The organism is Lysinibacillus sp. NPDC056232 (assembly GCF_042267565.1).
Lineage (GTDB): Bacteria > Bacillota > Bacilli > Bacillales_A > Planococcaceae > Lysinibacillus.
Map to the genome: position 1 here is coordinate 353696 of NZ_JBHJTF010000001.1, position 44011 is coordinate 397706.

The following is a 44011-nucleotide window of genomic DNA, read 5'->3' on the forward strand; positions in this document are numbered from 1 at the left end:
CTCATTGCTTGAATAACTGGATCGAAGCCTGGTTCGTGCGCAAGAGGACCTGTTTGACCGAATCCTGTTACTGCACAATATATGATTCTAGGATTCACTTTTCTTAATTCCTCATAGCTTAGTCCCATTCGCTCCATGTCACCCGTCTTAAAATTTTCGAGTACGACATCAGCATCTTTAACAAGTTCTTTAAATTTTTCCCTGCCATCTATTGTCTTTAAATCTAATATAATCGATTTTTTATTGCGATTGGCACATAAATAATACGTACTTTGATCATTCACAAATGGCCCCCAATCACGCATACTATCAGAGCCATTTGGATGTTCTACGCGGATTACTTCTGCTCCTAAATCCCCTAACATCATGGAGCCGGCAGGGGCAGCATAAACACGAGATAAATCTAACACTCGAATATTTTCAAGAGGTTGCATTGTTCTTCCTCCTAAACATCTCATTTATAAACAGGCTTACGTTTTTCTACAACTGCGTTTACACCCTCTTTAAAATCATCTAGCTCTGTTACAATCGCCATTTGTGATGAAATATAATCAAGGGCAGTACGTAAATCCATCCGTTGACTTTGATAAACAGCACGCTTAATGAATTGCAAAGTCGTAGTTGGACGACTTGCTAATTCCTTTGCATAATTCAATGTGTATTCGTCAAGCTCATGGTCTTCTACAACAAATGTCACAACACCTTTGTCTTTTGCTTCATCAGCAGTTAATACACGTGCTGTCCAGAACATGTCCAATGCTTGATCGATGCCGATTAATTTTGGTAAATAATAAGCGCCACCGTCACCCGGCACGATCGCAACGTTAATATAGCTTTCTGAGATCTTTGTAGATTTTGCGGCAATCCGAATATCGCACATTAAGGCCATATCCAGTCCTGCGCCCATTGCAAACCCATGAACCTGTGCAATAACGGGCTTATCAATTTCTTCAAGAAGAAGGGGGATACGCTGAATCTTTTTCCAAAGAGAATTTTTGCGCGCTAACCCTGTAGAAGAGATATCGTCCTCACTTTGGAAAAATCCTTCACCAGCTTGCATCGCCTTAATATCCCCACCAGCGCAAAATGATTTTCCATTACCTTTTACGATGACAACACGAATATCCTCTGAATCACGAACAGTTTCAAGGGCTTCAATCCATTTAGAGATCATCTCTTCACTAAAAGCATTGTACGCTTCAGGTCTATTTAATGTAATTGTGGCAACGTGGTCTTGCACTTCAAAAAGTAAATCAGTCATTGATAACACTCCTTATCATGTCATTAGTAGTTTTCAATTAATTCAAATTTTGTATAATTGCCGTCCTTATCCTTCTACTTTAAGAAGCGGCGAGCTTGAGCTGAACGAAGTTAAATATCCCCATAGGCTATCTCCGCTATTTTCCAATAGTTGTGTTGCGACAAAATGAGTCCAATAAGAGGTGCTGGCTCCTTCATCGCGCCATGACCAAAGTCTGCGTGTAAATTGATGCAAACTATGTTCGTGTGTTGTACCAATTGCAGCGTGTACTTGATGCGCAATTGTTGTCACTGTTTGAATAATTTCTTCAAAACGAATGCAAGCGTAAGCAACCTCACTCTTTTGACTGTTCATCTGAAGGGCTTCTGTAACATTATTAAATGCTGCAAGCGCGATCGCCGTTTCACCTGCTAAGTTTACAATATGCTGTTGAACGAGCTGGAAGCGATGAATCGGTCGACCGAATTGCTCACGCTCTTTCGTATAGTGAACAGTTAAGTCATTTATTTTATCGATGGCACCAGTCATGAGTGCTAATTGAAACGCAGAATTGAGTGTTGTTATAGTGTGTACCTTATCAGGAGGTAACACAGCAGATACTTGTGAAGCCGTAGCATGATGGAATATCACGGTATCACGCGGCTCGCTTGCTAAATTTGACCCTAGCTTAATTTCAGCTTGGCTTAAATCTATTTCTACAAGATGTGTGCCCTCCGCGCTATGGGCAAGTGTCACTAGGTGTTTTGTATGACGTGCCCAAGGGACTTGAATCGCCTCTCCCGTTAATTTGCCATTCTCTAACGTAAAGGCTTGGTTAGGGCATAACATATACGTCGCCAAATCCTCAAGTACCTGTAACTGCGTAAACTGCAATAAATAGTTTGCAATTGTTGTTTCGGTAAATGGAATCGGTGCCGCGTATTTTCCAGTTAAACGAACAATATTCAATAAATCCTCTATGTCGCCACCTGCACCGCCATTTTCTTCAGCAATGGCTACAACAGTCATTCCATTTTCTTTAAACAGATCCCATAGTTCAGGTGCCCAATGACCTTGTTCCACTGTATCCACTAAATCTTTATCAACTTTTTCTTTTAACATACGCTCTACAACATCAACGATCATGTCTCTCATTTCACTCATTGTGCTATAACCCCTTTCGCTACAACGCCATACAGTACTTCAGAAGTTCCTCCTCGAATTGTAAAACCTGGTGCATGTAAAATGGATTCGGCCATAAAGCGATCGATTTTACGATGCGCGTCAAGCGTTGGATAAGTCTGTACAATTAAGCGTGTGATTTCAGGAATACTTTGCTCAAATTTCGTACCGAGTGCCTTCACAAGTGCTGCAGGAATAGATACATCATCACCATTACCGGATTCTAGAAGTTGGGCTACGCCAATTGATAAATTACGTAAACCCCAAAGACGAGCTACTATTTTAGACGCTTGCTGCAACCCATCTAAATTGTTTTGGCGCTTTAACTCTTGAATAAGCTCATCGATTAATGGGAACGTACTCAATATTCGCTCTGGACCACTACGCTCAAAGGCAAGCTCTGCTAAGCCTTGAGCCCAGCCATTACCGATTTCACCAACAACCATATTGTCAGGTACAAAAACATTGTCAAAGAACACTTCGTTGTAATGATGTTCGCCAGTTAAAAATTTGATGGGAACAACAGTTACACCTTCCGCTTGTAAATCGACAATCAACTGACTGAGCCCAGCATGTTTATTTTTTCCATCAAAAGGACTTGTACGTACTAAGGTAACCATATAATGGCAAAGGTGTGCGTTACTCGTCCATATTTTCTGACCGTTGACAATCCATCCACCATCTACTTTTTCAGCACGTGTGCTGACCGAAGCGAGGTCGGAACCACTATTCGGTTCACTCAAACCTATGCCGAAGTAGCATTCACCTTTCACGATTTTCGGTAAGAAATAGTCACGTTGCTCTTCTGTTCCATAACGTAAAAGAAGTGGTCCTGTTTGGCGATCAGCAAACCAATGTGCAGCAACTGGGGAACCAACGGCTAAAAATTCCTCTGTTAAAATGTATCGATCGATAGTACTTCTCTCTTGGCCGCCATATTTTTTAGGCCAAGTTAAGCCAATCCAACCTTTTTGACCGATTAATTTAGAGAATTCAGGATCATCTCCACTGAGCCAAGAATCACATTTAGGCGTGAAGGTTCCTTTTGCTAATTCATCCTGTAAAAACGTTCGAACATCTAAGCGAAATTGCTCTTGTTGTTGTGTAAACTGCACAGTTGGTAAATGAAACATTTGATTCACTCCTTAAATTTTACCGTAATGTGGTAATCATTATCGTATATGTGTATTTTATGATCACTTACAAGTGTAGTCAATTACTTTTTTGGAATTATTAGAAAATTTTATGAGTGGAGTGAAGAAGTTTTAGCTTATCACCATAACGTATAGACATACGTCTCCTAGCTTTTGCTGATGAGCTATGTATAAAAATAAAAATTTGATTAAAAAATGGAAAAAAACAGAATAAACATGTTACTATGTAGAAAATTCTGTTTTGGAGGTGTGGGGTATGCAAATGGCTATCGAAACTTCCCAAAAAATAATGCAAGTTTTATCACCACAATTAGTACAGCATTTGGAAATACTGCAATATACAACGAATGAGCTAGAACAGTATATTTATGATAAGGCTAACGAAAATCCACTGTTAGCTGTTACTGATGCTAAGGTGAAAATGCACTATGAGGAAATTATGCAATTAGCAAGCTATTCCGATAAGAGTTATTCCGCGCAATATTATGCGCCTCAACATCATTCATTTAACCCTATTGAGATGAAATTTGCTGTAAAAGAAAGCTATGAGCAGTACTTATTGGAACAAGTACCTATGCATAAAAATCTATCTTCTTTAGATTTAAAAATCTTAACGTTTTTAATTCAATCCTTAGATGAACGTCTATTTTTAGATGTTGATTTAGAAGTTGTCGCTAATAGATGTAAAACGGATGTTATGCATGTAGAGGCATTATTGGATTTACTTCAAACTTTCGAGCCAGTAGGAGTAGGGGCGCGTAATTATAAGGAGTTTTTATTCATTCAGGTAGACAGTGATGCACTTGCACCAAAATTGGCCTCCCGATTTATCGAAACGGATTTAGAGCTAGTGGCTGCACAGGCTATTAAACAGTTAAGTAAAAAGTATAAAACGTCTCTACATGAAGTGAAGAAAACGGTCCACTATATAAAGAATTTAAATCCAGTGATGATAGGAGATCAATTCGAAGCGATACCATATGTCATGCCAGAAGTCGAAGTAGAGAGATTAGGAGAGGAATGGCTAATTAAATTAAATCGTGGATATTTACCAATCGTTTCTATCGATAAAGAGTATGTTGAAATGCTAAAAAATGATCCGAATTGTAAAACATATTTTAAAGATACAATGAAAGATGCTCTTTTATTATTGCAAGGAATTGAACAACGTGATAAAACACTGTACGAATTAGCTAGATTGCTAGTGGAATTGCAAGTAGATTTTTTCCATAAAGGTATGGAGGCATTGAAGCCTATGCGGTTAAAAGATGTAGCGGATATTTTAAGTCTACATGTATCAACGATTAGCCGAGCAGTGCGTGGAAAATATATAAAAACCTCCCATGGTGTGTATGCTTTACAATCGTTATTTACAAAAGGAGTAATGAATATTTCTGGAAAAATGGACTCGATTATGTATATTAAAAAACGGCTTAAACAGTTGATTGAGGGAGAGGATAAACAAAAGCCTTTAACGGATCAGCAGATTACAAATACTTTGAGTGCTGAAGGTATCCAAATATCCAGACGAACAGTAGCGAAGTACAGGGAAGAGATGAATATTATGAGTTCATTTAATCGTATATATGGATAGAATAGTTGATGTAAATATACTGTTAATGATGTATTTTTGCATCAAAATTTGAAAATTGCATTAAATCATTTGTTGCTGCCACTTCTCTTACGCACAGCAACAAAAGCGGCTCATCGGACGCCCCCAGGAAGCTCTGCTCTGCGCGAAAGCGAAGCGTCAGCGGCAAAGCGCCCAGCCGGAACGGAAATCAACCTCACGCTATGCTGATAAGCCTTAAAATTACTGAGTTAGAAATTCTATGAACAATAGATGTAGAGATATTTTTGGAATTTTCAATAATTTAGTGGGTTTGGCATCAGAATTGCTCATTAAACGATAGACATTGAAGTAGAGAAAAGGGGTTAGTAAATGTCTACATAAAACACTAAAGGGGTGGTTTAATGGGGGCTTTGCAAAAATCACTGAAAACACGGCATATTACAATGATTTCCATCGGTGGGGTTATTGGTACAGGGCTTTTCGTTGGGACAGGGAAAAATATTTTAAGTACCGGTCCTGCAGCGGTGGTTTCATATGCGATTGCGTGCTTACTCATAGTTCTGATCATGCAAATGGTTGGAGAAATGGCAGCCGGAGAAATAGTATTAGGAAAGAAATCAGGAGGTTCAGCAGAGTTAGGCTCATTTGCTTCATATGCAGGGAAGTATATTGGTCCATGGGCAGGGTTTACAGTAGGTTGGCTTTATTGGGCAAGCTGGGTATTTATTGTGGGGTTAGAAGCAGCACTCATAGGGGGAATGCTGCATAATTGGTTTCCGATGATACCAACATGGCTTGGAAGCGTAGGCATAACGTTATTGATGACAATCGTTAATATTTATTCAGTAAAATCATTTGGTGAATTTGAATATTGGCTTTCCTTCGTTAAAGTTACGGCTATTGTTGTATTTTTAATAGTTGGTATAGCTATGATTTTAGGGATTTGGCCAAATTCTGAACCGAAGGGGTTAGGTATTTTAACGGAATTTGGTGGATTTGCACCAAATGGGATTGTCCCGATATTTACGGCAATTGTCTTCGTTATATTCTCGATATGTGGTGCTGAGGTTGCAGCTATTGCGGCAGCAGAATCTGAAAATCCAGCGAAAAATATTGTCCGCGCCATTCGCAATGTTGTCTTTCGATTAGGTTTATTTTTTGTAGGCTCAGTAGCTATTATGGTTTTACTTATACCTTGGAATGATACAAAAATGTTGGGAGCACCCTATGCAAATATTTTAACAATGGCAGGGCTTCCAATTGCTGCTCAACTTATTCAAATAGTCATTTTTATTTCATTAATTTCTGTTTTAAATTCTGCTCTTTATACAAGTTCACGTATGTTACTAGAAATGTCGCGTCGAGGCGATGCACCAAAAATATTCTCGCAAATTAAAAATAGTCGAGGTGTGCCTGTTCCAGCTGTTATTGGTAGTACGGCGGTTGCGTATATTTGTGCGATGTTATACTTCATTTCACCTGAAGTTATTTTCTACTTTTTGGGGAATTGCGTTGGAGGATTAATGATTGCAGTTTATATTTTCATTGCTATTTCACAAATTCGTTTCCGACGTCATTATGACAAAGTTTCAGATGAGGCATTATCGATTAGAATGTGGCTATTTCCATATCTATCGTATGTCACAATTGGTATTTTAACAGTCGTTTATTTCTGCCAGGCCCTCATCGAATCTTTACGTTCACAATTTTATTTAAGTACATTAGTAGTAATTGGCTCAGTTGTGTTGTTCATGATAATGCGAAAGATGTCGACAAGACCTGCGGAGCAAATAGAGGAAAAGCTAGCTTCAGAGTAGAATACTATAAAATACAAAAAATTCGCGATATTCCTGCGAGATATCAAGCCGCGAAAGAACTTAAAGGATGCTTTAAGTTTTTTCGCGGCGTATAGATGCCCCGTAGAAAAGAGCGAATTTTTTTGTATTATTGGATAAGGTGTGTTGATTAGGAATATTCATTGCGATGGATGAAAATGGTTAACCAGTATACCTATTAATTGATAAAGATTTTTAAAGTTCGAGAGGGAGTGGTCTAGGTGTCGATAACTCAACTACATAAAGATGAGCATTTTTTTATTGTAAAAAATGATGAGGTCATGTTTAAAAGTGATATCCAAATAGAGCTTCTTGAAAAAATAATAAAAAAATATAGTACAGGGACGGATAGCTTTGAGGTAGAAGGTTATTTTGTTCATGTATTAGAGACTTCGCAAGGTACCTTATTTTATATAAAGCCATTCATGCAGTATAGCAATATAGACTTTATGAATCCATTGTCCATAAAAGTATTAAACTCCATATCTGATGGCGTTACAGTATGTGATAGCGATGGCAAAATTTTATTTCAAAATGATATTGATATTGAAATTGTAGGCATTGATTTAATGGGGAGATTTGCAAAAGACGTAATCGCTGAAGGATTAATGAATGATTCCATTTCGATGAAAGTAATGGAATCAAAAGAAAAAGTAACGATTTTGCAGACGTTTATTAATGGGAAATGCTTCTTAGTTTCTGGCAAGCCAATATTTGATGAATACGGTGAATTACAATACGTAGTAGCAATTACACGTGATATGACACAATTAAAACTGTTAGAGAAAGAAGTAAAAAAATTAGAAGTTCAAAATGAGAATTTTAAAAATAAGCTACATGCCCTACATAATAAAGAAACAACAAAAAGTAGTTTAATCGCGGTGTCTTCAGAAATGATGCAAGTTGTAAAGCGGGTTATGAGAGTTGCAGAGGTAGACTCAACTGTATTAATTGGTGGCGAATCGGGCGTTGGTAAAGAAGAGATTACAAAGCTTATTCATGCAAATAGCCGGCGTAACGATAAGCAAATATTAACAATTAACTGTAGTGCAATCCCTGAGAATTTATTAGAATCTGAACTCTTTGGCTATGAGGCAGGAGCATTTACGGGTGCAGCCAGAGGTGGTAAGGCGGGGTTATTTGAGATTGCGTCTGGTGGTACAGTGTTTTTAGATGAAATTGGAGAGATGCCCTTACTACTACAGGCGAAATTATTACGTGTCCTCCAAGAATCTGAGGTTCAGCGTTTAGGTAGTGGAAAGCCTATTCCAATTGATGTACGCATAATCGCTGCGACAAATCGAAATTTAGCTGAAATGGTGAGGCAAGGTCATTTTCGTGAGGATTTATATTATCGTTTAAATATTATCCCGATTGAAATTCCTCCTTTAAGATATCGTCGTCAAGATATCATCCCACTTGTCTACCATTTTTTAGCTGTTGTTGAAGAGAAATATGGTATCCATCGAACAATAGAATCATCTGCAATGAAAATATTAGAGTGTTTTGAATGGCCAGGAAATGTACGTCAACTTAAAAATATGGTGGAGCGTATTTGTTTGCTAGCAACGCAGCCAGAAATAACAGCCTATATTGTACAACAAGAGTTAGATAGTAATCCAATTATTATACGTGATATAGAAAATCCCGTAGAAATACAAAACATCCAGGAACAAGGTGTAACCCCGAAGTTTAGTGGTACTTTAAAGGAGCAAGTAGTCGCGTTTGAAAAGCAGATTATTAAGGAAGCTCTATCTAAATTTCCGAGTATCCGGCAGGCTGCAAAATCACTTGGCTGTGATCAATCAACATTGGTACGTAAAATACAAAAGTTGCAATTAACAAAACAAATTTCATATAAGGACTAACGATGTATTTTTGCATCAATATATCATTCGTGCACAATAAGTTGTAATATCGCAATACTCACTAATTCATACAAGGAAAATGATGAAACGCATCGTTAATATGTTAATAGATTTAGAAGGAAAGAGGCATTTTCAAAAAGAAAACGTCTCTTTTTCTTTTTGGAATATCATCCCTAACTTTTGGTGATAAATCAAAACAATACAAAGCAATTAATTATTGCTTCACAAAACTGCTGTTAAAACGTATGGCATGAATATAAGTTAATTGGAGTGGAGATCGGACGCCCCCAGGAAGCTTTGCTCTGTGCGAAAGCGAAGCGTCAGCAATTGTTTTATCTGTGCGAAAGCAACAACAAAGCGCCCAATCGGAACGGAAATCAACCCCACGCTATGGCAAAAAGGCAATTTTTTTTCGTTTAAATAATTTTTTTTACCAGTTGGCATGAGAATTGCTACTAAAAAAATGTATGAAACTTTAAACGAAAAGAGGTTGGCATTTATGACAATTCAACTAAAAGAAGAGTTAAAAACGTTAGATCAAAAACATTTTCTACACCCAACAACGTCGATCGAGCAACAGCAAACACAAGGTCCTGCAGCCATTTTTACAGAGGGCAATGGCATTTACTTAAAAGATATAGAAGGAAATATATACATTGATGGCATGTCTTCTTTATGGAATGTAAATATTGGGCATGGCCGTAAAGAAATTGCTGAAGTAGCAAAGGAGCAAATTTCTACATTAGCATTTAGTTCCTGCTTCGCTTCATTTAGCAATGAACCAGCTATCCGTTTAGCGACGAAAATCGCTTCTTTAACTCCGGGAGACTTAAATACTGTATTTTTCACTTCGGGTGGCTCAGAGTCGAACGATACAGCCATTAAATTAGCACGTCATTACTGGTTACTAAAAGGTCAGCCAGAGCGTCAAAAAATTATTTCACGTACACATTCATACCATGGTGTGGCTATGGGGGCTACTAATGCGACAGGCTTACAAGCATTTCGTGACTTTACCAATTCTCACGCCCCTGATTTCCACTATGTATACAGCGAATCCGTACGTAATTTACGTGAAACGATTGAAGCGTTAGGCCCTGAGACTGTGGCAGCATTTATTTCTGAGCCCGTACAAGGGGCAGGTGGAGTTAATATTCCGCAAAAAGATTACTTTAAAGAAGTGCGAAAAATTTGTGATGAGTACGGTATTTTATTCATTGCAGATGAAGTTATTACAGGATTTGGCCGTACAGGGAAATTCTTTGGTATGGAACATTACGGAGTAGTGCCAGATATGATGTCTTTCGCTAAAGGCGTATCAAGTGGTTATGTTCAACTTGGTGGTGTGGCGATATCTGAAATTATTCATCAAGATTTATGTGAGCTTTCTAAAGGGACATTAATGCACGGATATACTTACAGCGGTCATGCACTCGCTTGCCAAGTTGGATTGAAAAACATAGAAATCCTTGAGCAAGAAAATCTCGTTGAAAATGCTGCAAACATGGGGGATGCCATGTTAGAAGGATTCCGAGCACTGCAAGAAAAATATAGCTTTATCGGCCGTGTGCGCACGCTTGGATTACTTGGAGCCATTGAATTAGTGAAGAGCCGTGAGACGGGTGAATTGTTTGAGTCTCCTCTTAGTCCGATTTTTGTTCAGGAAACGATGAAACGAGGATTGATTCTACGAACGGTTACGTATGATCAAGATACAGTTGTTTTTTCTCCACCTCTCATTCTATCAAAAGTAGAGCTAGATGAAATGTTACGTATTTTAGACGAGACATTTGAGCATATAGGTAAAACAATTGTTGAAAAAAAGTAATGTCAACGTAAATGATCATTATTTGAAGGAGGAGTTTTATGACAACGATCGTTAGAGAAATACGAGAACAATTTAATCCAGCGAAACCATCTCAATGTATAGGCCAAGTCGAGCTTTTGACAATAGATGAAACGAAAGAGGTTATCGTTGCAGCTCAGGATGCATTCGAAGGTTGGAAAAATACGTCTTCTGTTGCCCGTGGAGAAATTTTACGTGTGACAGCAGACTTGCTTGAGAAAAATATGGATAAAGTAGCTGAAATAGCTTCGAGTGAAATGGGTAAAACGAAAAATGAAATGCTTGGTGAAGTAAAACGAGGTGCTTCCATTTTACGTTATTTTGCACAAGAAGGGATGCGGGCAACAGGTGAGGTGTTACCGTCAGCCAATGAAGCGAAATTACTGTACACAATGCGGGTACCACTTGGTGTCGTTGCGGCCATCACTCCTTGGAATTTCCCTGTCGCTATTCCTCTATGGAAAATTGCACCCGCATTAGTGTACGGCAATACAGTAGTTTGGAAGCCTTCTATTGAAAGCGCTTTAACCGGTAAATTAATAGGGGAATTATTTGAACAGGCAGGCTTACCCAAAAACGTGTTAAATGTTGTGCAAGGCCGTGGTTCAAAAGTGGGGCAGGTATTATTGGAGGCACCTGAAGTAAAGGCGATTACATTTACAGGTTCAAATAGTGTAGGGCAAAGTATTTTAGATACTGCTGGATCTACTAATAAAAAAATTCAGCTCGAACTTGGAGGCAAAAATGCAGCGATCATTTTAGCTGATGCCAATATCAATCAAGCTGCAAAATTAACGATTGAAGGTGCGATGAAGCAAACGGGACAGCGTTGTACAGCAACTAGTCGAGTTTACATCGAGGAAGCGGTTTATGAAAAGGTGTTAGAGCAGTTAATAGAAGAAGTTAAAAAATTTGAAGTTGGTGTTACGATGGGACCTGTATCATCCAAAGGGCAATATGATGCTATCTTAAGCGGCATTGAAAAAGCAAAAATAGAGGGCGCAGAGCTTGTATTTGGTGGTGGTCCTACAAAAGGTATGTTAGAAGGATACTTTATTGATCCAACAATCTTTACGAATGTAACACACGAGATGTCGATTGCTCATGAAGAGATTTTTGGACCAGTTTTAGCTGTTATTAAAGTAAAGGATTATGAAGAAGCGATCCGACTATCTAATGATTCTAATTTTGGATTGAGTGCTTCTATTTATACAAATAACATTCCGAAAGCATTTGATTTTATTAACCGTAGTGAAGTTGGACTTGTACAGGTTAATGATGAAACGGGTGGAGCAGAGCCTCAAGCACCGTTTGGAGGAGTGAAAAACTCAAGTACCGGTGCCCGTGAGCAGGGGCAGGCGGCGAAAGAGTTTTTTACAACGTTTAAAACTATTACGATTGGTACAAAAAGTGAGTAAAAATTTCGTGAAAGAAATTTAAAATAGAAGACAAAAAAATATACGTCACATATGCCTCGGTGTAATGACCCAAATTTTTTCGAATTGTAGTGCAATAACTTTTTGAAAAATCTGGGGTATTCGCTTGAGGCATTAACTTTATACAAAAAGATCATTTTGGGTTTTAGATTTAATTAAACGAAAGAAGGTAGAGCTATGACACAAAGTCGTTTAGCAATTGATGTCGGTGGAACGTTTACAGATGTATTTGTTTTTAATGAAGAGACGGGAGAAGTATTTGTCACAAAAACGTCGTCGACACCTGCGAATCCGGAGCAAGGAATTTTAAATGGAGTAGCAAAAGCAGAACTAAATGGCAAAGATATTAAAATTTTTTCTCATGGCACAACAGTTGGAACGAATGCGTTAATAGAGCGTAAGCTGCCAAAAACAGCTCTTATTACGACAAAGGGCTTTAGAGATGTCATCGAAATCCGTCGAGGGACGAAAGAAGATATTTGGGACACATACAAAGATACTGCGAAGCCTTATATTCAACGACGTGATCGATTTGAAGTGACAGAACGAATAGATTATGAAGGAAATATTCTTCAAGCTATTGATGAAGAGGAAATTCGTTTATTAGCAAAAAAATTAAAACGTCGAGGAACAGAATCCATTGCCGTGAGTTTCATTAATGCCTATGTGAACGGGGAAAATGAGGCGAAAGTCAAAGGAATTTTAAAAGAAGAATTACCGGATGTCTATGTGTGTATTTCAAGTGAGGTGCTTCCGGAAATTTTTGAGCATGAGCGTATGAGTACAACGATTATTAACGCTGTTCTTGGGCCAATTATGAGTCATTACATTAGTAAGTTAAGCACTGAAATGCAGAAAAAGGGCTATGACGATGAAATATTAGTATTACATTCTGGTGGCGGTGTTATGACTTCAAGTACAGTGCCCCGCTATGCTGCTAGATTGGCAAGTTCGGGGATAGCTGCTGGAGCCATTGCAAGTAAGCATATCGCGAAGTTATGTGGATTTGACAATGCAATTGGTTTAGATATGGGTGGTACAAGTACTGATATTTCACTGATGTATAAGGGGGATATACGAATTACAAAGGACTGGTCGATAGAATATGGCTATCCAATTGGTTTCCCAAGCATTGAAATATTAACAATAGGAGCCGGTGGAGGTAGCCTTGCTTGGAAAGATGAAGGTGGTTCTTTACGAAATGGACCACAAAGTGCAGGGGCAGTACCAGGTCCAGCTTGCTATGGCCGAGGAGGCACTGAGCCCACTAACTCCGATGCAAATTTAGTGTTAGGACGTCTAGGTGTGGATTTGTTAGATGGAACGATGCAGTTAAATAAAGGGGCAGGAAGAGATGCTGTTGAAAAAATCGCAAATGCATTCGATCAAACGGTTGAGGAAGCAGCAAGTGCCATTATAGAAGTTGCAAATGCCAATATGAGTGATGCAGTTCGCTTAATATCAGTACGGAGAGGCTATGATCCCCGTGATTTTGCGCTTGTAGCTTTTGGTGGTGCTGGCCCATTACACGGTGCCTATTTGGCAAAAGATTTAAACATCCCGAAAGTCATTATTCCTACGCATCCAGGTGTTGCAGCAGCAATGGGATGTTTACTTGTAGATGTCCGTCATGATATTTCTAAAACGTATGTTAAAAAACTAGATGAAGTAAGTGCAGAGGAACTAACAAATCAATTTAGAGAATTACGAGAAGAGGCAAGAGCGTTATTAGAAGAGGAAGGAATAGCAGAAAATACATCGTCTTTAACGAATTATATAGATCTTCGTTATAAGGGACAATGGCGATCTCTAGCTGTTCTCGTATCCGATCAAATCACTTCCTTAGACGCTATTTTGGAAGCATTCCATCAAGAACATGAACGAGAATTTGCATTTTCTGATCAGGATCAAACCGTAGAAATATTTGGCTTACGTGTAACGGCTATAGGCACAGTACCAAAGCCTAATTTCCCACAATATGTTTCTGAAGGCTCACTGGAAGATGCTTTTAAAGAAACACGTCCTGTTTATTTTGAGGGTAAATATATAGAAACAAACGCATATAACCGCGATAAAATACCTGTTAACACACAATTTGCTGGTCCAGCCATTATCGATCAGCTGGATACGACGACTGTTATTCCACCAGGGTTTACTGCGGAAGTAGATGCCTATAAAAATATTATTATTACGGTGAACTAATACGCGATAAGGAGGATTTGGCTATGAGTACAACGAAATTGGAGACAAATCAAAAGGTCCAAAATTTAGACCCAGTAACATTTGAAGTGTTAAAAAACGGCTTTGTGAATTTAGTCGATCAAATGGCTGAACAAATGCTACGTACATGTTACTCGTTTGTTATTTATAATCGAGACTTCAGCTGTGCATTATGCGATGCACAGGGGAATACCCGTTATGCAGGGAACACAAGATATTTCCGTACATGTAGGGACTTTGCATTTAACGGCAAAAGCTGTCTTAGAGGATTTCGCTGATGATATTCATCCAGGTGATGTATTTTTAGTAAATGACCCTTATCGCGGAGGAACACATTTCAGTGACGTACGTGTAGTTTTACCAGTATTCCATGATGACAAACTGATTGCACTCATGCAAACAAATGGTCATTGGGCGGATGTCGGTGGCTCTAACCCAGGTTCCTTTGATATTACAGCTAAGGAACATTACGGGGAAGGTCTACGTATCCCACCTGTCCGTATTTATAGCAAAGGTCAATATTTAACAGATGTAGTGAAGATTATTGTCATGAATATGCGTATTCCGGAAGAACGTATTGGAGATTTACGTTCTCAAGTGGAAGCGGCGAAAGTTGGAGAGAAGCAGCTCAAGGAAATGATTGAAAAGTACGGTATAAATACGGTGCTAGTAGCTTTTGAGGAAGTCCAAAATTATGTGGAACGATTAATGAAAGCGAAAATTAAAGCTTTACCAAAAGGACAATGGGAAACGGTGGACTATATCGATATGGACCCACAATTAGGAGATGGCCTTATCCCAATTCGTGTGAAAATGACCATTACGGAAGATGAAATAGCGTATGATTTAAGTGATTCACATCCTTATATTAGCTGTTTTTTAAATGCAGGCTTTGGCTCAGCACTTTCTGGTACTTATGCAGGAACGAAAACATTTTTCCCAGAGATTCCGCTGAACTCAGGGTTTTATCGTGTTGTGAAAATATTCCTCCCTGAAAACTCGGTCGTTAACGCACCTAGCCCAGTAGCTGTCTCTGGCTATTGCTCAGGGGCGTTTGAAAAAATTATGAATGCTTGTTTCGAATTATGGTCGAATATTATGCCTGAACGTGCTATCGCATGTTCATTTAATTTAGAGTATTTATTAATAGGTGGGTATGATCAGCGGAGAGATAATAGTGAATATTTTATGTGGTATGACTGGATGGCTGGTGGCCATGGTGGACGTATTGACCGTGATGGTGCGAATACTACCTCACCAGTGTTCGGGGTAGGCTTAAGTGTTCAGCCATGCGAAGGGCAAGAGCGTTTGTCACCAGTTGTTACAACGAAGCATGAAATCATTATAGATTCTGCAGGTCCAGGTAAATACCGTGGCGGCTGTGGCGTAGAAAAGGGAGGCGTTTTAACGAATGTAAACCAAACAGTAATGTCATATTGCTGTGATCGTTCTCGTTCCATTACATGGGGGATTATGGGCGGCTTACCTTCTATTGCACAGGGGGCTATTTTAAATCCAAACAAAGAGGATGAAAAATTTTTAGGCACGATTTTCTCCAATGTTGAGTTGAAGAAAGGAGATTCCTTTACACGTCCCTCAGCAGGAGGCGGTGGCTTAGGTGACCCATTAGCACGAGATGTAAACGCCGTTTTGGAGGACGTTATTGATGAATATGTTTCGATTGAGCGTGCAAAGCTTGATTATGGCGTAGTCATTCACGAAATTGACCGTGATGTGGATGCCTTTGAAATTGATATGGCTGCAACATTAAAAGAACGCGATTATATTCGAAAAAATCGCCATAGATGGCTGGAAACAGATCCAATAGAAGTTGAGCAGATGTATAACAAAGGAGAAATTAATCAAATGGATGTTGTTCGAAAATATGGTGTCATTATGGATTATGAAACAAATAAAGCATTGCCAGTCTCAACAGAGCAATACCGAGAAGCGATGAAGAAACGTTCTTTGGCCTATTGGGGATAGACATAACGAATCCCCTAAAAGTAAGGGAGATGAAATAGCAGAATCTAAACCCTCTTGGGGAAATAACTTGAAGATGATGGCTACTGCCCAATCAAATATAATCAGCAAGCATAGTTTATATCAAAATTATCGGCAGGGATAACGAATAAGGGGTTGTGTTTTAACGCTATTAGTGTAAAATTACACTAATAGCGTTGTTTTAGTTGCGTGAGCAAATTTTAAAGAGCATCGATCAAAAAGCATTACTTGATTGAGTAATGCTTTCGGGAGGGAATGAAAATGACATTTTTACGTTCTTTGCATGTCAAAATTATGATGGCATGTATTGTTGCGTTTATAGTGGCGGTAATTGGTATTAATCTATTTGATCTTTACCAACTAGGGATACTCGGTATACTTGCTATTGTTGTATTTCCAATTACGATGATTTTAGCTGGAAGACGCTTTGCTCCAGCGCCATTTAATAATTGCACTACGTGGATTGTTATCGTCATGATTGGTATTTGCATCTTACATTGGATAGGTCAAGATGATAAGGGACTTTTGATGACGCTTTTCACGTTAGACTATGTATTTATGTGGCTGCTCTATCACGACACAGTACGAGAGTATATGGTTGCTAATGATTTTACGTTCATTAGCTATATCGTTCGCATCATGCTTGGTTTTTTATATGGTGTTTTGTTAGATGCATTCATCTATTTCTTCAAAAAGATAATGAAACGATAAGTTTTCTTGAACAGCATAAGACTGCCTTTATGGCAGTCTTATCTTATCGCAGTAATCGCACATTGTAGTAAGAGCATTAAGCGGGGGAGTTCAAAGAAGCAAAGTGTCAGTCTGTCTTAAATCGACTTAGCCTAAAGATTGATAAATCCTGCTTACTTTTTCCGTTTAGCGTTAAATCCACTAGTACTTCACCAACTGCACTACTAAATTTAAAACCATGTCCTGAGAAGCCCGCTGCAATGATAATATTTCGATGCTCAGGTAAAAAATCAATAATGAAATCCTCATCTGGTGTCATTGAATATTTACATGTTTTTCCGAATTTTAATGCACCGTGCTGAGGCATAAAACGATTGATAAAGTTTTGTAAATCTAGTGCATCCTGATCGTCGAATGGGCGAAGCGGGTCGTTTGGATTGATAACCTCACCGCCATCATGTCTGCCAAGCTTTAGGCCTGCTCCATCAATACTGGGAAAACCATAGTATGCGGAATCAGCAAATTCAAAACAATAGGCCGGGAAAACATCTTCACGATACAGTTGCTCCTCTGCCTCAAACCATGCAAATGTTTTTCGCGTCGGTGTTACAGGGATGGTGAGGTCCATTGTTTGAAGTAACTCAGTCGCCCAGGCACCAGCTGTCACAATTAAATGTTTAGCTTCGTAAATAGTATTTGCTGTTTGGACACGTACAATGTCACCAGCTTGGATGTTCTGTACTTTTTCATTTGTATGTAACGTTGCTCCTGCCTCAATAGCTAATTTTTTATAAGCGTTAATGCATGCTTCTACACGAAGGACACCAGCAGTAGGCTCAAAACAAGCAACAAAGTTTTTGGGTAATGATAATCCAGGCCATTTTTCCATTGCCTCAGCCGCAGAATACTGCTCCAATGCTAAATCATAGAACCTAGCACTTGTTTTTACATTTTGAATAAAAGGATGGGTCTCTTCACCGACATTTATTACACCTGTTTGTAAAAATAAAGCTTCACCGGTTAACGTTTCAAGCTCTCTCCATAATTCACCTGCTCTTTTGACGAAAGGTACATAGCTAGCTCCTTCACCATACGCAAAGCGAATAATTCTTGTTTCACCATGATGACTACCTTCTTCATGAGGTGGACTAAAGGCATCAAGCATCAAGACATTTTTTCCTGCTTTCGCTAAATGATAGCCCGCTGCCATCCCCATCGATCCTGCACCAATTACAATCACGTCGTATATCATTTTAATCCCTACTTTTTTGCCCTAGTATAACAAAAAAATAGAAAGCTGGACAGAAATTTCAGAAAATATTTCGAATAAGAAAAATGCACAATCACCTAACCGAAGTAGGAGATTGTGCATTTGAGTTTAAAAGCTATTTCGCACTAGGTAATAATTTATTTAACAATATGGCTACTATAGCTGCTGTTGCTATTGGAGAGCCGAATAAGTATTGAACGGTTGTTGGTAATGAGTATAAAAAATCTTTAGGAAGTAATGTTAGGGCTAATGTTAAAATCACTGGTATTGCGATTACAAACATTTCCTTTTCACCAATGTTTTCATTTTTCATTACTTGTAAACCACTGATCGCAATAATGCCACAAACGATAACGAATACACCACCGATAACTGCTGAAGGAATGGCAGAAATAAGAGCAGCTAGTTTACCAGAGAAGCCGAATAAAATAAACCAAAAACCTGCAGCAATAAAAATACGACGACTTGCAATACCTGTGATCGATATAACACCTGCATTTGTTGAATAGCCAGTGACAGGGGTTGAACCTAGTAATGATGCGATGAAACAACCAATTCCTTCGCCAATCACACCGCGATTAATTTGTTTTTCAGTTAATGGTTTATCGATGACGTTACTCACTGCAAACCATGTACCTGTTGTTTCTGCCATTAAGACGATATAAATAATCACCATCGTAATGATAGCTGAAAAATTAAACGTGAAGCTGAAATCTACAAATGGAATTTGAGGCATACTAAACCATTTAGCTTGTGACACTGCTGATAAATCTAAAACACCCATACTATTTGCAGTAATACAACCTGCGATTAAAGCGATGATTACTGAAGTGATACGAAATACGCGGCCATTTTTATGAAAGACAGAACCTAGCATAACGCAAAGGATTAGAACGATAGCTGAAGTTAAAGCTAAATAGATGTTTTGGTTAATAGATGCACCTGCCGCATTAAAAATGTTATTACTTAAACCTACAGGCATTAATGAAAGACCGACTACAAAGATAATTGTCCCACCGACAATTGGCGGAATGAACGTTTTCACGATTTTATTGAATATACCTGTAAAACCTAAAAGAATAACTAAGATGGCGCCGACTAAACTTGCACCTAGCACAGTGCTCCAACCAAGATCTCCACTACCACTCGCTGCATAAATACCTACAATGGCACCGATTGGAACATATGAAGGACCTTGTGCGATCGGTAACTTCATGCAAAAGTGAGTTTGAATAATCGTTGCAATTCCGGCCGCAATGAAGGTCGATTGAATCAATGCGCTTGATTGACCTGATTGTAAACCGATTAACATGGCAATTAAGAAGGGCACTACATAGACATCCATCGCCATGACGTGCTGTAAACCGAGTAGGGCGGATTGACCGAGTGATACCTTTTCATCTGGTAAGACTGTTAACTGCTGAGTTTTCTTTTTATCGTTAGCTAATTTGTTATGTTGCGTTTCCACTAAGATGTACACCTCAAAATTGTTAATTTAGATTTTTTATTTATGCTCTAGCGTGAACCTTATTTCCTTGTACCCAAACTTCACGGATATTTTCAGGACGCACAAGATACATAATTTTTTGGAAGATATCCTGTAAATCTTCTTTGTTATTAAAAATAGGAAGTTTTGCAGAAGGTAGGCTAGTATCGATGATTTGTACATCCCATGTGTAGTTTTCTTGTAATCGACCAATGGGTAGGCTTAAGCTTTCTCCGCCACCTGCTGTTGCTAAATAAAATGCTTCATTAATCGTAATACGTGAATTTGAGACACCACGTTTTTCAGCAGAAAGAGATGTATCGACACCGTCTTCTAGCATTCTAGATGACATGACTGCTTGTCTAGCATTATCGAATAGGCTAGGTGAGAAGCCACCAGAAATATCTGACCCTAATCCGATATCAACGCCTTTTGCATGGAAGCGGGCAATTGGAATGACACTATTTGCAAAATAAGCATTAGAAATTGGACAATGACCAATCGCTGTACCTGTTTCAGCAAATAGCTGTGCATCATCATCATTTAAGAAATTGCAATGTGCCATTACAGATTTATCGCCTAATAGACCAAAATCATGTAAGGCAAAGGCATCATTTTTCTTAAATCGTTCCTTTACGTAACCATGCTCCCAATCGCTTTCACTACAATGTGACTGGATATGTGTATCGTATTTAGCAGCTAATTCTCCCAAGCCTTTTAGTGCATCGTCTGTACAGCTTGGTATAAAGCGTGGTGTTACAACTGGATAAACACCTTGTTTCGTTGATTTGGCTAATTCCTTCACAGCTAAAATAAATTCTTCTGTATCTTTTAGTGCAGTCTGAGTATTTGCATCTCGATAATAGTCTGGATTTTGTTCAGGATCATCCATCACAACTTTCCCGACTAGACCTCGTTGACCTTTCTCAGCACAAATTTTCGCTAATAGCAGGCTTGCTTCTTTATGGACAGTTGCAAAATAGAGCGATGTAGTAGTTCCATTGGCAAGTAGAGTACTTACTAAATCGTCATAGACCTCTTGTGCAAACTCTAAATCGGAGAATTTGGATTCGATAGGGAAGGTGTATGTGTTCAGCCAGTCATAAAGTGGAATATCTAGTGCAGTTCCAGCTTGTGCCCATTGTGGTGCATGTACATGCAAATCGACAAAGCCTGGGAAGAAATATTGTCCATCAGCTAATTGATGAAAATTTTCTTGTTGCTGATATGTAGTTAGTAGATTTTGATAATCTGCATGCTCAGGAGCTACTGTTTTCTCAATCATCCCATCAGCATTAATGAAGAATAAATAATCCTTTAAAATTTGTACTTCAGTAGGAGACTTACTTGAAAAAGCTGTACCTTTGAAAATTAACGTATATTCAGTCATAAAAACCACCTTAATGTTCGTGTATTGATGAATGTATGGATTATTATAGGTCGTTAAAACTGTTTTGTCTATAAAAAAACGAATATTAGTGGGGATGATGTAGATTTTCCGAGCAGATTTCACTATTTTTTTACAGCTTATACAAGCATTGAGATAAATCATCGCTAAAAGTTAGGATGATATTTGTAAGACGTATGTCATGTAGTTGATTGGAGTGAAAACGTTAGCGAAGCTGTCACTTTTGAAAAAAGATTGATTAAAATTTAATGGCAATTCTCAGTTTCCTGATTAAATAAAACCTCGTATTTTGAACAAGTTTGATCAAAATCGAGGTTTTCTCTGTCTGTCTCTATTTATTTTTATAATAAAGATTGATTATTTTATTCTGGAACGCAGCGGCTTTTCACATTAGTTCAATATAAAAAAAAATCCAGTTTTCTCAAAAATAATGAAAACTGGATTTTCAATTATTATGGATTAAATTTCTTCTTGTTTAATCTGTTTAATTAACTCCTCTAGCCAATAAATCTTGTGTTCTACTTTAGTTGAAAAATAATCTGCCATAAATTTTACAAATTTCTCGTTGTTTTCGTCTATCATAATCTGACTGTCAAATTGTGAAACTTCATTCCAACGATTCGTAATAGTTTTTAATTTTTTTTCTAATATTTCTGCTACCTTATTACGATCAACATATTTGATGTTTGCTAAAGCTATTACCATTTCAGTAATATCATCGGCATTTTCAAACAACTTGTAGATTAATTTAGGCAGTTCTTCACGCCCTTTATCCGTAATCGCAAATACTTGTTTATCAGGTCGATGTTCTTCTTTAATGATTTCAGTTGCCTCTATTAAACCTTTTTTTGCTAATGACTCAAAATGGTAGTAAAGTTTGCTTTCTGTTAAACCACTTAGTTCATCCAATGGAATTGGCTCTGAAAGCTGTTTTTTCAATTTATATGGATAATTATTATTCTCCATCAGCTTACTTAATATAAAAATTTGAATAGACATTCTTTCTGCTCCTTAAAGTAGAATTTGTCTTCTTATTATAGCAAAACTAAGATGTAACTTCAGCTACACTTTGTACCTTATGCATCGTTTCTTCTGCTTCCTCTGCTTCTAACGGCAGTGGTTTATGGATGAAAGTAACGATAAGAATATTAATGACCATTGCAATTGCCCCAACCGCAACCATTGACCAGATATATGGACTTGGACTAATGCTTCCATAAAGATTTGCATAGTATCCCTGTACTGAATAATACATTGGGGAAATATGGCTCATCCACTCATATAGCTTATACATCATTTGACGTGACATTGTAGCACCATTTGCTAATGTTTGGATTAATAGAATCGGTAAGTTTAAAACCATTCCGCCTTCACCAACTAAGAATATTAAAACTGCTGTGAAGTTGAAACATACCATATAGTTTAGTATTTGTTGTCCTACTATACTGAAGAATAGGCTACCACTTGGCTCATTAATTAAGTAGGCTATCCCTGTACCAGCTAGTGAGGATACCACTGCAATCACTAAAGCAGTCAATTGTACATAAGTGAATAAACGTTTTTTACTTGCTTTTTTACGGCTTGCTCTAAAGGCAGATACCAATTGCATCGCCCCAATCATTGCACCAGTATAACCAGCCATCGTTAAGAACATTGGTAGCATATTATTATTCATACCTGCTGATATTTTGTTGATTGTAATTACGTTTCCTTCATAAGTTGTTTCAATCTTTTTCGCTAATTCAGCGGCTTGATCTTTTGGAACATTAAAATTCATTAACACACCTTGAGCTGTTTGTTGTGAGAATTGCGTGCTTAACTGATTGTTAATTTCCGTAACTACTGATTTCATCGTAGAAGAAACAGTAGTTGCTCCTGCTTCATTAATTGTAAAGTCGATTTTGGATGATGTTTCTCCTTTTTGGATATCCGCAGAGAACGTTTCTGGAATGTGTACAACTAACGCTAAATCATTCTTCTCTAAATCTTCTAAGGCTTTTTTATTTGTTATATCTGTCTCAATATTTTTAAACGGTAAATTTTTTTCTAATTGGTTGGCGATCTTTTCCCCATATTCACCTGCATCATCATTGACAATAGCAATTGGCAATTTGTCCACATTTCCTGGAATGGCTGAATAACCAGGTAAAAAAATGCCTAGCATTGCGATAGCATAGAAAATTCCCATAAAAATAGCAGCTATTGCACCTTTTGTTTTTAAGAACTGAGTAAATTTCATATATTTGTATCCTTTCTTCACTAGCTATTTGTTTTTACTTTAAATGAAGTGCCTCAATTAAAATACTTGATTTTAAGTACTTTAATTAAAGTGCTTTGTTCAAAGTGCTAATTCAGTTTATGCTATTCTTTTTATAAAGTCAATGAGAATTCATAAACAAAAATAACTCCTTAGAAATTAATCTAAGGAGTTTCTACCCATTTATTAAGCTAAGCTGCTGCGTTAGTTTAAGTACATTTTTTTCTAGTGACATAAATATCTATCCAATAAAAAATCATCTCTTAACTAAGAATTTTCTAGAGGGAAGATGATTTTAATCAATCTTTATTTCAGAAGCGGATCATCGAACGCCCCCAGAAAAGCGCCCAGTCGGAACGGGAATCAACCTCCCACGTTATGGTGGTCAGATAATGAGAGATAGCGGATTACAATTTTTGTAAATGAAAAAACTACACATTATTCGTTATTGCTCAAATTTTGTATAGTTCAAACTTTTGAAAAGCGATTGTTATGAAATTGAGTCATTGATGATGTTAATAAAAGTATTAAAGGTCGTAGAGTTATTTTGTTCATTTTTTCTTGTACAAAGATAAATAGGACGCTGGATATCGATATCTTTTATAAAAACTCGTGCTACTTGTTGTCGTTGAATAAAGCTAGAAGCTGCTATAGATGGAGCTAGCATCGTTCCATACCCAGCTGCAATGGCGTAAATGGATTCATTGATACCGTCCAGTTGTAGCCCTACACTTGGTGGTGGAATTTTATGAACTTTACATAAAGCGTTTAAATATTCTTTCGTAGAGCTACCATCTTCTCGTGAAACAAATGGCTGCTGCATTAATTCCGCTAATGTCACTTTCTGACCTGCCAGCGGATGACCAAATGGGACGATAAACCAATAATCGAGATTCATGAGAAATTGATAATTAATATCTGGATGATGACCATCCTCTTTTACGATAAAAGCCATATCAACCTTATAGTGAAGCAATTCTTCAATAACCTGCTGGGAATTAGCTGTTTTTATGTGGATATTAGTTGCCGGATAGGCTTGTTTATACTTTGCAAGCCATTTCGGTAGTAAGAAATGGGATGGAACATGGGTGGAAGCAATTTGTAATTCTTCATTACCTGTATTTTTTAATTGCTCCAGTTTGTTTTCAATATCCAATTCTAAATCAAATAATCGCTGGGCCTGTTTAAATAAAAATTCTCCGTTTTGTGTTAAAGTAATTCCTCTACCTTTTGATTCTAAAAGAGTTAAGCCTAGTTCTTTTTCCAGATTTCTCATTTGAATGGTTACGGCAGGTTGACTAATCATTAGAGCTTGCGCGGCCTTCGAAACACTATTGAGTTCGGCTACTTTTGTAAATAATCTAAGAGCATGTAAATTCATTATGTATTCCACCTCTTATAAAAAATTTTTATCCTTTTATATAAATTATATATTAGATTTATTAATTTTCACTCTGTATCCTTTTAATTACAAGAAGATTTTAGGGGGTGGGGACAAGATGAATCGACAGCACATCGGAATTTTATTTGGTGGGGTGCTATTACTTGTAGTGGCTATGGGGATTAGCCGCTTTGCATTCACGCCAATTTTGCCATTTATGCGTCATGATGTCGGATTTTCGTTTGAAGTTGCAGGATTTTTGGCATCGAGTAATTATATTGGCTATTTCATTGGTGCATTGTGGGCAGGATTTATCAATCGCCAAAAGAAGAACTTTTTATTGTTAAGTGTTGTCTTGAATGTCCTTTCTGTTGTTCTTATGGGAATCATTGAAATATATAGTGTTTGGCTTGTACTTCGTCTGATTGCGGGCATTACAGGGGGGCTTATTTTTGTATTAACATGTAGTATTATTATGGATTATTTAGCAAAGCATTCACTTACACGATGGTCAGGCTATTTATTTGGTGGTATCGGATTAGGAATTGCTATTTCAGGTTTATTAGTCCCTGCTATTGAAGCACGTTTTGCTTGGCAAGGTACATGGATAGGCTTAGGGATTTTATCTGCAGTTTTTTTAGTAATAACATTTATACTTTGGAGAGGCTTGCATGTACAAGATAGTGTGAAAACCGAGAAATCCTCTGATGCAAAAATGACAAAGGGCTTTATGCCATGGTTGATCGTCGCATATGGCTTTGAAGGGTTAGGCTATATTATCACCGGCACTTTTTTAGTGGATATCATTCACAATATTCCTTCACTACAAGCATACTCTTCGTATAGCTGGGTCATTGTAGGGGTAGCGGCCATCCCGTCAGCACCTGTTTGGACTGTTTTATTAGAAAAATTCTCTGCCATCAAAATTTTATTTGTCGCCTATGTATTGCAAGTAATAGGCATCTTGTTACCGGTATTTTCACAAACAGTATGGAGCGTATTGTTATCGTCATTTTTATTCGGCTTAACATTTGTAGGCATTGTGACGTTAACGACCTCTTATGCACGTCAGCTATTCCCAACGCAAAGCGGTCCAGTTGTATCATTGTTAACAACGTTTTATGCATTTGGACAAATTATCGGACCAATCATCGCGGGTCAGCTTGTGGCGGTATATAGTAGCTACAAGGCGGCGCTTGTATTTGCAGGAGTCATTGTATTCTTTGCATTGATTGTCATGGTATTTGGAAGATGGATCACTGTTAAACGACAGGCCACTTTAGACAATGCTTTACCTATCAAAACGCAATCTAGCCCTTAAATAAGAAAAGCCAGAAATTCGTTTGGGAATTTCTGGCTTATGTTTTCACTTAAAGATGGCGTGCCTCAATCTAAATGATATAAAAAAATAAAATATAAGTCTATATCTTTTTGAGGGTATATGAAAAAATAGTAATGTGCACAAGGGACGTAACGTTATGATTCTATACAGAGATGAGGGAATTGTATGGCAAGAACGGTACCGACAGAAGAGGCGATTAAACGCTGGGATCAACATGCAGAAAGATTTACAGCAAACTACGATGAACATGGTGGCATACACCGTGAAGTATTATTAAATCCAGCCATTTTTTCATTATTAGAAGAGGTGAAAGGAAAAAGACTACTAGATGCAGGGTGCGGAGAAGGCTATTTAAGTAGAATACTTGCTCAAAAAGGGGCTATTGTCACAGCAGTTGATTATTCAGAAAAGATGCTAGAAATTGCTAGAGAAAGAACACATGAGGAAGTTCCGATACAATATAAACATGGAAATTGCGAAGAACTAGATTTTTTAGCAGATGAACAGTTCGATTGTATTGTTTCCAATATGGTCCTTCAAGATCTAGAGGATTATAAGGCAGCTTTGAGTGAAATGTATCGTCTTTTAAAACCTAAAAGTACTTTCATCTTTTCTATTCTCCACCCATGCTTTATTACGCCGAATAGTGGATGGATAAGAAATGAACGGCTTGACCAACAGTATTGGAAGGTTCAGCGTTATTTTTATGAAGGGGTATATGATCAAAAGCTTCCGCTAGATTCCGATGAAAAAATTGTATTTTATCACCGAACATTAGCGAGCTATATGAAAGCAATTATTCAAGCAGGCTTTTCTATAGAGGACGTTATCGAACCGATGCCTTCAAAAGAGATGCTAATAAAGTATCCACAATTCGAGGAAGATTTGCATTGTGCAGATTTTATCGTATTTAAATTAAGGAAATAAAGGAGCGGAGCATGTGCGTATATTTCATGTGAGTGAGGAAAGCGATATTACCGTATTCCATCCACGATTACCTGATCGACTAGATCTAGATCCAGAAAAAGGTCTAGTATGGGCAATTAACGATACATGTTTGCCTAATTTTTTAACTCCTAGAAATTGTCCACGAGTTTGCTACCATATTGGTACCAATACAACCGAACAGGATAAACGAGCCTATATAGCATCAGCATCATGTTCACATGTTGTCGTAATTGAAAGCAAGTGGTTTGAGACGATGAAAAATACGAAACTATACTTATATGAGTTTGATAGTAATGGATTTACGCTACAAGATAAAAATGCTGGTTATTATACGAGTGAAACACCCCAATATCCTATTGCTAAATTTGAAGTAGAAAATTTATTTGAGGAAATGTTTAAACGTAATGTTGAATTACGGGTAGTCGATAGGCTGTGGAACATCTATGATGAAATTCAAAAAACAACATTGAATTGGTCGATGTGCAGAATGCGATTTGCGCAACCAAGAAAATAATTAGCCAAGCCTCGTAAACACTACTGTCGCGTTTACGAGGCTTGTTATATTTAGACAGTAAGTACTAATGGGGTACTCGTTATATCAATCAATTTACTATCTTTATATGTAAATATGTATTCATAATTGACTGTTTCATCTAGCATTTTTGGTAAGTAATATTTTAAATCTGCTATTCCTACATTTTTAGGATGGAAAATCCATGATAGATCTTTCCAATCTAAAATGCCCTCTGCAACTTTAATCGGTGTCACATAATGATAGGATTCTGGCAATTCAGCAATAAAAGCATACATACAGCCAAAGTCGGTCATTCCATCCGTCCATGTTATTTTTCCTTTGAAAGTAATATCATGCAGTACAATGCCCGTTTCTTCCTTAATTTCTCGTAATGCACCAACCAGTGGAGTTTCATTTTCCTCAATCTTTCCACCTACACCGTTCCAAGCCCCCATCCACTCTGGAAAATCCCTATTTAGCAATAATATTTGGTCACCCTTTTTAAGAAAACAAATTGTAAATTCAACCAAGTCTTGTTCCTCCTTTTTAAATGATAAAATGAATTCATAAAATAAATATAGATAATAAAATAGTAGCATAAATTAGTGGAATGGTTGTCTTACTAATAAACGGTTTTAAAATAATGTTACTCATTAAAAAGAGAATGGAGTAGGTCAAAGAAGTAACTTATGTCAGTTGACAGACTTTATTAATGAGCTAAAGTTGTACTTAAACGATATGTCTAAAAAATGAGGTGCACATATGATATTAATAAGTTCTTGCTTAGCAGGGTTAAAGGTACGATATAATGGGACAGATAGTTTAGATGAAAGAATTCAACGGCTAGTGCTAGAAAATAAGGCGGTAACTGTATGCCCTGAACTCATGGGAGGTTTTTCGACGCCTCGTGAGCCCGCTGAAATTGTTGGGGGAGATGGTGAAGACGTTTTGGATGGGAAAGCGATAGTGGTGGAAAAGTCTGGCCGTGAAGTAACGGAGCTATATCTAAAGGGAGCATATGCAACATTACAGAAAGCACTCGAACTAAGTGCTACTACGGTAATTTTAAAAGAATATAGTCCATCTTGTGGCAGTGCAATGATTTACAATGGAGATTTCAATGGTACAAAATTAGTTGGTGTAGGCGCAACTACTGCATTGCTAAGAAGAAATAATATTGGTGTTTTTTCTGAAGAAGATTTTTTCACAGATATTAAATAATTTAATCATTGTAAGAGAGGAATTGGTGCCATGAAATCGAATGAAAAAAATTTCATCAAGCGATTGAAACGACAGAATGAAATCGTTTGTTTTATACCCTCACCTGTTCTTCGCTATAAATTTTCGCTCTGTTTTATGCTAATTTTCTTAAAGAGCTCCCAGACGAATCGAGCTAGGGAATCTACCCGTCAACTCGATGTAAAATACGTCTGAGAGCTCGTTTAATTTTAAAAAACTCCTGTTAAAGAGGTTTACCACCAGTTAACTTATTGAAATTCTAGAAAGTTTGGTTCCTCAGGATAGTATAGATCCTTGCGTAAGCAGACATCCCGATGTGTGAGGATTTCGCCTTTAAATCGAATCCAAATTTCATCATCTGCCATGACACCATGTGTTTTCCTCACGATGCCCCAGCGATTATAGGCTTGCATATCCAGTGAAGCCAGTAATTCTTTTGCGTTGACCCGAGTAGGGGGGAAGGTTCGCCATTTTAGCCAACGTTCCAGTTCTTCTAAAGTAATATGCCCCTCCATCGTCGGCGAAAATTGCTTGTTAAAATCTTCAATATAGTTAATGACATATGGTGTGCCACCATCAGTCGGTTTTAACTCAACATTTGCAATAATGTCATCCATCCACATCACGTCAAAAGTCATGTAATCAATCAATAGCTTCACTTCTTTCTATGAATAAATGTTTCAAAACTGGATTACGCAACTGTGAAAGTAATACGTCTTTAGCACGTCCAAAATCGTACGGTGATTGATCGATTGTCGCTACTAATTTCTCCTTATCAATAAAAGGTGGTCCTTCGTAAAGAGCAAGTTGTTTTGTGAAAGATGAATTCAGTGGTTTTGCCTTTACTTTTCTCTTTAACTTCTTTCAGCTGGTGTCCAAACACCCGCTGAAAGAAGTTAAAGCCTCCGGCGGATGTCACGGAATCGAAAAGGAGTTCTTTGTGCAAGCACAAAGCCGATTCCGGACGCAATTATGCCGAGGCATAATTGATAATTGTTAAAGGTTTGCCAGGTGGATAGTCTTTTTCATCAGATAATAGGCTAAGCCCGTTATCGAAAATAGGCGCTAGCTCCCAAGTCTTTTCTTTTGGATCGTATAAAAATAAAATATTATTTGTATGCCGATCTTCATTTAGAATAAGGGCATCAAAAGCGAATAGTTGTGCAATCTGATAATGTACAACGAGTCCTGTATACTGCTCAACCTGCGCCATTAATTGCTCGAATTTTTCTTTAGTAGACAGTGTTTTGTTATTTGTAATAGGGTCAGTAGAGCTGAAATTTGCTTCAAACAAGCGCTCAAGTGTCACTTCCTGTTTTGTACCACGAAAGTCGAGTGAATAGCAGCCTTCAAATTGTTCACCGTCAGCCAACTGAATGATACATGGCTGATAGACGACATATTTAGAGCGATCAATAGTTGAGCATTCAAGCATGAGGGAAGCTAATACTTCTGCTTGCCCCTCATAACCTCGTGTATTTTGTTTGACCCACTTATTGCCGATACGCCATTTCGATTGATCGCCTTTACTTGAGGTACTAATAATATTTTCAGCATCGATAGGAATATGAATTGTTTCCATGTAACCCCATCCAATCTAGTTTGAATTTCTTCTATTATATAGTGTTATCATCATTTAACGCACGAAAAATTGCCCAACCAGGGGATTTATTATAAGGTCCTTATTAAATTATTAATAAATTCTTACAACACAAAAATTAATGATGGAATCAGCAGACCTTTTCATTTCTAAGTAACTTTTAGAAATGAAGAACGTTGTAATAAATATATTGATCAATTATGCCTCGGCATAATTGCGTCCGGAATCGGCTTTGTTCTTAGGCCTGCAGGTCTTTTTTGCGCGAAAGCGTAGCGGCAGATGTTTTTTGTGCGAAAGCGAAGCGTCAGCAAAAGGGTTTTATCTGCGCGAAAGCAAAGCGTCAGCGGCAACAACACGAGGGCCGACACGATGTCGGTCATTTCGGTAATGCCACAGGACGTGGCGTTCTTAGACCGAGTTCCTATATTTCAGCGGGTGTCCAAACACCCGCTGAAAGAAGTTAAATAGAAGGGAGATACTATGCCATTAACATTTGCTCATCCTGCGGCAGTATTACCTTTTACCAGAAAAAGTAGATATATTAATTTTTCCGCAATGGTTTTAGGTAGTATGGCTCCTGACTTTGAATATTTTTTACGAGGCCAACCAATAGGGGAAATAGGACATACCTTCACAGGTTTTTTTCTATTCAATCTCCCTTTAGTATTAATGATTTACTTTATTTATCATCAAATTATACGTTTGAATGTAATCCACCATTTACCTAACTTTCTACAGGATACATCTAGCTACAAGGTGGTGGGAAGTAAAAAATGGAAGGTAGTTATTTTTTGTTACTCAGCATTATTTGGAATGTTAACTCATGTAGTATGGGATTCTTTTACACATACAAATGGATTTATGGTAAGGAATTTCCCAACTCTGACCTATACCTTCAATCTGTATGGCTATCAAATACCCATTTATAAATTTTTGCAACACGGTAGTACACTTTTGGGGATTTCACTAATTATCGGTTATATGTATTACAGAGCATCATTAAATAAGAATAAAGATACTCCGAAAATTGGCGCTAATAAGAAACTCTATTTTGGGGCTTTAATATTTATTTTAACGCTACTATATGTATGTCTTTGGTGCATGATCGATAGGGTATCGATTAGCAGCTATGGAATAATGGTTGTACGTATCATAGATTCATTTTTTGGAAGTATACTAACCATTTCATTAGCTTTAACATATCATCAAAACAAATCAGATGATCGTAATAATAAATTGCAATAGGTCCTTTTTTATCCGGCATTAACTGCCATAGAATACCGATTGATGGAGACAAATAACGAGTAGGGGACGATAAAAACCCCACTGATTATAATTTCTCTCTATATAACAGAGGGATTAATATAAAGACAAAAATAAGCTTTGGATATAAGATGATGTCCATACTCTTTCATAAAATTATAATGTTTTCACTTGCTCAATCTTTAATCCGAAAATTTGAGGCGGTTCAATCTTGTTCATTTGTAAATATGAAGAGATTTGCCCACGATGATGGATTTCATGTTCGGGAATGGACATAAGTATTCTCCAAGCACTAACTTCATGACCATGAAGGGTTAAAACCTTATTTGACAACACATCATTGCCAATTTTCAATAAACCCTTTGTTAATTTAACTTGGCATGACTCTAGATAATTTGAAATATCCTCAAGAGAAGCCCACTTCCTAGTATCATGTCCTGCATACGTCCACGAACCATGTTCAAATATACCAAGAAACATCAAACGAGCTGATGCAATATGTCGCAATAAATCACCTATAGAAAATTTATCTTCAGAAGGTTTCCAATCTAAAAGTTCTTCAGGTATTACCTTCACATATTGCATCGTTCGTTTATGAACACCCTCTAAATAATTTATATATTCCTCAATGTCATGAATCATGTCTTCACTCTCCGAATTTTTTCTGACTTCCATTGTTTATATTCTTAATTTTTTGAAATTATTCTCTTGGAAATTTAAATAATAGGAAGGATTAATGTAAATATTGTTCCTTCATTTTGCTTACTTTTAAGAGAATTGAATGTTCCTTCTTAAGAAATTTATCTCCTTTTTCTATTCGAAAGGAGGAAGAACAACATGATGACGATGGCCGAATAGGCGAAAATCCAAGTAAATTGCCAATAAAAACTGTTAGGAATTGATTTAATAGAGTCTTCTGAGCCCATCATTTCCAATGAAAGACGGACAGGGGGAAGTAACCAAATAAGCCCTTTGATCTGAAGAATGGTCTCTTTTAAAGTAGCAATCACGACAGACACAATTAAGATGCCAAGTACACCCCACCAAGTATTTTGCTTGTTTTTAACGAGTTCTCTCGTAAATATTGCTGAAAGTGCAATCGCTAGTACAGATAAACTAAAATGTGAGAGGAATCCTAGTAATTGATGTATCAATCTTGGTTTTTCTCCAAAGGCGCCAATAAGAGTAGGGTAGGCTACTGATACAAAGCTTAAGAATAAACCAATGAGTACACAAAGAATAAAAATTCCTAAATTATAGTGTGTTCGACTTTTGGCATGAAGTGTTGTCATTACTTTTTGTCCTTCATCTTCCGCGTGAAATAGTGTAATTGTAAACCATCCCATTAGAAAAAATAGAATGATAGCTGTAAATGAATAACTATCTAATATTGGATTTGGTACAAAAGTATAATTAACAACAAGACATAATATGAAAATTGAAAAAGGTGGAACATATTGATAGGTTCTTAAATAATTGATAAATTGATAACGTAATAAACTAGTCATATTGGCGTCTATTCTTCCTCATTAAAAATGGGTATAGAATTGTTCCTCCTTTTCATTGATCGGGATTAATTGTTTAATTGAGGTTTTTTTGTGTAGTAGCTCTAATAATACTCGGTCTGTTTCCTCTGCATTAATAATGGTGATGACCTCATAACAACCGTTGTCTAAAAGATTTTGCTGTTGAATTTCAAGAATAGATAGCATGTCATCTAATAAATTCACGCTTGAAATCTCAAAAATTAATTTATTTTTCAATGTATGACTCTTATGTAATGAATCAGTTTGATTGACTTTGTTATTTTGAATAACAAGAACAGTATCAACAAGATGTTGCAGTAATTTTGTTTCGTGACATGTTAAAACGATACTTAACCCTTTGGCCTTTAATATCGAAAGGGTTTCTTCTAAATCACTTTGGGCTTTAGGATCAAGTCCTGATAATGGCTCATCTAAGATTAGTAGATCAGTGTCTTCAAGCATTGCCTGCATAATCATAACCTTTTGCTTCATACCTTTAGAAAAGTTAACAATCCGAATGTTTCGAGCTTCCTGTAAATGAAATAATTCAAGTAACTCATTTATTTTTTGCTGTAATTGTTTTTTGGACATACCTCGAATACTACCCATATGATAAAGATATTCTTCAGGCGTAAATAAAATATGTGAAGGGGTCACTTCTGGCACATAGCCAATTTTTAAAGATTGTCGATGTTTTACAATAGAACCACTATCTGCATCAACTAATTCCGCAATGATTTTTAGAAGGGTACTTTTACCGGACCCATTTTTTCCTACTAGAGCTATAATTTGATTGGCACAAATAGAAAATGTAGCATTCTCTATAATTTTCTTACCTCTATACTGTTTAGAAATGTTCTGTATTTCCATAATCGTATTCATCTTTACACACCTTTATTATTAGGCTTTTTATTGTAAGTCATTTACGTTTTTTCTATAACATACAATTTTTAAATATTAACTGTAAAATTAGTATAGATGAATATTAATTCTATTGCTAATAGAAAGTTAGTGTAATTTTCCATTTTTGGGTAGTTTGTGACCTATTAGCATAACGTGAGGTTGATTTCCGTTCCGGCTGGGCGCTTTGTTGTTGCCGCTTCGCTTTTTATAATCAAAGTGTAAATATGGGGTTATGAGGATGAATAATGAACTCCCATGAAAGAACTTAATCATCTTTCATTTTCTGTGTTGAAGTGTTGATTTTTGGCGCTTCATGGATGGCTAACGGGGCAGGTTAGCGGAAGTAGGATTCTTTTATTTTTATGGAGCATATACTGAATAAAAAAATAAAAGAATCGTAAGGAAAATAATATATGGATACTAATTACTATGGAAGTGTAATATTTTGAAAAACAATGCTATAATTCATGTAAATATTTCTTGATGATACAAAACTTGTGATAAATCTACATCCCCCAGATTTGTCCGATATATGATAGGAGTTGAATTTTAATGAATAGTCCAATCTAATATTCCCCTATTAAGCCAAAATTCGAATGAAATATTGGGGGATATATAATGAAATTGAATAGAAATTTTTCTTTATTACTATTGGGTCAGTCACTCGCTAATATAGGCGATGTATTATATATAGTCAGTGTTATAAGTACAATTTTTGTATTAACAGGTTCTACATTTGCAGCATCGTTTGTGCCATTTACGATTGCTTCTTCTATGTTTATATCCAGTCTGCTGACACCTCTTCTGGTTGAGAAATTAAATCTTAAATGGTTACTTGCTGGGTCACAAATTGTAAAAACGATTTTACTCTTTATTCTAGGATTTATGTTAATTGGTTTAACAGCAGCTAATTATTATTTTATCTTTTTAATAATAGGATTGATTGCCTTTTTTGACGGTTGTGCAAATCCAATAAGACAGACATTGACTCCATACTATGTTAAACCTGAACATCTAATTCAAGCTAATGGAATTTCAGAAACTATTACGCAGGTCATAGAAGCAGGTATGTGGTTCGTAGGAAGTTCATTGCTAATTATTATGAGTTCTCAACAACTTATTTGGTTAGTTGGATGTTTATTTGTAATTGCAAGCATATTACTTTGCTTTTTAGAAAGTGTAATCTATGAAACAACCGATTTAAAAGGGAAACTAGAAAAGATTAAAGAGGGTTGGAAAACTTTATCTAATACTCCAGTATTAAGAAGGATTGCTTGGATAGAATTTTTGGAAACAATTGCAGCAACGGTTTGGATAGCGGCTATTTTATATGTGTTTGTCAACGATGCTTTGAACGTTGATGAAAAATGGTGGGGATTTATCAATGGAGCTAACTTTTTAGGTCTGATTTTAGGAAGTGCTTATTGTATTAAATTTTCTTCTTTTGTTGAAAAGAAATTAGGAACCTTTATTTTTGTCGGTTCATTCGCAAGTTTCTTATTCACAATATTATTTAGCCTAAACAGTATTCCTATGATTTCCTTACTTTTATCGCTCTGTGTAGGGCTTTTTGGACAAATTAAAAAAATTCCTCAACAAACGGTTATACAAACTAGTGTGTCAAAAGAACAGTTGTCAACTGTTTATACCTCATTAGGTGCTATCGGAACTGGGATTTTTGGCGTTGGCTCTCTTATTATGGGACTATTAGCTGATTTGTTAGGAATTAGAATTGTATTCGTTATTTCGGGACTATTACTTGCAATAGTAAGTGCAATTGCCCATGAAAATAAGCAATTGTTTGTTAGAAATGTTATGGAACAATAAAATTAAAAATGAAGGATTTTATTAGCTACAATGTCCTTTGTTTTTTAATGACTGTGTGATAGTTTGTGAAGTAGGACCATCAATTTTGATGGTCTTTTTTATTGAACTTATTGTACTAACGGGGGTTTTACTTCAATAAGGAGTAGAGCCTTTTTCTACTTAAACTAAAGGAGCAGGTTAATGCAATAAGGTGACTCGGAAAAATTGTGTTGTGATAAAAGGTACAATGGCATAATCAGGGGTATATATTGTGCAAATTTTATTATTTATCGTTGTTATTACAATTTTAATTTTCATATTAGAAAAAGTACTAGATAAATTATTTGGTATAGAAAAGAAAAAGATTTCGGATACATCTGCTAAAAATATTAACCGATGGGGGCGAGGTGTTCTTTTAGTTATCTTTTTATGTATGCTTCCATTTCTTTATACAAATGAAACGAATATTAAATGGTATTGGATGTTCTATATTACTTTTTTATTGGATTTTCAGGCTATTTTAGAGTGGAAGTACTTAAAGGATTCTAAACAATATATTAAAACAATAATTTTCTTGATTTTATATGAAATAATGATGTTTAATATTGATTATCTTTTTTCATTCTTTAACTAAGATTAGTTTGAGATGAGGCTGTGGCATAGTGTACTTCAACTAACGAATGCGTTTGCTTGAAGATTATTGAGCTGCCTAAACAGCTCTTTTTGCTTATTAAGCTAACGGAGCAGGTTAGTGCAAGAAGGAATATTAAAGTATAACGTTGAATTAAGTTTAGAAAATTTGAAATTGGAAGTGACTATCTAAAATGCAAGAAGTATTAAAAAGTTTTATGAACGATCCGTGGTGGTTGATTTCAAAAAGTATGTCAGAATCCTTTAATGAGGAATTGGAGAAAGAACTTTCACCAAAACACATTCTCTTCGGAAAAGAAGCTGTAGCAGTGGCTAGAAGAGAAGATAAGGATGATGTTATTTTTTGGATTAAAAAACCAAATAAATATGCAGTGGTTCATTTAACATATTCTAAAGAAACTTCAAGCGAATTCCCTATTACATCATTATTTACATTGAGTGAGTTAGAAGAATACTGTAAAAGTGTTTCAAAATTTTATTAAACAAAAAGGTGCATTATTGGAAAATTATTGAGTTGCTTATGCAGCTCTTTTTTTCTTTATTGAACTAACGAAGCAGAATAGTTGAAGAAGGATGAATTTCCAAACAAGAAGGAAAGATTATAATAAGCATTGAATTTGAATTTATATAGGGGTGAGAGTGATTACTGCATCTCTATATCAGGAGGTTGTTAGGTATGTCGAGAGAATTATGGTTGAACCTGCCAGTGCGAGAACCAAAACGAGCAAAGGAGTTTTACTAGCTCGGTTTTCGGTTGAATGAGCAGTATGTGAGTCAAGAAGGCTCATTCAGTTTGATTGTCGGAGACAATCAGGTTGTTTTGATGATCTTCCCGGAATCCGCGTTCCGCGGTTTTGCTGGTAATGCGGTTGCAGATTCGTGGCAGGGCACTGAAGTGTTATTCTCTCTGGGGGCGAACTCCAGGGATGAAGTTGATGAGTTCGCCTTGAAAACTGAACGTGCCGGCGGCACCGTATTCAGCAAGCCGGGTGAAAAGGGTGGCTGGATGTACGGCTGCGGTTTTGAAGATCCGGACGGTCATCGGTGGAACGCGTTGTATATGGATATAAGCAAAATGCCGCAAGGCTGAAAATCCGATTTGCCATTTCGTGACGAGTGTTTAAACAGAAAGTCAAATAAAGTTACTTAACTTCCGGGTGCGATTGTTTAATAAAGGCTGTTTACTCAAAGAGTGTTGCTGTTAAAACTAAAAGACAGATTTAATCTACAAAATGTGTAGGATAAGTCTGACTTTTCGGTTTGATATTTCGTGAATCGAAAATTTAACGAAAGCTCTGGTTAGTTGAAGAAAAAACATTCATTATTTTTAAAATATTTTACTTACTTCTATGTAAAATAACTATTTTCCTCGTGGCCAAATGAAATATGAAATAGATATGATAAAATCAATTCCCAGTACTAAAGACCATACTTTTAGTGTTTCAAAAAGTTTAGAGCTACGGTCCGCATCATTTACTAGGTATATCAATATTAATAAAAATCCTGCTCCGATGATATATGCAAATAAATGCTGAAAAGACCCTTTCAAAGAATTACGAGCATATGCAAAACCAGTCTTTTTTTCAGGTTTTGTTCCCTCTTTTTTTATGTAGTATAAGAACCTTTCATCAGCCCAACGAACGATACTCTTTCCAAAAGCAATCGACACACCTAAATAGATAGCAGCAATTGCGTGAGACGTAGTTGCATTTCCACCCTTTAATAGATCTATAGCAGTTACGATTAACAGAAACAAATCAATCACGGGTGTTAGAAGTAAAAAGAACGATCCCATTTTTTTAAAGTTATATACATAACGTAAAGTTAGACCGAGTATTATAACAATCCAAAAACCAATTTCTGCTGCAATAATTGACCAAGTAATAAAATTCAATTAACCACCCCACACTTTTACTTACAAAAAATCTAGTAGTATAAAAACACACGCTTATATATTGTATATTATATTATAAGGAGAAACAATAAAAAAATTCCACATTTTATAAAATTAACCATATTAATTCAGCGAAAACCTCTTTTTGCTTCGCTAATTGAATAACAGTAAACCACTGAATCCGCTTAAAAAGCATCTGATAAATGGTGCTCTTTGCCTTTTCTTATTGCTTCAATTGTGAAATAGTTAGATTTTTGACAAGTTGAAATAAGCATTTGCTCTACCCGATTTTCAAATGCCAAGTTTTTATGTAACTCAAGCCAACGATACCACTAAAGGTAACTATCCAAATAATACGTACCAACGCCCTGAAATCGTTCCATCCATCCTTTCAAACGGCGATGGAAGTTATTAACGTGTTGTATATGGAATATCCCTTTTTTTACTCGTTGATTTTGATTAAGATTAACTGTTTCGTGTTTAAGATTTTTTGCTGCTGCAAATTTTTTATAATTGGTAGCGGTATCCGTGCATAACAAAGAAGAATGGGCTATATAATCCCCGACAACCCCATTAATTTCTTCTGCTTTTACACGACCTCTACCTGCCATCCTCGCAATAATATTGTTATTTCGATCTTGTGCTACAACTACAGCAATTTTCTGATTTGAAATCCCTCGTTTTTCATCCTTTTCTCCTCGTTTTTTTGGTTTACGATGTGTAAATCTACGACCTTTTAAAGATTCACGAAAGAAAGTCTCATCACTTTCAATGATGCCAGATAATTGGTTGAAGCCGTGACTTCCTAAAGCGTTTAAAATCTTATGTCTCCAATAAAAAGCGGTAGATATATGAATTTTTAAAGAGTCTGAAATCTTCGGTAATGTAACACCGTTTATCATCATTTTAATGTATTCAATCCATTTTTCCGGATAACGCGAACCTGAAAAAGGCGTATTTGTCATATCATTAAATGTTTTTCCACAATCCTTACATAAATATCTTTGTCTAGAACGATATTTACCATTACGTTTTACGGCAGTACTTCCACAATGAAGACAACCTAAACCAGACGAAAAGCGAGACTCCTTGATCTTAGGAAGTAATTCTTCCATTTTATTTTCTTCTTTTGGATATAGATCTTGTTTCATTGCCTTAAATAAGGCTAGTTGATCTGCTTTTCCTAATTCTCCGACTGCTTCATATACATATCTCCACATTATTGAACGCCTCCTGAAAATGCATTATATTCAACCATATTCAGTATTTTCAAGAGAGCAACAATCAAAACAGCCTTAATAAAAGCAATCGCACCCTATTAAGTTTGTGAAGAAATGTACTTAAAGTAACGGGGTGCTTTAGTTAAATATTCGATTTACAAAATATCAAACATAAAAACAGAGTTGATTCTACACATTTTGTAGATTAACACTGTTTTTATGTTTTAACAGCAACAATCTTTTAGAAAATAGCTTAAAATAAAGTTTGATAATTTGTAAAAAAGTTCGCACCACTCCTCAAGTGGAGTGACTTTTAAGTTAATATACAACTTCAAATATTATTAAAAAAGTGAACAACTAAACAAAATTAAATAGATACAAAAGATTTTAAACACTTCCGATAGTTTATATAACGGTAATAAACAAGCGTTTTAACAATAGGGTAAATTGAAATAAAACTGAAAAACTTCTATATTAATAAATGCTTCAATAGAAAATCCATTTATTACAGCGGAATAGTTCCGGATTCGGCTTTGTGCTTTGACCTGCAGGAGGGTAGACACGATGTCGGTCATTTCGGTAAAGCCACAAGACGTGGCGCTTTTTACCGATGACAGGTCAGTTAGCAGTTATCGCAATCAATGCGAATGCCTTTACAGCAGGCGTTAACAGACCTACGTGTTATCGTGAATATAGGTGTTGTTGCGTAAGTGAATGTAACGACGTAATCTGCCTCAGGATTGATTAATTGTATTGTTTGTGCGGGCTGGTCTGGAGGGAACAATGTCCATAGCGTACCATTGATGTCCGTAAACGTTTCAAACGGCGGAATGATTACCGTGGCGCCAATAAAACTGTTAATAATGGTTGAATGTATCACATGGGCGGGGTTATTGAACTCTACAAAGTTTACTGTTACGATTTTCACCGGCTTAACATAGTTGATGTCGTAATTGTTATAAGCATTTAGAAAAGACCATACCAACGGTGGCGGCGTCTGATTTGGGATGAAAGTGCTGAAATGCTCTGTAAATATATGCGTCTTATATATATCGCTGTCACCCCCGCTTGTGATAGCCCAATACGCATATGTTTGCGCAAGGTTTCCACTGAATATAACGGAGGCAAATACCGTTACATTGGCGAGCTCATCCGTAAATATACCTCCGCCGTCCCCACCGGCGGTATTATTTGTTATTTCAGCGCCGGCGATTGAAACGAGCGAACCCATGGCAATGATGCCGCCGCCATCCGTTAATGCGGTGTTATTCGTAATTATGCCGCCGGTTATCGTTAAGGTAGGTGTGAATCCTGGAACGGCGCCCATGGAGATGCCACCGCCAAAATTTGCTGTATTATTTTCAATCGTCCCGCCCGTAATGGTAACAGTTGAGATGGGAGTGAATGTCGGAAAAGTCCAAATTGCTCCGCCGTAGCTTAAAGATGAGTTGCCGCTGAAGGTCGCATTCGCATTTACCGTAAGGGTCGACGCAAAAAGCGCAATCCCTCCGCCGCCACGGGTAGCATTTTGGGGATCCCCGTTGCTGTTTGCGTGGTTATTGATAACTCTTGCGTTTCCTTCGATGGTAACGGAAGAGCCGGAAAATGCATCAATGCCGCCACCTTCAAGGCCCGCCTGGTTTCCGCTTACCTCAGCGATCCCTGTAAGGACAAGGATAGAGCCATCATTTACAAAAATCCCGCCTCCTCCTGTTCCCGCCGTGTTTCCGGTCACCTGGCCGTCGCTCAGGGTAAGGGTGGAACCACTGGAGAAGTAAATGCCACCGCCTTGATTTGAGCCGGCTATAACACTGACTGCCTTATTTTCAGTAATTAAGCAGTTTGTAATTGAAAATTCGCCTAGAACACCCTGTACCCTAATACCTCCGCCGAAATTTCTTATACTGTTGCCAATTATTGTGCTGTTCATGATAACAAGCGCATTTGCATTGCTACCCAAAGATTGTGGCATTGAATAGATGCCGCCGCCATTGCCGTCGGCCGAATTGTTGCTTATTTCACTGTTTTGAATTGTAACGATGGTGTCAAACGCGTTTATACCTCCTGCGTCACCGAAAGCCACCACGGTAGAATTAGCGGTGATTATTCCTCCGTTAATGGTAAGGGTGGAACCCAGACTGTTCCCTCCCGCTATTGTGGTAATACCGCCACCGCTGTTGTTCGCACGGTTGCCTGTTATTTCCCCACCGTTCATCACGATGTCACAGTCAGCACCAAAGACACCGGCACCACTACCAGCAAAACAGTTTTCTATGAGCGCGGCGTTCATGATCAGACTGCTTCTACTAATATTGCCCTGAACCAGGATGCCGCCACCGTTGCCACTACTCCTGCAATTGGTAATTGTGCTGCCATCAAGCGTTAGGGAACAATTGGAACCGAAAATTAATATACCTCCGCCCGTCCCTCCGCCATCAAGGATGATACCTACACCTACATTCATCGACACTCCGGTTAAACTGCCGTTTGTTAACGTTGAAAAGTGACGAAAGCTTCCTCCACTTGTAATCGCAAGTGTAACACTACTACTGCCGCTGCTATTGATCAGGTTAATTGTGATATTTTTTTGTATCAAAACAACACTACTGAAATTGATATCATTTATAATAAAAAAATTGAATACATCTCCGTCTTGTGCGCTCACTAATGCTGTTGTGATATCAGTAAAGTTGAAAACATTAACATCTACAATCATATATATATATATCCCCTTTATATTGCTTTTTATAAAATAACCTTATTAAAATTATATGCCAGAGTGGAAAAACGTGGCTGGGTTAAGGGGACGGTTCTTGTCGTTGGGGTTGGAACAAGGGGCTCTAGCGATTTACTTTGTATAATCCGCCTTGGGGTACAATGTCCCTCCGGAAATTAACTTCTCTTATTAAGCTAATGGGTGCTTTACTTAAAGATGGGATTCCATAGAGATCCCATCTTTTTCTAATTCAACTCCCATGAAAGAACTTAATCATCTTTCATTTTCTGTGGTGAAGTGTTGATTTTTGGCGCTTCATGGATGGCTAACGGGGCAGTTTAGTTGAACAAATGTTATAACATTCTTCCATATAATTAGTCTTAATGACTAGTAGGTAAGAAGGAGTGATGTTCTTTTTATTAATTTTTAGAACTAACAGAGCGGGTTTATGATAGATAGCAACTTTAATTAGAAACACCGAAATCTATATTGAAATGAAAATTTATTTACGACGCAAGATTGTGATAAACAAATGATGGAGGAGAAAAAAATGGGTGTTAAAAGAAAATTTGGAGCACTAATTTTAACGAGTGTTATTGTAATGTCTGTGGTATTTTTGTACGCACAACAAAAGCCATATAATACAGAGCAAGTTATAGACTCATTGTGGGATAAATATGAAGTACAAAGCACTCAAATTGGTGTTACTGATCCGGTTATATCGATAGATGTATATGATAAGAATGATATACCTGAAGTTGAAAAGTATTTAAAAGCCAAATTGTCTAAAGATGATTTAGAACATTATGAAATCGAGGTATTTTCTCGGTGGTCGTGAATTCTTTAGTGAGACCACAATAAATCATTTTCCAAAATCAGGCGCGATTTTGGAATTAGCGTAGCTGGTTTATATTCGACTAACGGGGAGCGTTAATTAAAGATTATTGAGTTGCATAGGCAGCTCATTTTTTTTTTGAACTCCCATGAAAGAACTTAATCATCTTTCATTTTCTGTGGTGTAGCGCTGGTTTTTGCGCTACATGGATGGCTAACGAGGCAGAATAACTCAATAAGCTATATTGATGATTCTCCAATGTAGAGATAGTATTACTGAAAATTTTAACTAAGGAATTTTAAATTAAATAAACTTTTGTACTTGAATCTCTAGTAGCGTCACCTTTTATGATGAATTTAGTTACCAAAAATAAAGCGGTAGCCAATAATTTATGCCATTGGAGGTAGGACGATTGAAAAAGGAAAGTTTATTAACCAGAGTGCTAGCAAGTTTAATGCATTTATTCTCACTTTTATTAACTTTTATTTTACCAATATTAGTATACTTGGTATCAAAGGGTAGGAATGATTATTTTGCCAATCACGCAAAAGAAGGGATGAATCTTCATTTTACTTTTTTTCCGATTTTACTAATATTAACTTTTGTATCTGATGATTTGTCAAATTAAGTGCAACAATTGCTCATTAAAAGCCTCGTTTGCAGTTTTCCAACCAAGACATTTTCTTGGTCGGTTGTTGATATAG

At 36.9% G+C, this 44011-nt stretch carries 40 protein-coding genes and 1 pseudogene (1 of these 41 only partly in view); 22 read left to right on the top strand and 19 right to left on the bottom strand.

The window, feature by feature from the left end; translation table 11 throughout:
• The 4 genes from ACFCYJ_RS01840 to ACFCYJ_RS01855 all read right to left on the bottom strand — a co-directional run.
• Positions 1–434, bottom strand: the 5' portion of a protein-coding gene (locus tag ACFCYJ_RS01840; RefSeq protein ID WP_376069897.1) for a CaiB/BaiF CoA transferase family protein. Its footprint begins 709 nt before the window's first position; 434 of the gene's 1143 nt are visible here — the first part of the coding sequence; its start codon is at positions 432–434; the stop codon falls past the left edge of the window.
• Positions 435–454: 20 nt separating this feature from the next.
• Positions 455–1261: an enoyl-CoA hydratase/isomerase family protein gene (locus ACFCYJ_RS01845; RefSeq protein ID WP_376069900.1), complete on the bottom strand. Its 807-nt coding sequence runs from the start codon at positions 1259–1261 to the stop codon at positions 455–457.
• A 66-nt stretch (positions 1262–1327) separates the two neighbouring features.
• Positions 1328–2404 (bottom strand): acyl-CoA dehydrogenase family protein, encoded by a 1077-nt coding sequence (locus ACFCYJ_RS01850; protein ID WP_376069902.1) that lies wholly within the window; start codon positions 2402–2404, stop codon positions 1328–1330.
• Positions 2401–3555, bottom strand: a complete 1155-nt coding sequence (locus tag ACFCYJ_RS01855) for an acyl-CoA dehydrogenase family protein (protein ID WP_376069904.1) — start codon at positions 3553–3555, stop codon at positions 2401–2403. The genes ACFCYJ_RS01850 and ACFCYJ_RS01855 overlap by 4 nt, the downstream gene beginning before the upstream one ends.
• 277 nt (positions 3556–3832) lie before the next feature.
• Between ACFCYJ_RS01855 and rpoN the strand changes: the two genes are divergently transcribed.
• From rpoN to ACFCYJ_RS01905, 10 genes are all read left to right on the top strand, one after another.
• A complete protein-coding gene (gene rpoN, locus ACFCYJ_RS01860) occupies positions 3833–5170 on the top strand; it encodes an RNA polymerase factor sigma-54 (RefSeq protein ID WP_376069907.1) in 1338 nt (445 codons plus the stop codon).
• 36 nt (positions 5171–5206) lie between these two features.
• Positions 5207–5377 carry a hypothetical protein gene (locus tag ACFCYJ_RS01865; RefSeq protein WP_376069909.1) on the top strand — a complete coding sequence of 57 codons (171 nt, stop codon included), beginning with the start codon at positions 5207–5209 and terminating at the stop codon, positions 5375–5377.
• Between the two features lie 173 nt (positions 5378–5550).
• Positions 5551–6966 carry an amino acid permease gene (locus ACFCYJ_RS01870; RefSeq protein WP_376069912.1) on the top strand — a complete coding sequence of 472 codons (1416 nt, stop codon included), beginning with the start codon at positions 5551–5553 and terminating at the stop codon, positions 6964–6966.
• 239 nt (positions 6967–7205) lie between these two features.
• Positions 7206–8852: a sigma-54 interaction domain-containing protein gene (locus ACFCYJ_RS01875; RefSeq protein WP_376069914.1), complete on the top strand. Its 1647-nt coding sequence runs from the start codon at positions 7206–7208 to the stop codon at positions 8850–8852.
• A 499-nt stretch (positions 8853–9351) separates the two neighbouring features.
• Positions 9352–10680, top strand: a complete 1329-nt coding sequence (locus ACFCYJ_RS01880) for an aminotransferase family protein (protein ID WP_376069917.1) — start codon at positions 9352–9354, stop codon at positions 10678–10680.
• A 38-nt stretch (positions 10681–10718) separates the two neighbouring features.
• Entirely contained in the window at positions 10719–12116 is a 1398-nt protein-coding gene (locus tag ACFCYJ_RS01885) for an aldehyde dehydrogenase family protein (protein WP_376069920.1), read from the top strand.
• Between the two features lie 195 nt (positions 12117–12311).
• Positions 12312–14336: a hydantoinase/oxoprolinase family protein gene (locus ACFCYJ_RS01890; RefSeq protein ID WP_376069923.1), complete on the top strand. Its 2025-nt coding sequence runs from the start codon at positions 12312–12314 to the stop codon at positions 14334–14336.
• A 23-nt stretch (positions 14337–14359) separates the two neighbouring features.
• The gene (locus ACFCYJ_RS01895) at positions 14360–14632 is read left to right on the top strand and encodes a hydantoinase B/oxoprolinase family protein (protein ID WP_376069926.1); all 273 of its coding nucleotides are present in this window, start codon (positions 14360–14362) and stop codon (positions 14630–14632) included.
• Positions 14553–16340 (top strand): hydantoinase B/oxoprolinase family protein, encoded by a 1788-nt coding sequence (locus ACFCYJ_RS01900; RefSeq protein ID WP_376069928.1) that lies wholly within the window; start codon positions 14553–14555, stop codon positions 16338–16340. The genes ACFCYJ_RS01895 and ACFCYJ_RS01900 overlap by 80 nt, the downstream gene beginning before the upstream one ends.
• Positions 16341–16619: 279 nt before the next feature.
• Positions 16620–17069 carry a hypothetical protein gene (locus ACFCYJ_RS01905; RefSeq protein WP_376069931.1) on the top strand — a complete coding sequence of 150 codons (450 nt, stop codon included), beginning with the start codon at positions 16620–16622 and terminating at the stop codon, positions 17067–17069.
• 106 nt (positions 17070–17175) lie between these two features.
• Here the strand turns inward: ACFCYJ_RS01905 and solA are convergent, their stop codons facing one another.
• The 6 genes from solA to ACFCYJ_RS01935 form a co-directional block, all read right to left on the bottom strand.
• On the bottom strand, positions 17176–18300 hold the full coding sequence (gene solA, locus ACFCYJ_RS01910; protein ID WP_376069933.1) for an N-methyl-L-tryptophan oxidase: 1125 nt from the start codon (positions 18298–18300) through the stop codon (positions 17176–17178).
• A 133-nt stretch (positions 18301–18433) separates the two neighbouring features.
• The gene (locus ACFCYJ_RS01915) at positions 18434–19786 is read right to left on the bottom strand and encodes a uracil-xanthine permease family protein (RefSeq protein ID WP_376069935.1); all 1353 of its coding nucleotides are present in this window, start codon (positions 19784–19786) and stop codon (positions 18434–18436) included.
• A gap of 40 nt (positions 19787–19826) precedes the next feature.
• The gene (gene guaD, locus ACFCYJ_RS01920) at positions 19827–21194 is read right to left on the bottom strand and encodes a guanine deaminase (RefSeq protein WP_376069938.1); all 1368 of its coding nucleotides are present in this window, start codon (positions 21192–21194) and stop codon (positions 19827–19829) included.
• A 477-nt stretch (positions 21195–21671) separates the two neighbouring features.
• Positions 21672–22211: a PadR family transcriptional regulator gene (locus ACFCYJ_RS01925; protein ID WP_370044303.1), complete on the bottom strand. Its 540-nt coding sequence runs from the start codon at positions 22209–22211 to the stop codon at positions 21672–21674.
• 46 nt (positions 22212–22257) lie between these two features.
• Complete coding sequence (locus ACFCYJ_RS01930) at positions 22258–23451, bottom strand: YhgE/Pip domain-containing protein (protein WP_376069941.1); 1194 nt, start codon at positions 23449–23451, stop codon at positions 22258–22260.
• Positions 23452–23959: 508 nt separating this feature from the next.
• A complete protein-coding gene (locus ACFCYJ_RS01935) occupies positions 23960–24850 on the bottom strand; it encodes a LysR family transcriptional regulator (RefSeq protein ID WP_376069943.1) in 891 nt (296 codons plus the stop codon).
• A gap of 118 nt (positions 24851–24968) precedes the next feature.
• On the opposite strand from ACFCYJ_RS01935, the gene ACFCYJ_RS01940 reads away from it, so the two are divergent.
• From ACFCYJ_RS01940 to ACFCYJ_RS01950, 3 genes are all read left to right on the top strand, one after another.
• The gene (locus ACFCYJ_RS01940; protein WP_376069946.1) at positions 24969–26171 is read left to right on the top strand and encodes a YbfB/YjiJ family MFS transporter; all 1203 of its coding nucleotides are present in this window, start codon (positions 24969–24971) and stop codon (positions 26169–26171) included.
• Positions 26172–26357: 186 nt separating this feature from the next.
• Positions 26358–27119 (top strand): class I SAM-dependent methyltransferase, encoded by a 762-nt coding sequence (locus ACFCYJ_RS01945; RefSeq protein WP_376069949.1) that lies wholly within the window; start codon positions 26358–26360, stop codon positions 27117–27119.
• Between the two features lie 13 nt (positions 27120–27132).
• Positions 27133–27654 carry a DUF6886 family protein gene (locus ACFCYJ_RS01950; RefSeq protein WP_376069951.1) on the top strand — a complete coding sequence of 174 codons (522 nt, stop codon included), beginning with the start codon at positions 27133–27135 and terminating at the stop codon, positions 27652–27654.
• Positions 27655–27704: 50 nt separating this feature from the next.
• Here ACFCYJ_RS01950 and ACFCYJ_RS01955 read toward each other — a convergent pair whose 3' ends face one another.
• Complete coding sequence (locus ACFCYJ_RS01955; RefSeq protein WP_376069954.1) at positions 27705–28184, bottom strand: NUDIX hydrolase; 480 nt, start codon at positions 28182–28184, stop codon at positions 27705–27707.
• 232 nt (positions 28185–28416) lie between these two features.
• Here ACFCYJ_RS01955 and ACFCYJ_RS01960 point away from each other — a divergent pair, with 232 nt between their 5' ends.
• Entirely contained in the window at positions 28417–28875 is a 459-nt protein-coding gene (locus ACFCYJ_RS01960; RefSeq protein WP_376069956.1) for a 2-thiouracil desulfurase family protein, read from the top strand.
• Between the two features lie 266 nt (positions 28876–29141).
• Here ACFCYJ_RS01960 and ACFCYJ_RS01965 read toward each other — a convergent pair whose 3' ends face one another.
• Both ACFCYJ_RS01965 and ACFCYJ_RS01970 read right to left on the bottom strand, forming a co-directional pair.
• Positions 29142–29510, bottom strand: a complete 369-nt coding sequence (locus tag ACFCYJ_RS01965) for a hypothetical protein (RefSeq protein ID WP_376069958.1) — start codon at positions 29508–29510, stop codon at positions 29142–29144.
• 353 nt (positions 29511–29863) lie between these two features.
• Positions 29864–30475, bottom strand: a complete 612-nt coding sequence (locus tag ACFCYJ_RS01970; RefSeq protein WP_376069960.1) for a hypothetical protein — start codon at positions 30473–30475, stop codon at positions 29864–29866.
• A 275-nt stretch (positions 30476–30750) separates the two neighbouring features.
• Here ACFCYJ_RS01970 and ACFCYJ_RS01975 point away from each other — a divergent pair, with 275 nt between their 5' ends.
• Positions 30751–30957 (top strand): hypothetical protein, encoded by a 207-nt coding sequence (locus ACFCYJ_RS01975; protein ID WP_376069962.1) that lies wholly within the window; start codon positions 30751–30753, stop codon positions 30955–30957.
• Positions 30958–30973: 16 nt separating this feature from the next.
• Positions 30974–31738, top strand: a complete 765-nt coding sequence (locus tag ACFCYJ_RS01980; protein ID WP_376069965.1) for a DUF4184 family protein — start codon at positions 30974–30976, stop codon at positions 31736–31738.
• Positions 31739–31912: 174 nt separating this feature from the next.
• Here ACFCYJ_RS01980 and ACFCYJ_RS01985 read toward each other — a convergent pair whose 3' ends face one another.
• The 3 genes from ACFCYJ_RS01985 to ACFCYJ_RS01995 form a co-directional block, all read right to left on the bottom strand.
• Positions 31913–32398 (bottom strand): DinB family protein, encoded by a 486-nt coding sequence (locus ACFCYJ_RS01985; protein WP_376069967.1) that lies wholly within the window; start codon positions 32396–32398, stop codon positions 31913–31915.
• 158 nt (positions 32399–32556) lie between these two features.
• Positions 32557–33264, bottom strand: coding sequence for an ABC transporter permease (locus tag ACFCYJ_RS01990; protein ID WP_376069970.1), 708 nt, complete (start codon positions 33262–33264; stop codon positions 32557–32559).
• Between the two features lie 21 nt (positions 33265–33285).
• On the bottom strand, positions 33286–34164 hold the full coding sequence (locus ACFCYJ_RS01995) for an ABC transporter ATP-binding protein (RefSeq protein WP_376069973.1): 879 nt from the start codon (positions 34162–34164) through the stop codon (positions 33286–33288).
• 639 nt (positions 34165–34803) lie between these two features.
• Between ACFCYJ_RS01995 and ACFCYJ_RS02000 the strand changes: the two genes are divergently transcribed.
• The 4 genes from ACFCYJ_RS02000 (at position 34804) to ACFCYJ_RS02015 (ending at position 37732) form a co-directional block, all read left to right on the top strand.
• The gene (locus ACFCYJ_RS02000; protein WP_376069976.1) at positions 34804–36012 is read left to right on the top strand and encodes an MFS transporter; all 1209 of its coding nucleotides are present in this window, start codon (positions 34804–34806) and stop codon (positions 36010–36012) included.
• Between the two features lie 250 nt (positions 36013–36262).
• Positions 36263–36625 carry a DUF4181 domain-containing protein gene (locus ACFCYJ_RS02005; RefSeq protein WP_376069979.1) on the top strand — a complete coding sequence of 121 codons (363 nt, stop codon included), beginning with the start codon at positions 36263–36265 and terminating at the stop codon, positions 36623–36625.
• Between the two features lie 190 nt (positions 36626–36815).
• Positions 36816–37124 carry a hypothetical protein gene (locus ACFCYJ_RS02010; protein ID WP_376069982.1) on the top strand — a complete coding sequence of 103 codons (309 nt, stop codon included), beginning with the start codon at positions 36816–36818 and terminating at the stop codon, positions 37122–37124.
• A gap of 272 nt (positions 37125–37396) precedes the next feature.
• Positions 37397–37732, top strand: a complete 336-nt coding sequence (locus ACFCYJ_RS02015; RefSeq protein ID WP_376069985.1) for a VOC family protein — start codon at positions 37397–37399, stop codon at positions 37730–37732.
• Positions 37733–38002: 270 nt separating this feature from the next.
• Here the strand turns inward: ACFCYJ_RS02015 and ACFCYJ_RS02020 are convergent, their stop codons facing one another.
• The 3 genes and pseudogenes from ACFCYJ_RS02020 to ACFCYJ_RS02030 form a co-directional block, all read right to left on the bottom strand.
• Positions 38003–38536 (bottom strand): hypothetical protein, encoded by a 534-nt coding sequence (locus ACFCYJ_RS02020; RefSeq protein ID WP_132358150.1) that lies wholly within the window; start codon positions 38534–38536, stop codon positions 38003–38005.
• Between the two features lie 185 nt (positions 38537–38721).
• Positions 38722–39756, bottom strand: a pseudogene (locus ACFCYJ_RS02025) (IS1595 family transposase).
• Between the two features lie 622 nt (positions 39757–40378).
• A complete protein-coding gene (locus ACFCYJ_RS02030; RefSeq protein WP_376069988.1) occupies positions 40379–42472 on the bottom strand; it encodes a beta strand repeat-containing protein in 2094 nt (697 codons plus the stop codon).
• Between the two features lie 550 nt (positions 42473–43022).
• Here ACFCYJ_RS02030 and ACFCYJ_RS02035 point away from each other — a divergent pair.
• Positions 43023–43310 carry a YolC/YozM family protein gene (locus tag ACFCYJ_RS02035; RefSeq protein WP_376069991.1) on the top strand — a complete coding sequence of 96 codons (288 nt, stop codon included), beginning with the start codon at positions 43023–43025 and terminating at the stop codon, positions 43308–43310.
• Between the two features lie 409 nt (positions 43311–43719).
• Positions 43720–43935: a magnetosome magnetite crystal formation protein family gene (locus ACFCYJ_RS02040; RefSeq protein WP_376069993.1), complete on the top strand. Its 216-nt coding sequence runs from the start codon at positions 43720–43722 to the stop codon at positions 43933–43935.
• The last annotated feature ends 76 nt before the right edge of the window (positions 43936–44011 follow it).

Bases quoted from the DNA above. Each gene is read 5' to 3' on its own strand.
- ACFCYJ_RS01845 (WP_376069900.1), bottom strand. From the start codon at position 1,261: ATGACTGATTTACTTTTTGAAGTGCAAGACCACGTTGCCACAATTACA.
- ACFCYJ_RS01850 (WP_376069902.1), bottom strand. From the start codon at position 2,404: ATGAGTGAAATGAGAGACATGATCGTTGATGTTGTAGAGCGTATGTTA.
- ACFCYJ_RS01855 (WP_376069904.1), bottom strand. From the start codon at position 3,555: ATGTTTCATTTACCAACTGTGCAGTTTACACAACAACAAGAGCAATTT.
- rpoN (WP_376069907.1), top strand. From the start codon at position 3,833: ATGCAAATGGCTATCGAAACTTCCCAAAAAATAATGCAAGTTTTATCA.
- ACFCYJ_RS01870 (WP_376069912.1), top strand. From the start codon at position 5,551: ATGGGGGCTTTGCAAAAATCACTGAAAACACGGCATATTACAATGATT.
- ACFCYJ_RS01880 (WP_376069917.1), top strand. From the start codon at position 9,352: ATGACAATTCAACTAAAAGAAGAGTTAAAAACGTTAGATCAAAAACAT.
- ACFCYJ_RS01885 (WP_376069920.1), top strand. From the start codon at position 10,719: ATGACAACGATCGTTAGAGAAATACGAGAACAATTTAATCCAGCGAAA.
- ACFCYJ_RS01890 (WP_376069923.1), top strand. From the start codon at position 12,312: ATGACACAAAGTCGTTTAGCAATTGATGTCGGTGGAACGTTTACAGAT.
- ACFCYJ_RS01895 (WP_376069926.1), top strand. From the start codon at position 14,360: ATGAGTACAACGAAATTGGAGACAAATCAAAAGGTCCAAAATTTAGAC.
- ACFCYJ_RS01900 (WP_376069928.1), top strand. From the start codon at position 14,553: ATGCAGGGAACACAAGATATTTCCGTACATGTAGGGACTTTGCATTTA.
- ACFCYJ_RS01905 (WP_376069931.1), top strand. From the start codon at position 16,620: ATGACATTTTTACGTTCTTTGCATGTCAAAATTATGATGGCATGTATT.
- solA (WP_376069933.1), bottom strand. From the start codon at position 18,300: ATGATATACGACGTGATTGTAATTGGTGCAGGATCGATGGGGATGGCA.
- guaD (WP_376069938.1), bottom strand. From the start codon at position 21,194: ATGACTGAATATACGTTAATTTTCAAAGGTACAGCTTTTTCAAGTAAG.
- ACFCYJ_RS01925 (WP_370044303.1), bottom strand. From the start codon at position 22,211: ATGTCTATTCAAATTTTTATATTAAGTAAGCTGATGGAGAATAATAAT.
- ACFCYJ_RS01930 (WP_376069941.1), bottom strand. From the start codon at position 23,451: ATGAAATTTACTCAGTTCTTAAAAACAAAAGGTGCAATAGCTGCTATT.
- ACFCYJ_RS01935 (WP_376069943.1), bottom strand. From the start codon at position 24,850: ATGAATTTACATGCTCTTAGATTATTTACAAAAGTAGCCGAACTCAAT.
- ACFCYJ_RS01940 (WP_376069946.1), top strand. From the start codon at position 24,969: ATGAATCGACAGCACATCGGAATTTTATTTGGTGGGGTGCTATTACTT.
- ACFCYJ_RS01945 (WP_376069949.1), top strand. From the start codon at position 26,358: ATGGCAAGAACGGTACCGACAGAAGAGGCGATTAAACGCTGGGATCAA.
- ACFCYJ_RS01960 (WP_376069956.1), top strand. From the start codon at position 28,417: ATGATATTAATAAGTTCTTGCTTAGCAGGGTTAAAGGTACGATATAAT.
- ACFCYJ_RS01965 (WP_376069958.1), bottom strand. From the start codon at position 29,510: ATGGATGACATTATTGCAAATGTTGAGTTAAAACCGACTGATGGTGGC.
- ACFCYJ_RS01970 (WP_376069960.1), bottom strand. From the start codon at position 30,475: ATGGAAACAATTCATATTCCTATCGATGCTGAAAATATTATTAGTACC.
- ACFCYJ_RS01980 (WP_376069965.1), top strand. From the start codon at position 30,974: ATGCCATTAACATTTGCTCATCCTGCGGCAGTATTACCTTTTACCAGA.
- ACFCYJ_RS01985 (WP_376069967.1), bottom strand. From the start codon at position 32,398: ATGATTCATGACATTGAGGAATATATAAATTATTTAGAGGGTGTTCAT.
- ACFCYJ_RS01990 (WP_376069970.1), bottom strand. From the start codon at position 33,264: ATGACTAGTTTATTACGTTATCAATTTATCAATTATTTAAGAACCTAT.
- ACFCYJ_RS01995 (WP_376069973.1), bottom strand. From the start codon at position 34,164: ATGAATACGATTATGGAAATACAGAACATTTCTAAACAGTATAGAGGT.
- ACFCYJ_RS02000 (WP_376069976.1), top strand. From the start codon at position 34,804: ATGAAATTGAATAGAAATTTTTCTTTATTACTATTGGGTCAGTCACTC.
- ACFCYJ_RS02010 (WP_376069982.1), top strand. From the start codon at position 36,816: ATGCAAGAAGTATTAAAAAGTTTTATGAACGATCCGTGGTGGTTGATT.
- ACFCYJ_RS02030 (WP_376069988.1), bottom strand. From the start codon at position 42,472: ATGATTGTAGATGTTAATGTTTTCAACTTTACTGATATCACAACAGCA.
- ACFCYJ_RS02035 (WP_376069991.1), top strand. From the start codon at position 43,023: ATGGGTGTTAAAAGAAAATTTGGAGCACTAATTTTAACGAGTGTTATT.